The following is a 56726-nucleotide window of genomic DNA, read 5'->3' as shown; positions in this document are numbered from 1 at the left end:
TATGGTGGAATGTTTCTTCGATGAGATTCGCAATGCGCTTTCTGAAGGGCAGGATGTGAAGCTGTCGGGGTTTGGCAACTTCCAGCTGCGCGACAAGCCGCAGCGTCCGGGGCGCAACCCCAAGACGGGCGAAGAGATTCCCATCACTGCGCGCCGCGTAGTGACTTTCCATGCGAGTCAGAAGCTGAAGGCTGCAGTTGAAGAACTGAGCGATGCAAACGGAAACGCCGTCGAGTCCTGATACGCGGGAACTTCCGCCCATTCCTGCCAAGCGCTACTTCACCATCGGTGAGGTCAGCGAGCTGTGCGCGGTCAAGCCGCACGTGCTGCGCTACTGGGAGCAGGAGTTCACCCAGCTCAAGCCGGTCAAGCGCCGCGGCAATCGCCGTTACTACCAGCACCACGAAGTGCTCCTTGTGCGCCGCATCCGCGACCTGTTGTATCGAGACGGCTTTACCATCAGCGGCGCGCGCAATCGTCTCGAAGAGAACGCCATCTTCGAGCACGAGGTAGCAGAGGAAGCTGAGCGCGCACGTGATAGCGTCAAGAGCGTGAAGAGCGAGTTGCTTGATCTGCTCGATTTCCTCAAGAGCTGAACCTTCCGGTTTTTTTGCTCAAGCCGTGTGCAAACGGCAAGCTCTCCGCTATAATGCGCGGCTCGTGTCGGGGCGTAGCGCAGCCTGGTAGCGCACTTGCATGGGGTGCAAGGGGTCGCGAGTTCGAATCCCGCCGCCCCGACCAGTTTCAATTTTGCTTTTCTCGGTTTCACCAGACTTCAAGGCATCGTAACCCGATGCCTTTTTGTTTCCTCCGGTGGCTGTGCCAGCGCCTTGTGCGCGGGTGCTTTGCCCTCCGTCGCGCTTCGGGTGTCCATCATGCGCATTCTTCTCAGCAATGACGACGGTTACCAGTCAGCGGGTATCGCTGCACTGGCCGAGGCGCTTGGCAGCATCGCGCAAATCACGGTGGTTGCCCCCGAGGCAGACCGCAGCGGCGCCAGCAATTCCCTGACGCTGGATCGCCCCCTGCAACTGCGTCGTGCAGCCAGCGGTTTCCATTACGTCAATGGTACGCCAACCGACTGCGTGCACCTCGCCGTCACGGGCATGCTGGCAGAACTGCCGGACATGGTCGTGTCGGGCGTCAATCACGGCGCCAACATGGGCGACGACACCATCTACTCAGGCACTGTGGCGGCCGCTACCGAAGGCTACCTCCTGGGCGTGCCTGCGATTGCCGTGTCGCTGGTCGGGCGTCAGCCAGAGAATTTCGTTACCGCAGCGCGGGTGGCGCGTCAGCTGGTTGAGCGCTTCCAGCACAAGGGCTTTGCCACACCGGTCCTGCTCAACGTCAACGTGCCGGATGTGCCGTTCGATGAACTGCGTGGCGTGCTTACGACCCGCCTGGGGCGGCGTCATCGTGCGGAGCCGGTCATCCGCGCCACCAACCCGCGCGGCGAGCCGATTTACTGGGTCGGCCCCGCCGGTGAGGCCGCAGATGCCGGTGAAGGCACGGACTTTCACGCTGTAGCGCAAGGCTTCGTGTCGGTGACACCCCTGCAGATCGATCTGACTCACACCGCACAGATTCAAGGCGTGGCAAACTGGCTCGCTGAGTGAACGCCATCGCGCTGCGCCGGACGACATCTGACGGCGCGGGCGAACGACCTGAAGGACCTGGCCGGATTTCCATGATCGACACGACACGCGCCGCCAACCTCACTGCAACACGCGCCCGCGCGCGCATGATCGAGCATCTGCGCAAGCTCGGCATTCGTGACGAAGCGGTGCTGGATGCCATGAACCGCATTCCGCGCCATGCATTCGTTGAAGAGGCGCTGGCCAGCCGTGCGTATGAAGACACCGCTTTGCCGCTGGGTTTCCAGCAGACCATCTCACAACCCTTCGTGGTGGCCCGCATGATGGAACTGCTGGCTGCTGGGGGGCGTGCCTTGGGGAAGACTCTGGAAATCGGTACCGGTTGTGGCTACCAGGCCGCCGTGCTGTCCTGCATGGCGAGCGATGTATATACGATGGAGCGCATCGCCAAGCTGCTCGACAAGGCGCGCGCCAATCTGCGCCCGCTACGCTTGCCCAATGTGCGACTGAAACATGGTGACGGTAACCTTGGGTTGCCCGAGGTGGCTCCATTTGATTCCATCATCCTCGCTGCAGCAGCCGAAAGCGTGCCGGTCAAGCTGCGCGAACAGCTCGCACCCGGTGGCCGCATGGTCATGCCATTGGGCTCGACACAACAGATCATCCTGCTCATCGAGCGTACGGCGGCCGGTACGTTCAAGGAATCCCGTCTCGATGCCGTGCGCTTCGTCCCTTTGCTGCCCGGAACCGAATGAACTCAAGACATTTTCTCAGCTGTGTAGCCGTTCTGCTGCTGGCCGCCTGTGCCAGTCAGACTCCTGCGCCCATCGAGACGCGCACGCCGGCCGGCAGTGCTGCATCGAGCAGCAGCGAAGCCGCAGCAGTGCGGCCCGGTTATTACATTGTCAAGAAAGGCGACACGCTCTACAGCATCGCGCTGGAGCACGGACATGACTACCGTGATGTGGCGGCCTGGAACGGCATCGAGAACCCATCGTTGATTCGCGTTGGCCAGGAGCTTCGTGTCACACCGCCCGGTAGCAGCACTGCACCGGTTACGGCGGGAGCGGCCGTAACGCCAGTGCCCGCTCCGACAGCGGGCAGCACGCAACCGGTCAGTGTGCCGCGTATCGAGATCCGTCCGGTTGACTCGCCCTCCGCTGCGCCAAAACCCGCGGCAGGCGCTGCGGTGACTGAGCCACGTGGAGGCCGCATCGCGTATTCGGAAAAGGCGTGGGCCGAGCTGCAGAGTGCTTCTGCGCCACTGGCGACACCGGTGACGGCACCCGCGACCGTGACGCCGCCTGTCGCTGCATCGGCGCCTGTTGCAGCGCCCGCCGTGCGCCCACAGCCCGTGCCCGCCGCAGCCAGCGAGCCCAAGCCCGCGCCCAGGCCCGAGGCCGCCAATCCGGCAAGCAAACCGGGCGATGACAAGGTGGAGTGGGCCTGGCCTTCCGCCGGCAAGATCATCGCGCCCTTTAACGAGAGCACCAACAAGGGTCTCGATTTTGGTGGTGCACTGGGCGATCCTGTCTATGCCGCAGCGAGTGGCAAAGTGATTTACGCAGGTTCTGACTTGCGGGGTTACGGAAACCTCGTCATCATCAAGCACGGCTCGCAATACACCACGGTCTACGCGCACAACAAGGAGATTCTGGTGAAGGAACAGCAGCAAGTTCAGAAGGGCCAGAAGATTGCCGTAATGGGTGACAGTGATGCCGAGCGGGTCAAGCTGCATTTCGAGATGCGGCAGCCCGGAGGCAAACCGGTAGATCCGACCAAGCTACTACCTACGCGCTGAGGGTTGCATGCAGGAAGCTGAATTCCTCGATGAACCGGAAGAGAAGGAACCCGACGACGTTCCCGCCGAGCTCGAGGCATTTGCTGATGCCGCTGCTACGCCTGCGCCAGTCCCAGAGAGTGAATTCCTCAACGACGTCACCCAGATCTATCTCAACGAGATCGGTCTCAATCCGCTGCTGACGGCGGAAGAAGAAGCGGCCCTTGCCCGCCGCGTGCGCCAGGGTGACTTTGAAGCGCGGCAGAAGATGATCGAGCGCAACCTGCGCCTCGTCGTCAACATTGCCAAGCACTACCTTAATCGCGGCATCCCGCTGCTTGACCTCGTCGAAGAGGGCAATCTGGGCCTGATGCACGCGCTTGAGAAGTTCGATCCGGAGCGCGGCTTCCGTTTCTCCACCTACGCCACCTGGTGGATCCGGCAGAACATCGAACGCGCGATCATGAACCAGTCGCGCACCATCCGCCTGCCGGTGCACGTGGTAAAGGAGCTCAACCAGGTGTTGCGCGCGCAGCGCCAGATCGAAGCCTCCAATTGCGGTGGCGTGACGCCCGAGGCGATTGCCGAAAAGCTCGACAAACCCGTCGAGGACGTACGCGCCGTGCTGGCCCTCAACGAGCACACGGCGTCTCTCGATGCGCCACTCGACATAGACCCCAATCTCTCCATCGGTGAATCGATTGCGGATGAGCAGGCCATCAGCCCCGAGCTCAACATCCATAACGCCGAGGTCGAAACCCTCATCCGCGAGTGGATGGCGCAGCTGACTGACAAGCAGCGTCTGGTCATCCAGTATCGCTATGGCATCGACGACGTCGAAGTGCTGACGCTCGAAGACCTTGCTGCCCAGATGGGCCTCACGCGTGAGCGTGTGCGCCAGATCCAGCTTGAAGCGCTGTCGCAGCTACGGCGGCTGATCAAGCGGCGTGGCGTGTCGCGAGACGTGCTTTTTTGAGCGTGTCAGAGGACGATTGAAGAGTCCCGCACGACTTAGATGAAGCTCTCAATCTTTCGAGCGCTACTGTTGATGTGGCTTGTAGCAGCTGTCATCTGTGCCACTTGGAGTTTGTGGCATGGGTGGAGTAAATGGCCTGCTGAGGCGCAAGACTACGCTCGCTGGGTCAGGTATCAGATTGTTCACAATCGATTGCCGTTTGCGCATGTGTTGGCGCTTTTCTCAGTGGGGGTGCTGATGCTGAGCGCTTTGCTCTTGTTCGTGCGGATCTGGTTGGGTGTGCCAGGTTTTGCTGCGGGAGTATCGCTGCACGTATACGTAAGTTACGTGAAGCTCCCCACCATTGCCGACAGCGACCAGTTGAGCATTAACGCGGCTTTTCATCTGCTGTCTGGACTGGTTCTAGGGGCGTCGCTCGGTGCTGGGTTTGAGTGGATACCCTTGAAGCGATTTGTGGCTCGATTTCATCGAGGCGCTGAGTCTTAGAGGCGTCCGAGCGCTGCAATTTCTCTGATGCCCGTCACGCCCTTCCACTTCGGCCCCGGTGCAGCACTGCATGCGGTGGCGCCGAAGCACATCAGCTTCATTGCCTTCTGCACAGCCAATGTGCTGATCGATATCGAGTCCCTATGCAACCTCGTGCAGCAGCGTTACCCCGTGCATGCTTTCTTTCACACTTACATCGGCGCCACGCTGGTCATCGGTGCCGTGATTGGCCTCTTCGCGGGCTGCAAGTGGTTTGCCGAGCGTTACTGGTTGCCGGACATGTTCGGCTGGCGTCGTTTGCGGATGCGGCAGGTGGCGACAGGTGCGGCGTTGGGGGCTTGGTCACATGTAGTGTTCGACAGCATCATGCATCACGACATCCAGCCATTCTGGCCGTTCAGCATTGCCAACCCTTTGCTTGATCTCGTGCCGCTTTGGGCACTTCATCTTGGCTGCGCAGTCGCGGGCTTGATCGGACTGCTCGTCGCGGTGGGGCGCTGGTATATCGGTGGGGACAAGAGCTTGCTGGATTGATTGGTGCAGAGGCTAACCCTCTCGCTAAGCCCCTGTCCCGCAAGCGGGCGAGGGGAGTGAGTGGGCTCATGTCCTGAGCGTCTTCAGCAACTGTTCCAGCCCGCGCGCAAAGCGTGGGAGGTCGCACAGTGCGCTGTGCGGCAAGGTGTTGCGCAGCGTTTGACGCACCGCCTCCAGTGCTGCCGGGTCGCTGGCCAGCGTGACCGCTTTTTCGACGTAGTCGTCGATGTTGGTTGCTGCGAGACTCGCCAGACCCAGCGGGCGCAACAGGTTTTCGCCGAGGCGTGCGTGCAGGCCTTCTCCGCTGAGCGTCACGAAGGGAATGCCGGCGCAGAGCGCGTCGAAACCGGTCGTGCCGCCGTTGAAGGGGAAGGCGTCGAGGGCGAGGTCGAACTCGTGCCAGGTGCGGCGGTAGGCGTCGTAATCCATGCGCCCGCGCAGGTCGAGGCGTTCGGGGGCGACGCCGTGTTCAGCGAAGCGGTTGAGCAGGTCTTGCTGCAGAACGCGCTCGGCACCGCTGGTGACGACCAGCACGAGGCGCGCAGTCGGCATGCGCTTCAGGATGCGGGACCAGGCGGCGATGCACGAGGGGCTGTACTTGGCGAGATTGTTGAGGCAGCCGAAGGTGATGTGCCCGTTGCGCGTGACGGGGGCCGGAGCATCGCTGAAGTGCAGTTGTGAGGTCTCACGCACGTAGTAGCAGTCGGGCAGGGCGAGGGGCTTTTCGTTGCACCAGTTGCCAGTTTGGAGTTGCGGATCGGGCGGCACGAGCACGTAGTCCATGCTGTCGAGCCCCGTGCTGGCGGGGTAGCCCAGCCAGCTGATCTGCACGGGTGCGGCGCGTTGCGCGAGGGCGGCGAGACGTGAGCCGTCGGTGTGGCCGGAGAGATCGATGAGGACGTCGAGCCTGTCCTTGCGGATGAGGGCGATGAGCGCGTCGTCACTGAGTGCGCCGACGTCACGCCAGTCACAGACGGCTTGTGCGCGTGCCGAGAGATCATCGCGGAAGTGGCCGGTGTTGTAGGCGATGACCTGGACGTGCGCCGGGTCGAAGGCTTCGAGCAAGGGGGTGAGGAAGCGGCCAACGGCGTGGTGGCGGAGGTCGGCGCTGAGGAGGCCCAGCTTTATGGGCTGCGTAGCAGGATGAGGCACCTCTCCCCTTGGAGGGGAGGGGTTGGGGGAGAGGTGGGATGGTGCGGTTTGAGCCGATAGGTGCTTGAGATGTGTACGGGAGCTTTCCCCCTCTCCCCCAGCCCCTCTCCCGCAAGCGCGCGAGGGGAGCGTTGTGCCGCTCTCCCGGGGGTCAAGCTGGGGAGGGGACTGCAGCGGTGCATGGGAGGGCGAGCGTAGGTCCTCACTATTGAATCCCACAGTCGCTGCGGCACTGCCACAGCGCGCAAGCGCGCGGCGGTTGAATTCCTTGCCGATCTCCAGCAGGTCTTCAGTGCTGCGCGCGTCCGAGTGCAGCATGGACCACAGCAGGTTCGACACCTGCTCTGGGCTGTCGGGGGCGGCCTGTGCGGCGCGCAGATTCCAGGCGACGGCTTCTTCGGCCATGCCGGCGTCTTTGCAGAGCGTACCGAGGCTGCCCAGCGCGCTCAGGTTTTCGGGGTCGAGTTCGAGCAAGGCCTGGGCCGCTTCGAAGGCGTGCGCGATGCGACCCAGGCGCGTGTAGCAGACGACGAGGTTGGAGAGGGCTGTATGGTTGCGCGGGTTGCGCGCCAGCGCCATTTCCAGGTTCTCTGCCGCAATGTCGTATTGCTGGCGCAGGCAGAAGACGAGGCCGATACCGCAGGCGCCTTCGTCTTCGGGCAGGCCGTGTTGCATGGCTGTGGCGTAGGCGTCGATGGCTTCGGGGTACTGGCCCGTATGGGCGCGGGCGATACCGAGGTTGACCCAGGCGTTCGGGTCTAGTGGCTTGTTCTGGACGAGGAGTTGCCAGGTGTCGCAGGCGCCGCGCCAGTCGTTGGCGGCGATCTGCGCGGCGGCGCGTTCGCTGAGGGCCAGATTTACCTGTTCGAGCATGTCAGCTTCATGAGCGCCGCGACGCACTCGGAGAGGGGGGTGTTGAGGGTATCGAGTCGCAGGGCGGGATGTTCGGGCGCTTCATAGGGCGCAGAAATTCCGGTGAACGAGGGGAGCTCACCGCTTCTCGCTTTGGCGTAGAGGCCCTTGGGGTCGCGCTCTTCACACACGGCCAGCGCGGTGGCGATGTGAACTTCAAGAAAGCGTTCGGCGCCGACTATCTGCCGTGCCAGTTCGCGGTCGGCGCGGTAGGGCGAGATGAAGGCGACGATGCATGTCAGGCTGGCGTCATTGAGAAGTTTGCAAACGTGGGCAATGCGTCGGATGTTCTCTGAGCGGTCGGCAGGCGAGAAGCCGAGGTCCGCACAAAGGCCTTTTCGGATGACATCGCCGTCAAGCACCGTTGCGTTGATGTGGTCGCACTCGAAGCGTTCGTGCAAAGCCTGCGCGATGGTGGATTTGCCCGAGCCGCTGAGACCGGTTAGCCAGATCGTTTGGGGGTTCATGAGCTGGATTCTTTCCGTGACGGGGTCATGACAATTTGGGGCTCATATTCCTTGCCTCTGTTCTGCAAGCGTGGCTCGGAGCAGGTTCTCGCAGGTCCAGAAGGCTCTCAGGGATGTTGCATCGTCGAACAGGGCGACGCGTGCGCGCAGTCTGTCGGGCTCGGGCAGCGCAACATCCGTTTGCAGTCCGAGATACTCGGCGTGCTTTCGTGCAAACAGGTTGCGATAGCGCCTCCATTCGTTGCCGAAGCTACCTGCGGACATGTGGATGATGGGCACATCCGTTAGCACTCCCACGCGCAGGCCTTGCCGCTGTGCAGACAGGCTGAAGTCAAGATCGTAGAGATGAAAACCGTCGAAGGTGGCGGCATCGAACTGTTGCCGCTCGGTGGCCTCGCGGCTTGCGATGAGGCACAAGCCGTCCAGAACCTGAACCGGTTCGGCTTCGGCGCGCGTGACGCCGTAGATGTGCAGCGACAGTTGTGGTTTTCCGGGGGGCGCATGCGATACGGCGCCGCGCATGTGTGCAGGCCCTGCCGACCACCAGTAACCGTCGCGGATGGCGGTGGCACCGGCAAAGCCGAGCAGGTCGAAGTCCTGACCCAGACGGGATTCGACCTTGTCCGCGAATGCGTCATCAAGAATCAGGATGTCGTCATGCGAGAAGACGATGATTTCGCCACGTGCCCGGGCAATGCCGCGGTTGTACGCCTCCGCCAGCGAGGCGGCGTCATGGATGCCGATGATCTCGAAAGAGCGAGTGGCCAGCAGACGTTCATAGCTCTGCACGATATGGGCGTACTTGCCGGCATCAATGCTGCAGACGATGACAGACCAGGTCTTGTACGGTTTCATTCGCTGATCTCCAGCTGCCCTCCGGCGCCTTGCCAGAGCTGCAGGAGCGTTGCGCCAAAGGCCTCCGCAAAGCCTGCTGCATCGATCACAGCGGAGTGCTTCAGCGATGACTGAATTGCCTGTCCGCGCATGCGCAGGACTTCACTGTCTTGCGCAAGTGCAGTGGCCTTGGCTGTGTAGGTAAGGATGTCCGGTGCGATCAGGTCGTCGTTCTCCAGCAGGCGCTGCAGGTTACAGACTGTTCGCGACTGACTCGCACACAGCACAGGTGTTGCGCTGTGCGCAGCCAGCAAGGCTTCGTGGAGCATGTCTCCTGCAAGCGGGCTGAGGGCGAGATCGATGTTGCGCCAGGCCTCGCAGACGCTGCGTGAATCCGGTGCGTCGACCCAGCGGATTCGTTCGACCTCAATGCCGGCAGCAGAGAAAAGCTGCAGCACACGTTGGCGAGCCTCGCTACCCGCCCCGCTGGTGTTGAGTTGTAAGTGCGCGAAGGGGGACGCTGTCAGAATCTCGGCCCAGGCTTGCCAGGTGGCAACTGAAATATGCTGAATGGGCGCCAGGCAGCCGAACGTGAAAGGCGATGCACGGCGAATGAGGCGCGCGCTCCGGGTCGGAAATGTCCAGGCGGTAACCCGATTGATCTGGACAGTCTTCTCTGCGAAAGCGCTGAGCATTGCCGGGTCCGTCAGCGGGTCGAGCAGCGCGTAGTCAATACATGAGAGTGAAAGGGGCGTTGGCGGAACGCTCCAGTTGAGTTGCAGCGGTGCGCTACGTCTGACGAAGGGCTGCAAGGTAGCCAGACTGGCGTGGCCATCGGTATTGATGAGCACATCGATACCCGCTACGCGAATGGCCTCGTGAATGCGGTCTGCATCCATGCCTGTCAGCGTCAGCCAATTGTCGGCAAGCAGGAACAGGCGTTGAGCGGCCTCGCCTGGTGTAGCGTCGCAGGCGATGATGATGGTTTCGAAGCGTTCAGGGTCTAGCTGGCGCAGCAGTGGTTCAAGGCGCCATGCAACGTCGGACAGATCAAGGCGACCCACCACAAAGCCGATCCTTAAGCGCTGACGCGAGCCAGCGGCCAGTTGCTGGGTGTACTGGCCCGCGTGTGCCGTAGCGAAGCGCAGGCATTCATCGCGGATCTGCTCAGGTGTGACGTTGTCGGCGTAGCGCATCAACTCGATGGCACGCGCATGGCTGTCCGGGAACCGGGCTGCTCGCAAGCATGTCGCGCGCTCCTGCTCCGGATCAGCCAGGCGCCGCGCCAGGGTGACCAGACGCGCCAGAACAGCTTGTTGAGGATGGCTGTCGCCCGCCACCAATGAGGCGAGCAGGTGCATGGCTTCGTTGAGACGCCCCTGCTGTTCCAGCACGTCGGCGAGCAAGGCGTACGCGCCATAAAGCGCTGGCTGTGTCTCGATGGCTGCAGAAAAGAAAACCTCGGCGTGCTGCAGATACCCGGCCTCCATGCATCGCTGGCCGATGGCCGCCATGGTGTTGGCGCGATCTTGTGAGCAGTCCACGGCGTGCGTGAAGAAGTTGCTCGCGTCATCCGGCAGCTCACTTGCCAGTGCGATCAGGCCAAGGTAGACGAGTGCAAGTGGATTGGATTGATTGTCCTGAAGCACCTGCACGAAGGATTCGTAGGCTTCAGTAAGCTGGCCGTTGTTGAAGAGTGCGATGGCAAAGTCCATGCCTTTGCCTGCAGGTCGCTGAGATGTATCCGTTGCCCGCAGTTCGGACGTGACGGCGGCATGTGCATCGCGCGTAGCCTCAAGGTACTGATGGCCGAACTTCTGGTCGGGCTCCAGGTAGCAGCCTTCGGCCCATTCGTTCCAGGCGTTGATGAAAACGAGGCGCTCATCGCCTGTGAAGCGGGCAGCAGTATCGCGCAGGCACTGGCTGAGCCAGGCCTTGTACAGGTCAGGCGTGCTGCGGTCGAGCACATAGGGCTTGAGCTTCTTGCGTGCCGTGTTATCCCAGCTCGGTACCAGACCCTTGAAGCGTTTGTAGCCTGCCGGAGCAGGCTTGTCACCATAGTGCCGGGCCACTTTGCTGTAGTCGAAAACGCAGCCTTCGAATGCCGGGTTGAGTTTGGGTAGCGTGGAGTTGTCGACGATGGCGACGGTGTTAAGCAGGTGGGGCGGGAACTCGCAGGCGGCGTCGAATCCGTACGGGCGCGGATCCAGCTCGACGAAGCTCTCGACCCGTACAAGGTAGAGTCCGGGCAGGCCGGCGGAGATTGCCTCTTCGCGCCAGATGGCCGTCATTTCGGCGCAGTCCGGGATGATGTCCACGCGGTAGACCAGCAGCAGCGGTTTGCCGTCTACGGTGATGTAACGCTTGTCCTGCAGGAACGGCATCATGTCGCGGATGATGCGGCGCGCATAGTCTGGCCCGTACTCCTGCTTCATCAGCACTTCCTGCTCGCTGCCATCCCAGCGGCGCGACCAGTTTTCATTGGCCCAGCACAGGCAAAATGGAAAATCCGGGCTGCCGCTTGCAAGCATGCGATCAAGCGGCCTCTCCAGAAGCCGACGACCCGCGAACCAGTAGTAGTAGTAGCAGAAGCCATGGATGCCGTGCTGACGGGCGAGTGCGGCCTGCTGTTCCATGATCTCCGGGACACGCAGGTCGTAGTAACCGAGATCTGCCGGGCGGCGCGGCTGATTGTGGCCTTCGAACAGCGGCTCGGCGCGCGTGACGTTGGTCCATTCCGTGAAGCCTTTTCCCCACCAGGCGTCGTTCTCGGCAATCGGATGAAACTGCGGCAGATAGAAGGCAATCGAGCGTAGCTGTCCGCCTGGGGTGTCAGTGTGATTTGCAGTGGTCATCGCACGGCGTCCTCGTGATACGACTCGTTGGGCACCAGAATCATGTTGCGCTCTGCCGTCTCGGTAATGACTACATCGGCCCCAGCCATCCGGCAGTACTCCGGATTCACGTGAGCGCTCCAGATGAAATGCACTTCATTGAAAACGTAGCTGAGCAGCTGCCCCAAACCGGCATCCCAGGTGTAGGAGTCACCGAACACGCAGATCGTCTTCCCGGTAAGCGCTCTGTCGTTCTTCAATATGTAGTGGTTGCCGAGGTGCTTGCCCTCGCGTTCCCACAAACGGTTGTTGAGCAGCTCTATCGCAGGGCTGGCAATGCGGCAGGTTGGCTCGCGCCAAGCCGGCATGAACTTGACGGTCAGGTCGTGTGCTCCAGATCGGCACTCCACTTTCAGCGCATCGATTGCGGGGCAGGGCACATCAAGCGCCTCAAGCAAGACTCTGGCTGTGAGGTAGCAGCCATACACATTCCAGTGAGAGTTGCCGCGCAGCCAAAGTGGCAGATGCGTTGCCCACTCCTGCAGTTCAGCCAGGGGGTAAAGGAATGCCGGTGTACCGGCAAGCTGCTTCACGGGGCGCAGGCCCGGAGCTGGGGGGTGAGCAGCCCATTGTGGGTGCACGCATTGCTTGTCGGGGACCGTCAGGTGCAGGTACTGCATACCCATCCGGCTGAAGAGCTGCTGTCGGTTGGCCAGCAACGTCTGCCACTGCGTGACCTGTGCTGCCGACAGGTTGCGCGTGCCCGTGTATTGCTCGTGCCAGTGATTGCTGCCGCCAGAGACATACAGCCAGCCCTTTTGCCCGACCACGGCAACACCATCGTCCGACACAGTGCCGACGGGTAAGCCGTATGGCGAGTCCGCCGGGCATTCCTCGTCCAGCAAGAAAGGTGCATATCCCCTGGCGTGCAGGCACAGTGCGTCCGGCCCGTCAGTCCGCTGCGTCGGCGCCAGATCTGTTGCGAGGGGAGGCGATTGGACGCTCATCATTTCTTGCGCAGGACAGCGAACGCCTGAGGCATCACCGCACGGTCGTCGACAAAGCACATCACATCAAACAGATGCCCCCATTCCCGGAACATGTAGCCCGGTGGTATCAGGGCCTCGCCGTAGAAGCTCGACGGTCTGCTGTCTCCGCCGCCTGTGGCTGAAAACAGGAAACGACCCGCGTCGTAATCAGCGTATGCCTGCTCGCTGTCGACGAATGACTGGGCCAGACAGATGTGCCATGGGTGCGTCAGATCACGTTGCTGCCGGAAGTAGGCACACTGGCCGATGAAGCCACGTCCCTGAGTCGTGAAGGCAACGAAGCCGCCGGGTCGCAGGATGCGTGAAAATTCCTGCATCCACTTGCCTGCAGCTTCTTCCGAGAGGTGTGAAAAGACTGAGTAGGCTGTGATGAGGTCAAAGCTGCCATGCTCGAAACGCGTTGGCGGAAAGGGATCGGTCTGGCTGAAGTTGCCGAAGCTGAACGACCGCTCGCACACTTCGATCATGGCCGGGTCGACGTCGATACCCCAGATGTTCTGTGGTTCAAAAATCTTGACAAAGGTGCGCGGGAAACGCCCCCAGCCCGTGCCAAAGTCCAGCAGGGTCCGTTCGCTGAGCGATCGCATGCGACCCACGAAAGGGAGTACGGCACGATAGAAAAGGAATGCCTCGCGCATGGCATTTTCATTGGCGCTCCCCATCGTGTTGATCTGGAAGTTGTCGTCAGGGAAGCCGGGCAACTTGAAACCAAAGTAGTCCGGGTGCTTATGGCTGTGCGCAAGCACTTCGGCCCATTCTTCTTCGGACAGTGCGCGGATATGTGCCAGCCCCTGCTGCGGAGTACCTGCAGGGCGGCGCTGTGCCACCATCGACCGTGAAATGCTGAGCACCAGCTTTCCTTCAGCCATCCGCCCGTCCCGAATGAGGGATTCGCCAAGCTTGAGCACTTGGTGCAGCGTGCTCTCGTCTGACTGGCATGCCGCTTCGAAAATTGTCAGCGCGTCATCGGGCATGCCGGCGAGAATGGCCAGGCGGCCCAACTGGAACAGGGTGCCAGCGTGGCCGGGTCGGGCATCCAGCGCCGAGAGCAGGATCTGGTTGGCTTGCTCCAACTTACCCGCATCGAGCAGTTGTGTGCCTTGTTCGAGCAGCTCGCTGAAGTCAGCCCCGGGCCCCGAGGTCTGTGCCTTTGGCGCAGACTCCGCGAGCAGATCGAAGAGGTAGGTGAAGCGCTCGTTGCGTATCTGGCTACGCAGCAAGTAGGCGCCCAGTTCGTCCTGGCTTGATCGCGAGACTTCGTGCGGGCGCAGCGAAGACTCGCCACGGACGACGCTGGAGAACTTCTCGGGAGAATGCCATTCCAGATAGTGCGCGCGCGTGGCCCTGGATTGGCGTGCCAGTGCTTCCGGGGTGCACTCGCGCAGAATCGTCAGCAGCTCTTCCACATGGCTCCATGACCAGTTTCCAACGGGACCCAGGCCCGCAGAGCCCAGCATCGGGAATACGTGGTTTCGATGCGTGACAACCGGAACGCCCAGCGACATGGCTTCGAGCGCAGCGCGGCCGCCTCCCAGCGGGAACGAGCCAATATAGAGGTCAACCTTGTTCGCCAGCAGGGCTGCGCCCAGGTTCTCCACCCACTGGATATGCTGAAAACGCGTTTGCGGGACACCGGCATCGCGCAGCGCTCCATGAATGGCTGCGAGGGTGTCTGCGGGCAGGTGTCCGATGTGGATGTGCGTCCCCTGTGTCACAGACAGGATTTGTGGCAGCACATCCCAGTAACGGATCGGGTACGGTGCCAGCAACTTGGCTTCGTGTGCGCTGGTACAGGTTGTGAGATGGCCATCGGCCCGAAAGCTCTGAATGCTTTGATCCCGAACGCCCTGGTCAGGCACCGCAAGCGGCCAGATCTCGGCATTGACGCCAGCCTCCATGCAGCTATGGCAGAAGGCATCAAAGAAATCGACGTGGCGGATGTTCGCCAATGTCGCGCCGAGGCAGAGGTTGTGATCGGCATGGTGGCAGAAGACATACTCCCGATTGAGGCCGGGCTGCAGTGCTGCAATGCTGCCTGCGTCGGCGTGATGATTGAACACCAGCACCTGTGCATCCGGATGCGCGGACAGTTGCATCTGAATCCATAGCAGTCGGTCTGCGTGATTGCCGGACGTGGCGCGCCGCACCTCAACGCCGAGATTCACGTAGCGTTGAAGGTCCATCGTGTAGTTGCATGCCAGGAAGTCGCTCAACAGGATGAGGTGCCGGCTCTCGGGACGTGTTCTTATGATGTCCTCAATGACGCGAGAGTGTCCGCCTACGGCGTGCAGTTCCGTCGCAAGGATAATGACATCAGCCTGTTGCGCTGCGACCGGGGGCAGAAGAGACTGGGCGCGGAGGTATTCGAGGCTCTGGCGTCCGATCCGGCTGCACAAGCGGTCGAGCACAGGAGAGCGCAAGACGCTTCCCGTTGCGGCGGGGTCTCCAATGGTTGCTTCGACCAGCGCCAGAACGGCGGCAAGCGCAGCGTCGATGTTGCCCTTGTCGATCAGGGCTCCGATCAGCTTTTCAAATTCGGTCAGGTCTCTGTTCATCTTGCAGCTCCGTCGCTGTGTGCGTTGCCCGGCAGTGTTGCGGTTCAGGAGAGCTTGCTCAGCTCGTGATCAAGCAGGTCAATGTCCACGTCGAAATCGGGGTGGGCGGGGGAGTGGTAAGCGCCAGGTAGCGGCGCGAAGCCGAAGGAATACAGCTCGTGTCCGAGGCTGGCTGCCATGTTGCGGAAGTAGCCATAAGCGCCAAAGGCTGTTGCCGGTGCCAGCGTGATGACCTTGCAGCCGGCAGGCGCGAACATCATGTTCGCCATGCCCGCGCCGGCCTGACCGGCAATGATGCTTGCTTGTGAAAACAGGGCCAGCTGTTCGGCCGCGGACAATGACTCCGGAACCACGACCCGGAAGCCTCGCTCGCGAAACAGCCTGAGCACAGCGGCCTTGTTGCGGATGCGGCGTATCGACGACTCGCGATCAATGAACACTTTCGTCCCGGGGCCATTCCTGTGCTCATGGCCGGTGCGCAAGGCCGCTGCGGTCAGGCGCAGTGCAAACGATGAGAACAGGGTGTCCTGCGCGGTGAAGCGAGGTTGGCGATTGCCCAGTGCGTCCATGTAGTCATAGACCACGGTACTCACCGGGGTGAAGAGCGTGGCCTTGCCGATGCGCACCGGCGCGCGGATCAGCACGATGGGGCGACGCGCTGTCTTGATCATCGAGAGAAGCTGCAGCATCTGGGGCAGGATGCCCTCGCTCAATACAAGCGGAATGTCTTCCGGCAAGCCACAGTGTTCGACAATCGCAACAAGCGGCAACACCTCGGTCAGGAAGTGCGCCCAGTTGCTGACGGCGTAAGAGTTGAGGACCACCCCGCGCGGCAGATACTGTTGTGGTGAGCAGGGGCGCACAACGCCCATGTTCTGTCCCGGCAGGGGGACCACATGACCGGTGAAGGTGTCATAGAGCATGTGGTGCTCAGGATCGAAAAAGTCGGGGACCAGTATCGCGGTGTCGGTTTGCACCACATCCGAGAAGGGGCGGACGATGGCATTGCCAGGCTCGTAGCGGTGAATGGCCGCAAACTCCGGTGCGGCGGCTGGAGTGCTATGGGTAAAGAACTCCCTCGCGGTTACGGGGGGCAAGGTTTCTTGCGGGAATACTTCACCTGCAGACGGCAGCGTGCCCAAGCCTTGAAGGGGCAGGAAGAGCGGGCGCTGCAACAGGTGCGGAGGGGTTGCCGATGCGGTCTTGTTACCGAGCCAAGTGTGCTTCAGCCCCGCAAGGAAAGCAGGCAGTACCGCCTTCTCGCGCAGGTTCGCAGCCAGAAAGTCCAGCAGTTCGGGCGGAGCGTCGGGGGCGTGGCGTGCCAACGTCTCGCCCCATAGTGTTGCCGCGTCGGCTTGGCGCCCAGCCATTTGCAGTGCCGCCGCCGCATTGCTCGCGGCTGTGTGTGAGCCCGCTTCACGCAGAACCGCTTGCTGCAGAAAGTACAGGGCGGTCTCGACATCTCCCCGTTGCAAGGCGATGACACCAAGATCGTTGTACGGCTGCCAGTCGGCGCAGTCGGCCTCGACAAGTTGCAGCAACAACCCGCAAGCGGCGTCCAGATCTCCTGCCGCGACAAGCTGTTCCGCGCGCGCGTAGAGAGCGCTCGACAGCTCGGGCGGTGCTGGTCTGGCCTGCTGTGTGTTGGTGATGGACTGGTCTGTCATGCGCAGCCTCTCAGTCCAGCGCGAGTTCGTAGAAATCGTGCGTGGCGCCACCGCCGCCGAACTCCGACTTGAATCGATAGAGCCCCGTATTGAGGCGTCGTCCCTCTTCTTCGTTCGAAATGCCAAAGTCGAAATATCGACGGCCTGTCGAGCCGGTTTGCGCAATGCAGTGCTCAAAAACGGCGTCCAGCGCGCAGCAGGCGTTGCCAGTCTCGCTGGACGCGATGTACTGCGCATGGCTGACGGCGGGGGAATTGAAAAGCAGCACGCCAGCTTCGACTTGCCCCGCCAGTTCGGCAACGACCAGGAGAATGTCGTCGGGAAAGCGCGCAGCCAGCAGGCGAATTTCATCCAGTGTGTGCACGGGCTGTGTGCCATGTCGGCTGCGCAGTGTTTCGCACAGCACGGCCCAGAAGGCTTCCAGCGATGTCATGTCCTGCCGCACCGTGACGCCTGCATTGCGCGCCTTGCGCAAGCTGCGCTGACGTCGTGCTGATGGCTCACGGCGGGCATCCACGGCAATGCAGCTCGACAGGTCGCGGCGATACAAGGTCGCACCCAGACGGACCAGGGCATATAGGTCGTCTTGTACCGGCCAGCGCTGGTAGATGGTCGGTACGGCCTTGTAGCGCAGCACGCGAAAACCGGCGGCTGCCAGATCCTTCGCCATGTCGGAAAGTAGCTGCAGCAGATCCTCGCCAAGCAGACTCCCGTCCTGGATCACTCCGCCGAAGCTCGCTCCCGGATGGCTGACGACACAGTCCGGCTGGTGCGGGAGGCGCGCTGCGGGCAGCGCTGCGCGCAGCGTGCCGGCTTCGTCTCGCGCGATGAGTGATTGATCCTCGAAGCGCTCTCCGTGATACGAGAGAAAGCGACGGGTGTGAAGCAGGTTGGCCATGGGGGCGCGTGCGCACAGAGACTCCCAGTCCGCCCGGTCGCGTTGCTCGTCGTAGCGGCAGACCGACAATTTCATTCCGGCTCCCGCAGGGCGACGCCGAAGCCGGTTTCGCCGAAGTTGTTGCCGTTGTAGAACAGCCACTCATTCGCTCCGTGCCTGATGACGGCGGAGTACATGATGGCTTCGCTATCCCAGCCTTCCGCTGATACGTCCAGCCCCAGTTGTTCGTCTTGGCGCTGCCAGCGGATGCCGTCAGCGGACTCAGCGTATCCGAGGCGATAGGACTGAAGCGCTATCTTGCGAGCCGAGTAATGCAGCTGGTAGCGGGCATCCTCCTTCACTACCCAGGGGCGCCCGAAGCCATGTTCGTCGGGGCCGGTCGCCAGCACGGTTTCTCCCTGATCGGGCCAGTGGATGCCGTCCTCCGACTCCAGGTATCGCAGCTCGTACACCGGCATCTGTTTTCCGCCCAGCAGCAGCCAACTGCTGCCTGCTACGTACCACATGCGGAATATGCCTTGCTCGCGCATAACAAATGGGCCGCCGCGAAAGTAACGCTCGGCAGGGCTGCGTTCGAGGATGGCCGTGGGTTTGATGCGAACAAAGTGTTCGCCATCCTCGCTGATGGCAGCGCCTGTCAAGAGGCGATACCGGATGTGCGTGCTGAGCTCAAAGCCGACGTAGTACATCATCAGGCGGCCGTCATCGAGGCGTACGACGCTGGTGCACAGGACGCCGTTGTCGTCGAATCCGCCGGGTTCGCCGATATCCAGGCTTGGGGTCTCGGACACGCGCAGCACGCGCAGTGGGTTTGCCGCGTCCACATCGACAAAGCCGACGCGGCTGATGTTGCCCGCATCGCGGAAAGACAGATAGATGCGCAGCCTGCCGTCGCCCATGTCGAAAGGCGTTGGCACCATCGCGTGCGAGTGCATCCAGGCTCTCGCAGGCTCACTGGATGGTACGAAGATCACGCCGAGTTTGCGCCAGCGCATCACGCCTCCGGCATCATTTGATGCGGCGGGACGCGACCAGCCGATGCCGGCCTGACCCGGCGCAGGCAGGCGATGGCTGGTGGGGCGGAGGCCGGACGAAGTGCGGGGTGTGTCATCCTGCAGGGCGATGAGCGCGAAGACTGGCGTCAAGAGTACGTTGCCAGCGTCTGCAGATAAGGCCTGATAACCTTGCCTTAGTGCATGCTTATCCCGTCATGGTCACTGAGGCTGAACGGCGCGGTGCTTACGGCCCGGATCGTCGCCTGGCATCAGTCATAGACTGTCGCCAGTGCAACGATCCTGGCGCCGGCGCCTGAGGTGTCCAGGGGTTTGTGCGAATCGATATCGGCGACGCCGTGCATGGTGTTGGCGTCGTATACGACGATGTCGCCCGATCGGGCGTTGGCTTCGGAATCCCGGAATTCGCCAGCCACCTCGACGAACGCGCCACCCGAGGTGTAATCCGTTCCTTTCTCGGTCATCAGCAAGACAAGCTGGATGTACTGCGCCGACACGTCCCGGACGTTGTCGATGGCGCGGGAGTCAATGTGTCGCGTCATGAACCCGCCCCCAGCAGGATAGATCTGCAGTCGTGTGCCGTTGAATTTCGGGGCGGGGAGATAGTCGTCCAGAAGTGGCTGCTCGCGCTGTGCAAGGGTGTCCCGCACCAGGATCAGGCTGGTGAACGTGTCACGAAGCCCCAGAACATCGGGCTCGCGCGTGGGGTTCATGATGGTCATCATCAGCCGGGCGATGCCGGACTGACTCTGACTTTGCGAGCCGATGGACCACTTCAGGCAGTTCCGGCGGATCTGTTCCGCGCTGACGCCGCTGCTGGGCAGCGCTTCCGTTTGGGAGATGTACTGGAGGATGGTCGGCAGGAATGCCCGGATACGGCTGCGGTCAAAGATGCCCCGGATCAATGCAAAGCCGTTTGCCTGAACCGTCTCGCGGATCGCCCCGGTCTGTTCTCTGAGGTGGCTGATGTCCTCGATCTGGAAGATGCAGGAGGGAGCCATGGTCGGTCTGGTGGTTACGCTGTGGTCAGCTTGAAGAACTCGCGCGCGCCGATGTCCGCTGGCGTCGGGCGATCGCCCTTGTATAGCGTGTTCTCCGGTGTGCTCTTGGCGATGGTGACGCCGAGGCCGATCCAGTTGTCGGCACCGATACTCACGTTATTGGCAATCGTCGCGTTGACGCCGATGAAGCTGTTGGCGCCGATCTCGCAGAAGCCGGAGACGACGGCGTGCGAGGCAATGAAGCAGTTCTCGTGGATCGTTGAGTGGTGACCAATGTGGTTGCCGCTCCACAACACGTTGTTGGCGCGGATTTTCACGTAGGGCTGGATGGTGTTGTCCTCGAAGATGAAGCAGTGCTCGCCGATCTCGACATTGCGCCAGATGAAGGAACGCGAGCTGACGTAGCTGGCGAGGGCATAGCCCTTGGCCTTGGCGGCGGCGGCGAGGCGCGTGCGCAGGCGGTTGAGCTGGGTGTAGGTGGCGGCGACGAATACCGAATGCCCGGCCGGCGCGTACTTGGTCTCGATGTCTTCGAAAGCCACGCAGGGCAGGCCGTGCAGGCTGTCCTGGCGCAGGTAAGGCGTCTCCACGCTGAAGGCGACCACTTCGTAGTCGCTATCGACGTCGAAGTATTCGTGGGCGATCTCGGCGAAGGCGCTGTCGCCGACGATGATGAGCTTCTTGTTTTTACTCATGATGGTTCCCGTATGACTGATGCAGGGGTCAGGGGCGCGTGATCAGGATGTCTTCGCGGCGGTTGGCCATGGGCAGGCGCGAATCCTGCGGGACGACGAAGGCATCGAAGCCCGCAGCGCGGCAGCGCCCCAGCACGCTCAGTACGACGGCGTCGTCGATGAGACCGGGCTCGCTGCGGTTGAAGTGCACTTCGGGCACCTCGTCGCGACCGGTGAATTGCTTGTGGTGTGCGATGCCGGTCTCACTCGCGAAGAAACGTTTGCGCCGGGAGATATTCGGTACGTCGCCGATCAGCATGCTGCCGCCCGGTGCGAGCAGGGCAAGGCTGGCGTCGAGGAAGGACCAGATGTTGCCCTCGGCAAACACGTACTGGAACACCGAGTAGCAGAGGATGGCGTTGACGCGGCCATGCAGGTCTTCGAGCAGGGGTGGGCAGTCGGGAAAGCGTGCGGCGACTTTCTCGACGCCTGTGCCATCGGGCAGCAGGCTCAGCATCTCGGCTGAATCCAGCAGTACCAGGCGGTGTTGTTGCGCGATGCACTGTGCGATGAGCTGGCGCGGCAGGTCGCTGCAGCCGGCGCCGATGTCGAGGATGACTTGCTGTGTGCCGCCAAGAGCGGGCAACTTGTGCTGGATGTCGGCGAAGATGTGTTCCTCGAAGCCCTTGCGATAGCTGTCGGGGAAGCCGATTTTCTCCCAGGTGCTGAGGCTCGCGTCGGCAGCCATCCGGCGGAAATCCTCGAAGCCCACCTTGCCGTAACGCGAGAGGTAGGCGGCGACGTTGTGACTGGGGGTGTCTGTGCTGCTCATGGTTTCACTGCCAGCTCGCGCAGCGCTGCGATGACAGGGGCCGGGTCGAGGCCTGGCCACATCGGCAAGCTGAGCACTTCGCGCGCGAGCGTCTCGGTTGCGGCCAGCGGCGGGCAGACGAGATCGCGATAGGCCCCTTGCTGATGCGAGGGAATGGGGTAGTGGATCAGGGTGGCGATGCCGCGTTCCTGCAGTGCGCGGGCGAGGGCGTCGCGTCGCGTGCTGCGGATGACGAAGAGGTGCCACACCGGTTCGACGAATTCGGGCACCTGCGGCAGTTGCAGGCCCGCCACACTGGCGAGTTCGCGCAGGTAGGTGTTGGCGACTTCACGGCGCTGCGCGTTGTGTGCATCGAGGTGACGCAGCTTGATGCGCAGCAGAGCCGCCTGCAACTCGTCGAGGCGCGTGTTGTACCCGGCAATGTCGTGCTGGTACTTGATGCGCGACCCGTAGTTGCGCAGCAGGCGGATTTCGTCGGCGAGTGCAGTGTCGCTGGTGGTGATGGCGCCGCCGTCGCCGAGCGCGCCGAGGTTCTTGGTCGGGTAGAAGCTGAAGGCGGCGGCGTCGCCGAGGCTGCCGCAGCGACGGCCCTTGTAGCGTGCGCCATGGGCCTGGGCGGCGTCTTCGATGAGCTTCAAGCCATGGCGGTCGGCGATGGCGCGCAGGGCATCCATGTCAGCCGGTTCGCCATAGAGGTGCACGGCGATGATGGCGCGCGTGGCGGGCGTGATGGCCGCCTCGACGCGTGCAGGGTCGATGTTGAAGCCACCTGCCGTCGATTCAACCGGCACGGGCGTTGCGCCGCTCTGCGTGACAGCCAGCCAGGTGGCGATGAAGGTGTGGGCGGGCACGATGACTTCGTCGCCTGCGCCGATGTGCATGGCGCGCAGGATCAGGTGCAGAGCATCGAGCCCGTTGCCCACGCCGAGGCAGTGCGCGGCGCCACAGAACTGTGCGAACTCGGCCTCGAAGCCCGCTACCTCATCGCCCAGAATGAAGTGCCCTTTGTGCAGTACGCGCGCAAACGTGGCCTGCATCTCGGCCGCGCAGGGGGCGTGCACTTCACTGAGGTCGAGGAATGCGGTGCTCATCTCTGCTGCGCTTTTACCGCAGTAAGGAAGTCGTCCTTGCTGCGGTAGTAGTCGGCTTCGTCATAGAAGTCGGAGGCGAGCACGAGGCAGACGGAGTTCGACGAGAAGTTGTCGAGCGTGCGCCAGGTCATCGGGCAGATGTAGATGCCGTTGTAGGAGCGGTTGAGGTGGTAGCGGCGCTCGCGGTCTCCATCATTGAGGACGACATCGAAGCTGCCCGACATGGCGATCATGAACTGATGCAGCTTGCCGTGTGCGTGACCGCCACGATCCGATCCGCCCGGCACGTCGTAGAGGTAATAGACACGCTTGATGTCGAACGGGATGTGTCGGGTACCTTCCACAAAGGTCAGATTGCCCCGCACGTCGTGGATCTTGGGAAGTTCGATGATGCGACAGTCGTCCAGAGCCATCCTGTTCCCCTTGCTACTCCCATTAGCCTGATCGGCGTGCGCCTCGGTCGCGCACCGCTTGCGGTCATCTTACGGGGCAGGGAGAAACGCTGATGGTTCGATATATCGGCGCTTCGCAGGCTATTTGTCTGGCTTTTCTCTGGCTTCTGCGGGTGGCGCCTACCACCAGTGCCAGGTTCTGTTGAAGGCAGCGAAAACTTCCTCAACCCTGCGCTCACCTTCTTCACCAAGCAGGCTGCGGTCCTCTGTCAGCGGGCGCAGGGCTTTGCCGTAGTTGTCGGAGTAAGTCGCGTCGGAGCGATCAAATTCAAAGAAGACCTTGCCGAAACCATGCCGCCCGACTGCGTAGCCAAGATAGCTTTCAAGTCGGGCGAACTCGTCCTCTTCTTTTCTGAGGACTCTCTCGAAATGAATGAAGTGCACGTCTCCCTTCCGGGCAAGAGAGGAGTGGGCAACGCACTGGTAGTAGCTGAAAGAGTGGGCAATGACTTCTTCGAGCGTCCGTGGGTTACCCAGCTTCTTGTTGACGCGCATGGAGGAGGCAACGACGTCTCTGGGGTCGCGAACGACACAGACCACCTTGAATCGCGGGAAGAAGAACTGCAGGCAGTCGAGATAGGTGCTTAATTCAGGGTCTTTGAGTATCAGGTGCGTGGCAGGTATGGAGACGAAATGACTGTGAGCGTTTCTCAGAAAGCCCTCGAGGGCGGGGCGATAGACATTGATCAGGTCGCCGGGCGTTTTGGCAAACGCTTCGAACCGGGCCTGGTCGGCGCCAGTGAGGATGTCCCTGAACTGCCGGATCAGTTGAGTGATGAACGAGCACTCGGGCAACATCGGGAAGGCTGTCGGACCCTCGGAGAGCAAGCTGCCGATCACAGTCGTGCCGCTGCGTGGGGCGCCGACGCAGAACGTGAGTTCGAAAGGGAGGTCAGGTTTCCTTTCCACGCTGGGCGCTTGTGGCAATGCCGTCTGGGCATTCAGAAACTGATGAATCGCTTGCGCATCGGCAGGGCGATTGGAGGCCTTGAATTCGTCAGCGAGGTTCCGGATCTCCTGGGTAATCCTGCTGTCCTGCTCAATGGCGATGCGCAGGAAATTCCAGGCTTCGTCGGCCATGCCTGCCAGTAGCGACAGCTTTCCGAGCTGGAGCAGGACAAGGGGATTCTCCGGTGACTCTTCAAGGGCTCGCACCAGATGCTCGTAGGCACGATCAAGCTGACCCGAGGCCATGAGCTTCGAACCTGCTTCAAGAGAGGAGTGCGTGGGCGGCATGGCGGAGCTTGCTGGCAGGGACCAGCCTCGGGATTCTTACCGAGCCAGTATATGCAGCCGGTCCCTGATGCCTTGGCTTGAATTGACGGTCAAAGCGCCCTTGATTCTTTCTCGCCAAGCGCGAGATGCACGGGGTCAGCCGAGCGCCTTGAACACTTCGCGTACCTTGGCCACGCGATCCTTCAGCGACTCTGAACTCAGCAGGGCCGTGAGCTTGTCCTGCCCGGCAAGCTTGTAGCGACGGTCTTTCTGGATGAGCTGGATGATCTTGATGGGTTCGATGGGCGGGTTGGGCTCGAAGTGGATGTTGATCTGGCGGCTGGCCGCGTCGATCTTGATGATGCCCAGCGGCTTGGCAAGCACGCGCAGGCGGTGCGTCTCCAGCAGGGCCTGGGTCTGTGGCGGCAGCTCGCCGAAGCGGTCGATGAGTTCTTCCTGCACATCCTGCAGTTCGTCAGCGCTCTCGCAGTTGGCGAGGCGCTTGTAGAGGGTGAGACGTTCCTGGATGTCGGCGCAGTAGGCGTCGGGCAGCAGGGCGGGGAAGTGCAGGTTGACTTCGGATGTGACGTCCAGCGGTTGTGCGAGGTCAGTCTTCTTGCCCGACTGCAGCGCCTTGACGGCGCGCTTGAGCATCTGCGTGTAGAGCGCGAAGCCGACTTCCTGGATGTCGCCCGACTGCGAGTCGCCCAGCACTTCGCCAGCGCCGCGGATCTCGAGGTCGTGCATGGCGAGGAAGAAGCCGGAGCCGAGGTCTTCCATCATGGTGATGGCTTCGAGGCGCTTCTGCGCGTTGGCGGTGGGCTTGGCGTTGGCATCGGTGAGCAGGTAGGCGTAGGCCTGGTGGTGCGAGCGCCCGACGCGGCCACGCAGCTGGTGCAACTGCGCGAGGCCGAAGCGGTCGGCGCGGTTGATGACGATGGTGTTGGCGGTGGGGATGTTGATGCCGGTCTCGATGATGGTCGTGCACAGCAGCAGGTTGGCGCGCTGCGAGGTGAAGTCCTTCATCACGCGTTCGAGTTCGCGCTCGGGCAACTGACCGTGACCGACGACGATGCGTGCTTCAGGCAGCAGCTCGGTGAGGGCCTCACGCATGTTCTCGATTGTCTCGACCTCGTTGTGCAGGAAGTAGACCTGACCGCCGCGCTTGAATTCCCGCAGCACGGCTTCGCGCACGATGCCTTTTGACCAGCTCTGTACGAAGGTCTTGATGGCAAGCCGCTTCTGCGGCGCGGTGGCGATGACGGAGAACTCGCGCAGGCCTTCCATGGCCATGCCCAGGGTGCGCGGGATCGGCGTGGCGGTGAGGGTGAGGATGTCGACCTCGGACCGCAATGCCTTCAGCGCCTCTTTCTGACGCACACCGAAGCGGTGCTCTTCGTCGATGATGACGAGGCCCAGTCGATTGAAGTTCACATCCTTCTGCAGCAGGCGGTGCGTGCCGATGAGGATGTCGACCTTGCCTTCGCCGAGCAACTTGATTGCCTCGGTCTGCTCGGCAGCGGTCTTGAAACGCGAAATCTCTGCCACCTTGACGGGCCAGTCGGCGAAGCGGTCGGCAAAGGTCTGGTAGTGCTGCTCGGCAAGCAGGGTCGTGGGGCACAGCACGGCGACCTGCTTGCCGTCGGCAATCGCGATGAAGGCGGCTCTCAATGCGACCTCGGTCTTGCCGAAGCCGACGTCGCCGCAGACGAGGCGGTCCATCGGGCGGCCGCTGCGCATGTCTTCGATGACGGCGTTGATGGCGGCGAGCTGGTCGGGCGTTTCCTCGAAGCCGAAGCCTTCGGCGAAAGCGTCGAGATCGTGCTGCTTGAAGTCGAACTTGTGGCCGGGGCGCGCGGCGCGCTGGGCGTAGAGCACCAGCAGTTCGGCTGCCGTGTCATGCACCTGCTGTGCGGCCTTGCGCTTGGCCTTCTCCCACTGGCCGCTGCCCAGCACGTGCAGGTGCACGGCCTCGGGGTCGGCGCCGGCGTAGCGCGTGATGACGTGCAGTTGTGAGACCGGCACGTAGAGCTTGGTGTCGTTGGCGTATTCGAGATGGAGGAACTCCATGTCGCCATCGCCGAGGTCCATGTGCACGAGGCCGAGATAGCGGCCGATGCCGTGGCTGACGTGCACGACCGGGTCGCCCTGCTTGAGCTCGGAGAGGTCCTTGAGCCAGCCTTCCACCGTGCTCTTGCGGCCATCGCGGCCACGATTGCGCGGGCGGGCCTGGGCGGCGTAGAGCTCGTTTTCGGTGAGGATGGCGATGTTCGCCGAGGGCAGCACGAAGCCGGCTCCGAGTGGCCCCGTGGAGAGCGCGAGCCTGGCGTCGGAGGCCAGGAAGCCGGCGAGGTCGCCGCTGGTTTCGGGCTTGAGGCCGTACTCGTTGAAGTACTCGTTGATGGTCTGCTGGCGGCCCGGCGATTCGGCGAGCACCAGCACACGCCAGGGAAAATTATTCAGCCAATGTTTAAGCTTGTGCAGCGGATCGGTGGCTTTGCGCTCGACGCCCAGTTCGGGGAGCGGGGCGGTTGTGCTCCCCTCTCCCACTTGCGGGGCGGAGGCGGGAATTCGAGCTGCATGCAGCTCGCCGCCAGAGCCGGCGGGCAATGCAGTGCTCGCCGTGGGGCGCGGAGCGGGGGTCAGGGGAGAGGGCTGCTTCGAGTCTTCCCTCTCCCGGTCCTTCGGACCACCCTCTCCCGCAAGCGGGAGAGGGGAGTTGCGGCCGTGCATCACCAGGCGCGGCAGATGCTTGGTCGCCACCCAGAACGCTTCAGCCGGCAGGAACAACTGGTCCGGCGCCAGCAGCGGCCGCGCGCGGTCGCCCGCCATCAGCCTGAAGCGGCTGTTGGCCTCATTCCAGAAGGCGTCGATGGCAGCCGGCACGTCGTGGTGTGTGACGAAAAGGATGTCCTTCGGCAGGTAGTCGAACAGCGTCGCCGTCTCCTCGAAGAACAGCGGCAGGTAGTACTCGATGCCGGGCGAGGCGACGCCGTTGGAGACGTCCTTGTAGATGATGGACTTGGTGGGGTCGCCCTCGAAAGCCTCGCGAAAGCGCTGACGGAAGCTGGTGCGCGCCTTGTCGTCGAGCGGGAATTCGCGCGCCGGCAGCAGGCGGATCTCGGGCACGGGGAACAGCGTGCGCTGCGAATCCGGGTCGAAGGTGCGGATCGTGTCGATCTCGTCGTCGAAGAGGTCAATGCGATAGGGCTGCACCGTGCCCATGGGGAACAGGTCGATGATGCCGCCGCGTACCGAGAACTCGCCGGGACGCACGACCTGGGTGACGTGGTCATAACCGGCCAGCACCATCTGGGCGCGCAAGGCGTCGAGGTCGAGTTTTTCTTTCTGCTTGAGGAAGAAGGTGTAGGCGGCCAGATATGCGGGCGGCGCCATGCGGTAGAGCGTTGTGGAGGCGGGCACCAGGGTGATGTCCGATTCGCCCTTCTGGATTGCGTGGAGCGTTGCCAGTCGTTCCGAGATGAGGTCCTGGTGCGGCGAGAAGTTGTCGTAGGGCAAGGTCTCCCAGTCCGGCAGCAGGTTGCAGCGCAGCTCGGGCGCGAACCAGGCGATTTCTTCCTTGAGGCGCTGCGCATCCAGCGGGTTGGCCGTCACCACCAGCAGGCGCTGGCCGCTGGCGGCGATCTGGGCGAGCGCGGCTGCATCACTCGAACCATGCAGGAGTGGCAGGTCAAGGCGCAGGCCGGGCTTGGGGAACTGGAGCTTGGCGAGGGGCTGGAGCAGGGTAGTCATGTTCTGGCGCTACAAAAAAGCAAAACGCCGCGCCGAGGCCAAGCCCGGGTGCGGTGGAGGCGCGATTATAAAGCCCGCACAGCGCGCTAAATCGCCGGTGTACATCGAGAAGCCGCAGCTGGAGCGCTAAGCTTTGGATGATTCCGGCCTGTGGCCTGAGGGGCGCGATCACACTGCGGTCACAGAAGTGCGTAACATTAGGCAGAACGGCATACAAAGGTTCACAGATCCGCGGTCAAGGTGGACTGCGCCTTGCATAGCGAAACTTGTATTTGTCGTCTTTGACGCATTTGATGACCAGGCGGTGTCATGGCAGCAGCACTTTACCGAATCGTTTTCACAGGTCGCATTCGCGATGGATTGACGCTGGAGTCGGTCCGTCAGGCTGTCACCTCGCGGCTCAGTGCCAGCTCGATGCAGGTGGAGCGCATCTTTTCCGGCCGCAAGGTGGTGCTCAAGACCGGTCTGGAGCAGGAGCCGGCACGGACTTATGCCAGCCGGCTGGAGCGGCTGGGTATGGTGGTGACGGTTGAGCCGGTGCCCGAGGCGTCGGCCGTTGCATCCGCCGGAGTGCCCCAGCCCGCCCCCGCGGTGGTCGTGCCGGGCAAGGCCAGTGGTGCCCCCGGGACGGCAGAAGAAACCTGGCTGACCAGCTCGGGCTTCGCGGATCTGGCGCGGACGCAGATCAACCTGGCACGCGCCGAGGCTTTGCTGAGTGGCCATGGCGGCGCTGCGCCAATGGCGGAGCCGCCCATCGTGACTGCGCCGGTCGATGTGTCGTTGCCAACGCTGATCCTGCCTGTCACAGACCCCGTCATGAAAGTGGCCGCCCCGGGGGAAGAGCCGCCCGCAGTGATCGAAGACATCCCGCCCAAGGTGGTCAAGCTGGCTCCGACCCAGCTTGTCTCGCCTACACCGGCAACCCAGCCGGGGCCATCGTATGCGGACAACCACATCCACCTGAGCGGCACGTTTCGATGCAATCACTGCGATGCGCTGCACCAGTTTGAAGCGACGGTTCAGATCCGCCTGGCTGATCTGCACCCGCCGCGCCAGGGTATGGCGTCCGGCTAGGTAGCGCTCTGTACGGCTCATTCAGGTTCGAACGCGGACGCAATGTCATTCACCTGACTCTGAGCGGCGCCAATCAGGTCGTGCGGACAGCCTCATTGCGGCAAGAGTGGTTGCGCGAGCAGGGCTTTGCGCGTGGTTCAGACCCTGTCAGTGATTGAGGTCTTCGCGCCCGAGGTCGATTTCTGCCGCTGGGTTGATGATCTTTGCCAGTTCCAGGTACATATTCTTCAGGCTGTAGAGCAGCATGATGCCGCCTGTGATGGGCATGCAGGCGTAGAGCCATTTCCTGGACATGGCGAAGGCGGTGGTCTGCTCCTCGGTCTTCATCGTGAGTTCCAGTGCGTACCAGAAGAAGATCGCGATGAAGGCGAGCGAACACAGCTCCACCAGCAGGCGATAAACGAAGCGGGCACGCACGCTGGGGATGTGCTTCGAAATCCAGTCACCCACGCTGAAGTGGCTGTGTGTGACCCACACGGCGGCGGCGCCGTAGAAGATCAGCGCGCCATAGAGCAGTTCAAGGATCTCGTCGAACCAATGCATGGACATCAGCGGCACGAAGCGCATGACGATGTTGAGCGTGAGAATCAGCGTGATCGCGATGAACAGCACGATGCAGATCCATTCGAGGGTCTTCTTGAGTGCGTGATCGAAGCGTGAGAGCAGATGAAGCATTTGCATTTCCTTGTGTAGGGTGCGCACTGCGCACCATGTCAAATCAGTTGGCCATCAGGCGTGGCAGCCACAGCGCGATATCCGGCATAAAGGCGCACAGCACGGTAACGACGAAGATCGCAACGAGATAGGGCACGCATTCCAGCGACAGTCGCCAGATGCCCACTTTTGCGAAGCTCTCGACGGCGAACAGGCACATGCCCACCGGTGGTGTGAGGTTGCCGATCATGATCAGCAGGGTCATCACGACGCCGAAGTTCACCATGTCGATGCCGTACAACGGGCACAGCTTCATGAAGATGGGCAGTGTGATGAGGAAGATGGCATTGCCGTCGAGGAAGCAACCCAGCACGAGGATGATGGCGATGACAATCCACAGGAAGCCGGCCGGCGTTGCGCCCATGGATGCGAGCTGGCTGATCAGCACGTCGGGTATGCGCTCGAAAATCGTGAACCAGCCAAAGAAGTTGGCCGTGGCAATGATGAACATCAGGCCGCAGGTCTGCTTGAGCGAAGCGAACAGGATGGGCGGCAGGTCGCCCCATTTGAGGTCGCGATAGGCGAAGCCCAGCACCAGCGCGTAGAGCGTGGCAATCACCGAGGCCTCAGTGGGCGTGAAGAAACCGGTGGTGATGCCCCCGATGATGATGACGGGCGCCATCAGCGGCCAGAAGGCAGCCTTGAAGCTGACCCAGATTTCAACGAGGCTGGCGCGCGGGTCACGCGGCAACCCACGCGGGCCAGCCATCAGGAAGATGCCGAGCATCATCGCCACGCCCATCAGCGCACCGGGTACCGCCCCCGCGAGAAACAGCTGCGTTACCGACACCGAGGTGATGGCGCCATACAGCACGAAGGGAATCGACGGCGGAATCACCGGTCCGATGGTCGAAGCGCCTGCGACGATGGCAGCCGAGATGGTCGGCTTGTAGCCGGCGTCGACCATCGCGCGATGCTGTATCTGGCCGAGCCCTGCGGCATCAGCGACAGCCGAGCCGGACATGCCGGAGAAGATCATCGATGACACCACGCTGACCTGACCGAGCCCGCCGGGCACGTGACCCACCAGTGCGCGGGCGAAGCGGAAGATGCGCGTCGTGGTGCCGCCAGTGTTCATGAGGTTACCGGCGAGGATGAAGAAGGGGATCGCCAGCAGCGTGAAACCGGTCGTGCCCGAGTACATGCGTTGCGGCAGCATGACGAGGAAATTACCCTGGCCCATGCTGACGAAAAAGATGACCGCGGTGAGCCCGATGGCTACGGCGATGGGCACGTCGATCATGAGCAGCAGCAAGAGGGTGGTGAAGATCAGTAGGGTCAGCATGTCTGAATGATGGGTAGCCAGGATGCAGCGGGGCGGAATCCGGGGTGGTCATGGAACAGCGAACCCCCGGACTCGCGGCCTTCGGCCTTCATCCGGGTTATGCGTTGGTCAGATGAAAAGCGCCCGCCGTGGTGGCGGGCGTTGCAGCACGAGTTGGCTTACTTGCTGTTCTTTTCCACCATGCCCATGAACTTCGTGAAGTTGTCCGGGCCGACCTTGGCCTTGACCTTTTCCCATGCCGGGCCCATGGCAGCTTTCCAGACACCCAGGTCCGGACGGCTCACGACGATGCCTTTGGTGGTTTCGAGATCCTTGAGTTGCGTGCTCTCGTCATCGCGTACCGTCTTGCGGGCGTACTTGGCGGCGATGGCGGATTCCTCGGCGACGATCTTCTGCTGAGCGGGCGTGAGTTTCGCCCAGCTGTTCTTGTTCACCACGTGCACCATGGAGCTGTAGGTGTAGTTGAGGATGGTCATGTACTTCTGTGTCTCGTAGAGCTTGAGCGCGTAGATCGTGCCGACCGGGTTCTCCTGTCCATCGACCACACCTTGTTTCATGGCCATCACCAGTTCGGGGAAGGCGATGGTGACAGCATTACCACCAGCGGCCTCGACGAAGGCCTGGTAGGCGAAGGCCGGTGGGGTGCGGATTTTCATGCCCTTCATGTCGGCGGGCACCATTACCGACTTCTTGGAATTGGTGAGTTGGCGGAAGCCCCATTCCCAGTCTGAGAGATGCACGAGGCCTTTCTTCGCCAGTTCGGGCTCGGCCCAGGTCTTGAAGTCGCCGTCGATGATCTTGTCGGCCATCGCGTAATCCTTGAAAGCGAAGGGCGTGCTGATCACGTCATAGAAGGGGAAGTGCTTGGCGAGTTGGTCCTGGCCCGAGAGGCTCATGTCGACCGCCCCCAGCATCACCTGCTCGAGCACTTCGGGCGGGCTGCCCAGTGCGTTGTTGCCGAATACGTTGATCTTCACCTCACCATTGGTGCGCTTCTCCACGTTGGCCTTGAACTGCAGTGCGGCGACGGCATTGGGCGTGCCGTCGGCGGCGAAGTGGCCGAGCTTGAGTTCAACGGCAGCGAACACCTGTGAGGAGAGGAACAGGGCCGACAGCAGCAGGGAGGATTTCAACAGCGTGCGATTCATGAGACTTCCTTTCCGGGACAAGCGATCAAGGGGGTCATGCGGATCAAGCGGCCAAGGCTGAAGCGGTGAGCCGGCGGCGTTGCCGGGCGTCGGAGCGCAAGGATAGGGGCTCGCGGTGCCCCGTCCTACTCAGGGTTTCCCCGCTGGACTAGCCACGCGGGGTATGCCTTCTTCATGGCGCTGCGAGGCTGCCACGCCCTGCTTGCAGCTTGCTGACGGCAGCACGGACAATCCGCCTGACGGCCTTGCCGGCGCGCGGCTGGAGAGCGTCGAACCTTTGCCGTTCCCCTCCTGTCGAAGTGCCGGGTGTGCGCTGTGCGTGCGTCCCCTCTGCCTTGTTACCTGCTCCCGGATTGAAGCTGCACATGTTCCATCTGCGTCTTGCCCTGACCATGCTGTCGCGCGACCTGCGTGCCGGCGAACTGACCATGCTGGGTGTTGCTCTGTTGATTGCCGTCGCGAGTCTGACAAGCGTCGGTTTCTTCGCCGATCGCGTGCAGGGCCAGTTGTCGCGTGACGCGACGCAGCTGATGGGCGGTGACCTTCTGGTGTCGGGTGACGCGCCATTGCCTCCGGAATTCGAGGCCGAGGCCAGGCGTCTGGGTTTGCGTGTGGCGAACACGACGAACTTCTCCAGCATGGTGAGTACCGACGACATGGCGCAGTTGTCGGCGGTGAAGTCGGTCGAGGCGGGTTACCCATTGCGCGGCAGCCTGAGGATTGCGCAAACCATGGGTGAGGCGGGGGTCGAGGCGGGACGCATCCCGGAACCGGGCGAGGCCTTCGTCGAAGAGCGTCTGCTGTCGGCCCTGCAGCGCAAGGTGGGCGAGACGCTGCAGCTGGGCAACAGTAGCTTCCGCATCGGAGGGCTCATTACTTTCGAGTCTGATCGCGGCACCAATTTCTTCAGCTTCATTCCGCGCATCATGATCAACGCGGCCGATCTGCAGGCGACAGGCTTGGTGCAGGAGGGGAGCCGCATTCGCTATCGCCTCACGGTTGCGGGTGAGCGTGCCCCGATTGCCGCCTTCGCAGCCTGGCTCAAGCCGCAGATCAAGGCCGGCCAGCAGCTGGAGAGCATCGACAACGCGCGGCCCGAGATCCGCGGCAACCTCGATCGCATCCAGCGTTTCCTGCAGCTCGCGGCGATGCTGTCAGTGGTGCTGGCGGGCGTGGCTATCGGCCTGTCGGCGCGGCGGTATCTGCAACGCCATCTGAATGGTTGTGCGGCGATGCGCTGCTTCGGTGCGACGCGTTCGCAATTGCTGGGGCTTTTCCTCGGTGAGTTCGCCCTGTTTGGGTTGTTGATGGCGGCCGTCGGTTGCGCGTTGGGCTATGCGCTGCAAGAGGGTATTGCCGCGCTTGCTGGCGGATTCTTCAAGACCAGCCTGCCCGCGCCAGGCTTGCTGCCGGTGTTGCATGGTTTGATCGTCGGTGTGGTGCTGATGGTCGGCTTCGTCGCCCCGCAGTTGCTGCACATGACGCGAGTGCCGCCGGTGCATGTGCTGCGGCGTGACTGGGGTGGCTTGCAAGGCAGCGTGGTCGGTGCCTGGGTGGCTGGTGCGCTGGCACTGCTGGGCTTGTTCCTGTGGGTGGCGGGTGACATCAAGCTCGGCGCCTGGTCGGCGCTGGGCTTTGCGGTGGCGTGTGGTGTATTCGCACTCGTTGCGCGGCTGGTACTGGGGGCTCTTGCGAGCTTGCGTCATCGCGGCACGGCCAGCTGGGGACTGCGTTACGGGTTGGCTGCAATGCATCGTCGCCTCGGTGCGAGCATGGTGCAGACGGTGGCGTTGGGGCTGGGCTTGATGGCGATGCTATTGCTGGGAATCGTTACTGGCGATCTCATGAGTGGCTGGCAGAAGGGCCTGCGCGACGATGCGCCGAATCACTTCGTACTCAACCTGCAGTCCGACCAGAAGACGGCGTTCCAACAGTTCTTTCGCGAACGTAATTTGCCGGCCGTGGAGTTGCTGCCCATGGTGCGCGGCCGCCTTGTCGAGCTGCGCGGGAAGGCCGTGCGCCCCGACGATTACGAACAGGATCGCGCGCGCAATCTGGCCGATCGTGAATTCAACCTGTCTTACGGTAGCGCGATGCAGGAGGGCAACCGCATCGTCGCTGGGCGCTGGCATGGCGAGGCCAAGGCGCCGGAGTTCTCGATGGAAGAGGGCGTGGGCAAGACCCTTGGTGTGAAGCTTGGCGACGAGGTTGTGTTCGAGATTGGCGGACAGCGCGTCAAAGGGCGTGTGACAAGCATCCGCAAGCTGGACTGGGACTCGATGCGCGTGAACTTCTTCTTCAGCGCCGCGCCGGGCCTGCTTGAAGACAAGCCGACTTCGTGGATCACGAGCTTCCGATTGCCGCCTGGCCATAGTGCCGACCTCAATGCGCTGGTGGCCGCCTTTCCCAATATTTCGGTCATCGACGTCGGTGCCGTACTTGCGCAGGTGAAGGATCTTTCCGGCAAGCTGATCGCCGTTGTGCAGTTCGTCTTCGGCTTTGCGCTGCTCGCCGGTGCCGTGGTCCTGTTCGCTGCGCTGCGCGCCACGCACGATGAACGCATGCACGAGATTTCCGTGCTGCGGACCTTGGGCGCCCGCAATCGCCAGCTGCGTTCGGCGATGTTGTGGGAGTTCATCGTGCTGGGCGGACTGTCAGCTTTGCTCGCGAGCGTCGGAGCGCTGGCAACTGGCTACGTGCTGGCAACCAGGGTATTCGACATCATCTACACCCCCGACTGGCTGGCACTGCTGGGCTACCTGCTCGCTGCAGTGATTGCAGTCGTGGCCTGTGGCTGGCTGGGCGTGCGCAGCCTGCTGCAGCGGACGGTGGTGGATAGCCTGCGCGCGACGGCATGATGGACGCCGGTGGGATGCGTTAGGCTTGTGATCCTGGACCCTGACGACCATTGACCCACATGGATAGTATTTTTGTCGCACTCGCCCGTGCCGCGCGCAGTCTGACGCGCGGCCACATTCTCTGGCATTTGTTGTGGCCGACCCTGCTGGCCTTTGCAATCTGGATCGCTGTCGGCATAGCGCTGTGGAGTGAGAGTGCTGCCTTGCTGCTCGATTACGTGCAGGCCTGGCCGGCGGTAGGTAAGTGGTTTGCCGATGGTTCGGCTCTTGCCCTGGCGCTTGGCGCGGCGGCGCATCTGCTGCTGGTGCTGTTGTTCCTGCCGTTGTCCCTGATCACGGCGACCGTGCTGATCTCGGTGTTCGCCGTGCCCTTGATGCTTGATCGTGTGGCGGCGAGCGATTACCCGGATCTCGCGCGTCGTAACGGTGGCAGCCAGATCGGCAGCATCACGAACGCCATCCTCTCGCTGGTGATCTTCATCGTGCTGGCCTTGCTGAGCTTGCCGCTATGGCTGATCCCCGGCATGGGGTTGGTGCTATCGGTCGCTTTGGGAGCCTGGCTCAATCAGCGTTGTTATCGTTACGACGCGTTGATGCAGCATGCTGACGTGCGTGAGCTGAGCGAGTTACCGCGTCGTCATCGCGGCAAACTTTGGTTGCTAGGCATCGGGGCAGGTGTGCTGGTGTATGTTCCCTTCCTGAATTTCTTTGTGCCCGCCATCACCGGGCTGGCTTTCGTGCACTACCTGCTGCAGGCATTACGCGAAGCGCGCAAGACCGAACACATCATTGACGTGAATTGAGCGTCTGAGAGGAAAAGGGGCCAAGCATGGGCATCGGCGTACTGATCATCGGTGACGAAATCCTTTCCGGACGTCGCAGCGACAAACACCTGGTCAAAGCCATCGAGCTGCTGTCAGCGCGTGGCATGGCCTTGGACTGGGCGCGCTACTGCGGTGACGACAGGGCACGTCTGGTCGAGACGCTGCAGCAGAGTTTCGCAACAGGTGACCTGGTGTTCTCGTTTGGTGGCATCGGGGCGACGCCTGACGATCACACGCGTCAGGCTGCAGCTGCGGCGTTGGGGCTGGAGATCGCCTTGCATCCGGAGGCGGCAGCGCTGATTCGCGCGGCCATCCTCGAGCGCCGTGGCGTCGAGGCTAACGCCATGCAGCTGGCCATGGGCGAGTTCCCGCTGGGCAGTACCATCATTCCGAATCCTTTCAATCAGATTCCGGGCTTCGCGATCCGCGAGCATTGGTTCCTGCCAGGTTTTCCGCAGATGTCCTGGCCGATGATGGAGTGGGTGCTCGATACGCATTACGCGCACCTGCATCACGCGCGTTCGTGGGCTGAATCGTCGATCGCCGTGCTCGACACCAATGAGAGCTCGTTGATCGAGTTGATGCGTGATCTGGAGTCGCGCTTTGGCGTGACGGTTTTCAGCCTGCCCAACCTGGGGGGCGAGGGCGTACCACGTCACATCGATCTGGGTGCCAAAGGGGAACCTGAGGCTGTCGAGGCGGCGATGGCTGCCATGAGGGCTGCGTTGTCGACGCGCGGCGCGCCATGGTGTGAGTTGCACGCCCTGCCGAGTGCTGACTGATCAGATGGTGTCTCGCTGCTTGCCGTTGAAATGAAAAGGCCGCCAGCTTTCGCTGGCGGCCTTTTGCCAAGGAGGCTGGAGTCAGGGACTCAGGCGGCCTTCTTGCTCTTGGGAGCGCTGGCGCCGACTGCCTTGACGGTTGCATCGGTCGCGGCAGCCACGTTGGCTTCGGCGATTTCTGCAACTTGCTTGGCAGCCTTGCTCATGCTGTCGTAAGCCGAGTTAGCGGCAGCGATAGCCGACTTGACGGCAGCCACGGCCACGTCGGAACCCGCGGGAGCCGACTTCGCAGCCTTGTCCAGCGCCGAAGCGATGGCCTTGTTCAGTTCGCTGGCTTGATCTTCAACGATCTTCGACAGCTGACCTTGGGCTTCCGTGGAGATCTCGTAAACGCTGCGCGCGTAGGCAACGGCCTTCTCAACGCTGGGGCGAGCCAGGGTGGCTTGCAGGTTGGCGAATTCCTGAACGTCCTTCACTGCCAGGATTGCCTTGGTGTTGGCGACGCCGTCTTCCAGCGCTGCACGCGCGGTGTTCAGGTTCAGGGCAGCCAGACGTTCGACGCTGACGAAAGCCGTATTGGCGACAGTCAGCAGGGCTTCGACGGCTGCTTTGTTGGCTGCTGCGAATTGTTCGGGGGTAGCAAACATGTTTAATCTCCTCAAATGCGTGGTTGATGACGCTACGGCAACGGACGGATACGGCGTTGGCGCTACCGGAGAGACTTTGTTGCGCCGCACAATTCAAATTCTAGACAAGAAAATTTTGCTGTCAAGAACTTTTTGTGCGGCGCACACAAAACGACAAAATCGTTAAAACCCGTTCTGCATCAGGCGGATGCGGGGTGGATGCTGCGCTGCAACTATGTCACGGAGATGACGGACAGGCAAGCCCGTTGCGGGCCTGCGGGTTGCGTTGCGTCAAGGCTTGGAGGATTGCTGGCGACGCTCGCAGGCTACATTGATCGGTGCGGCTGCCGGAACGGACGCGGCGCCATCGCCGCGTCCAGGCACAATGATTTCGATCTGCTGGTTGGAACCGTCCTTGCTCTTGGAGGCCTGGTAGGTTTCGCTGTAACCGTTGTATTCAATGTAGTCGGCACAGGCTTCGTCACCGCGGCCCATCTTCACCCAGGCGCGACGGATCAGTTTGGCGATCTCGGTCTTTGTGTCGTATTCGACGCGCTCACCTTCGGCGTAGATCATTTCGTCCTTACCCTCGCGTTTCTGCTGGATACGCACGACGCCGGTCTTGCTGGTGGCAACAGCCCGTTCGAAACCGTCAGTGCCCTGCGTAATGACGGCCTTGTCAGCAAGGATCAGCATGGTGCCCTGGCTGATACGTACGTTGCCCTCCAGCGTCAGTACTTTGGCGCTGTCGTCAGAGAGCTTGTAGTCGGCGAGGATGCGCAGAGGCTTGGTGCGGTCGGCTCGTTCAGCGTGGCTGAATCCGACGTGCAGGGTGAGCCCGGCGGCGAGGACGGCGAGGCTCAATTGGCGGAGGGCAGGACGCAGGTTCAGGCGCATTGTTATTTGAAGTCCTATCGGGATTTTTCGCTGTCTTTTGGACGCTCGATGGTAGCGTCGAGTTGCCAGACCTTGAGAAGTCCGGTGATGTTATTCCATTCGGCCCCGACACCATTCATCTGCATGCGCCCTTGGGTAACGGCAAGCGGCGCTGAGGTGTACGCGAATTCTTCGCGCGGCAGGACGTTGAGAATTTCTGTCTGCAAGATGGTGGCGGGTTTGCCGGCGCGGCTGCCGTCGCGCTCACCGCGAACCTTGCCCTTGATCTCGACGAGCTCGCCGCGTTTGGTGACGTGGGCGGTTTCGCCGCTCAGCACGCTGGTGCGGCTGGAGTTTTCGCCCACGAAACTGAGCACCGGTTTCTGGATGTCCGCCGAGTCATCGACGGGGAAGTGTTCCATGTGCGTCCCTTCGAGGCTGGCGCCGAGATCGCCCGTGGTCTTGTAACGACTGATGCGGAAGTTCTCGACGATGGCATCGGGCGCCGTGCGAGCCTTGCTTGCGCCAGCCACGCCTTGCAGGCTGACCGTGCGCTCCAGCCACCAGGTTGCCAGTGCGAGCATGGCGGCTACGATCAGGGGAAAGGCGGGGGCGAGGCGGCGCACGGTATTCAGCTTTCGAGGTAACGGGAGTGCATGGCGTCCAGCTTGCCTTGTGCTGCGAGGATGAAGTCGCACAGTTCGCGCACAGCGCCCTTGCCGCCGCCGAAGCGCGAGACGAAGTCGACATGCTCACGCACGAAGGCATGGCCATCGGCCACCGTGGCAGAGAAGCCGCAGTCCTTGAGGATGGGCAGGTCGACCACGTCGTCACCCATGTAACCAGACTCGTCAGCCGGGATTCCCAGCTTGGCACGCAGCTCTCGCATCACGCTGCGCTTGTCTTCAACGCCCTGGAAGAGGTGGGCGATGCCGAGGTTGGCCGCACGCAGTTCGACCATGCGGGATCGGCGGCCGGTGATGATGGCGACCTCGATGCCGCCGTCGCGCAGCATCTTGAGGCCGTGTCCGTCAAGGCTGGAGAAGGCCTTCATCTCATCGCCGTTGGGTGTAAAGAACAGGGTGCCGTCGGTGAGTACGCCGTCCACGTCAAAGGCCATCAGGCGCAGGTGTGCCACTTTTTGTCGGGCTGGCATCAGATGACCTTGGCTTTCATCAGGTCTTGCGTATTGAGGGCGCCAACCAGGATGCCGTCGCTATCGGTAACCAGCAGGCGTGTGATCGAGAGTTGTTCCATCAGGCTGGCAGCTTCAGCCGCCAGGGCTTCGGGGCCGATGCAGCGCGGGCTGTGATTCATCACGTCCGCAATGCTCAGACCACTGATGTTGCCCGTGCGTTCCAGCAAGCGGCGCAGGTCGCCATCGGTGAAGACACCCAGCAGCTTGCAATGATCGTCGCACACGGCTGTCATGCCCATGCCTTTGCGCGAGATCTCCAGCAGGGCATCGGCAAAGCTGGCGTCGGGCGACACCATGGGAACGGTTTCACCTTTGCGCATCACGTCGCGCACATGGGTCAGCAGGCGGCGGCCCAGTGCGCCACCGGGGTGGGAGCGGGCGAAGTCTTCCGGGCCGAAACCGCGCGCATCGAGCAGGGCGACCGCCAGTGCGTCACCCATGGCGAGCGCCGCCGTGGTGCTGGCGGTGGGGGCGAGGTTGAGCGGGCAGGCTTCTTCGGCCACGCCCACGTTGAGGTGCACGTCGGCGAGCTGGGCCAGCGGTGATTCGTCGCGGCCCGTCATGGCGATCAGGCGGGCTCCCATGCGCTTGACGAAGGGCGCGATGGTCAGCAGCTCTTCGGCGTTGCCGGAGTTGGAGAGGGCAATTACGACGTCATCGGGCTGAATCATGCCCAGATCGCCGTGCGCGGCCTCGGCCGGGTGCACAAAGTAGGCGGGCGTGCCGGTGCTTGCCAGGGTGGCGGCGATCTTGCGCGCGATGTGGCCGGACTTGCCGACGCCACTGACGATTACGCGCCCCGGGCTCTTGAGGATCAGCTGCAGGGCAGCGAGGAAGCGCTCGTCAATGCGATCACGCAACGCCGTGACAGCGGCGGCCTCAATGGCGAGGACGTTGCGAGCGCGTTCGAGCAACAGGGATACGTCGGGTCGTTTGGTCGGGGTCAAATCCATCACCGCTTCTGACGTGGCATGCGTCGTGTGTCGGCCTGCTGTGGGACTGCGGGCCGCATCGGTTAAACTGCGCGGAGACCGGCGCGGGAGCTCGCTGCCGAGATGTCCGGTCAGGCGGCGACAGATACTGGAAAGCTTGTACAAAACGGGTAGCGCCGGTTGCCGCACTGCCACAACAGTATACCAAACACCCTAAGCAGCCTCCGGGGGGGCGTACCGACACCATGCACCACGCGCTGGAATTGATCCTGCTGATGCTGGCTGCAGCCGTCGGCATGGTGGCCCTGTTCCGCTGGTTCCACCTGCCTTCGGTGCTGGGCTACCTGACCATGGGTGCCGTGCTGGGTCCCCATGCTGCCGGATTGGTGCCTGACACGGCGCAGGCGCACTACCTCGCCGAGTTCGGTGTGGTGTTCCTCATGTTCACCATCGGCCTCGAGTTTTCGCTGGGCCGTTTGTTCGCGATGAAGCGCCTGGTGTTCGGATTAGGCAGCATCCAGGTCGGGGGAACCATCGTGCTGGGTACGCTGGCCGGCCTGCTGTGCGGACTGGGTTTCCTCGCCAGCTTTGCGTTGGCTTCAGCGCTCACCATGTCTTCGACGGCAGTCTTGTCGAAACTGCTGGTTGACCGCTTGCAGCTGGATACACCGCATGGTCGTGAAGTGCTGGGGGTGCTGCTGTTCCAGGACGTGGCCGTGGTGCCCTTGTTGATCCTCATCCCTGCATTCAGCCGGCCAGCGGCCGAACTGCCGACCGTACTGGCGCTCGCCTTCGTCAAGGCCGCTGTGGTGCTGTTCGTACTGCTCTACGTTGGTCACCGCCTCATGCGTCCGTGGTTCCACTGGGTGGCGCAACGCAAGTCGTCAGAGCTTTTCATGCTCAACATCCTGTTCGTGACCCTGGGTCTGGCCTGGGTGACGGAGAAGGCTGGCCTGTCGATGGCGCTGGGGGCCTTCCTGGCGGGAATGCTGATTTCGGAAACCGAGTTCCGCTACCAGGTGGAAGAGGACATCAAGCCTTTCCGTGATGTGTTGCTGGGCTTTTTCATGGTCACGGTGGGGATGTTCCTTGATGTGGGCGTCATCCTTGAGAATGTGCTGCTGGTGGTCGCCGTGCTGGCGGGCATCCTGCTGCTCAAATTCGGCGTGCTGCTGTGCGCATCGCGCTTGTTGAAGTCCAGCACAGGGACGGCCATGCGCACGGCCATGTGGCTGTGCGGCGGCGGCGAATTCGGCTTCGTATTGCTCACGCTGGCCAGCGACATGGATCTGGGCAGTGCGCGCGCGCTGCAGGTGACGGTCGCGGCTTTGGTGTTATCGATGCTGCTGACGCCCCTGATCGTGCAGTTCAGTGACCGCATCGTGCTGCGTTTCGTCGCATCCGAATGGTTGCTGCGCTCGATGGAGCTGACGCGTGTGGCAGCACAGTCGATCGCGACCGAGAAGCACGTGATCATCTGTGGCTATGGCCGCAGTGGGCAGTACCTGGCACGCTTCCTTGATCAGGAGGGACTGAGCTACGTCGCGCTGGACCTTGACCCGGACCGGGTGCGCAGTGCTGCAGCGGCTGGCGAGACGGTCGTCTTCGGTGACAGCTCGCGGCGCGAGACCCTGATGGCTGCAGGCCTTATGCGCGCCAGCGCCGTGGTGGTGTCGTTCAACGATGTGCAGGCAACCTTGCGTGTGCTGCACAACGTCCAGGCCGTGCGGCCCGAGGTGCCTGTCGTCGCGCGTGCGGCCGATGAGAATGACCTCGAACGCCTGATGGATGCCGGTGCAGTCGAGGTCGTACCCGAGATGCTGGAGACCTCAATCATGCTCGCCAGCCACGTGCTGGCCTTGGCGGGCATGCCGCTGTCGCGCGTCATCCGCAGCGTGCGCGACATCCGCAACCAGCGCTATTCGGTGATGCGCGGCTTCTTCCACGGTGCGTCCGACGCAGCCGACCGGCCCGATGCGATGCAGGAACGCCTGCACTCCATCAGCCTGCAACCGGGCGCCTGGGCTATCGGCCACAGCATTGCTGACCTTCACCTTGACGAACTGCATGTCAGCGTGACGGCCATCCGCCGGCGTGGCATGCGTGATCTCAATCCGGGTGGAGAGACGCAGCTTGAAGCTGGCGATGTGCTGGTGCTGCTGGGGGTGTCCGCCGATCTTTCGGTGGCGGAGTTGAAGCTGTTGAAGGGCGGCTGAGCGGACGCAGTGCCGACGGCCGTGCTCGTCGGGGGGAACTCAGCTCGTTCCGGGTAGCAATACAGCACATTGCAGGCGGGTAGCTTGAGCGAATCCTCTCCAGATTAGAGGCCCAAAACAAAACAGCCTCCATCAGGAGGCTGTCTTCATCCGGGTTGTCTATCGCTCAGAGTTGCTTGCACACGGAATAAAGTGTGGAGCCGTCATCAACGTACTTGGTTGCTGCATCCGGTGCAGCAGCCGCGGGCATGGATTGATCATCTGCACGGAACACCCCTTTTGCTGGGCTGCCGTCATCGGTTTGCGTATCCAGAGCTTCTGCCATTTTTGCGTTCAGTCCAGTCATGCAGATCGTTGTACCACCAATTCCATAACCACCAGCCATGACAACAATTTGCCCACCGGCCGCATTCAAAGGTGGGCCTGCTACAGGGTCCCCAGCAATGAAGCCGGCCTTGCGCAGGTGTGCCCAGAAAAGTTGTGTTTCAACGCCATTGAGTGCGCCACTGCCATCTCCGTCACCACCGGCCGCTCCGGTCTTTCCAAGCGTCGCAATATCTGTCCACCGCGAACCCTTAGGGTCATCACCCGGCAGCGTCTTGAAGCGATCCTGGTAGGCATAGACGGCTGCCGTGATGCCATTCAGATCGTTCGCCAGGTTCTTGATCTTGGCTTGAGTGATGAGCTCCTGCCCCTTGAGCACCCCGCCCAGCAGCAAGCCGATGATGACCAGAACGATGGCGATTTCAACCAGCGTGAAACCCGATTGTTGAGCTTTCATTTTTTATTTGACTCTGTTTATGGTGAGTGCGACGAAATCAGCAACTATGATGCCAGCACTCAAGCGGGCGAAACACCCGCAATTCAGGCCTTGGGGAACGCCAGTCCGTTCAGATTCTGACAGGGTGTGCGATTTGTCACAGTTGAAGGTGTCACCAAATGCGCAGTGACGATACGGCATGAAGGGCAATGCATGTTGTTGAAGGAGCGACTTGCCGCGTGGCACATGCGCCCCTGGCTGCTGGCAGCGAGTTTGCTGCTATTGCACCTGGGCTTGTTGCAGGGAGTGATGACCCCGCTTGGGCGGGTGTTGATGCTGTGCCACCTTGGCTCTGTGCTGATGTGGCAACCGCTGGTGCGGCAGGACAGCCGGGTTGGGCTACAGGTGCTGGCGATAGGTCTGCTGGTAATTGGTGTGCTGGGTTTCTGGATGTCGCCGGGGCTGGCCTTGCTGTGGATGCTGGTGCTGTCTGGCGTGCTGGGCGCCGAACTCTTCCGGGAGGCGAAAGGCCCGACGCGATTGTCGTTCTGGGTTGCCGAGGCTTACCTGATCGTGGCGCTTATTGGCTTGGTTTTGCCTGCCATGTTGCCGCAGCCGGAACTGCGCGATGAATTTCTGGCCCGCGTGGTGAGTTGGGGGGCGCCGTTGCTCTTTCCGATGATTCCCTGGCTGGCGCGGCGTGATGTGTCGGGGCAGGGGCGTGAACAGCGAGCGTTGGATTTCCTCGGTGGCGTGGTGATCGTGCTGGTGCTATCCGGCGTCTTGTTGGGGGCATTGGCCCTGATGTTCATCTCCGGCCTCAGCTATCTGGTGGCTTTGCTGCAGTCGCTGGCGCTGATGGCCGTCGGTCTGATGCTATTGGGCTGGGTATGGAGTCCCGCGCAAGGTGCGGGGCTCAGCCTGGCCGTAGCGCGGCATGCCTTGTCGGGCGAGGCGAGTTTTGCGCAGTGGCTGGATCAGTTGGCGCGTCTGTCTGCTAGTGACGAGGCTCCTGAAATGCTGGTCGAAAAGGCGGTGCGAAGCATGCTCGACCAGCCGGAGGTTCTGGGAGTGGACTGGCGTATCCGTCGCGGCGCGCAGGATCAGGCCGGTTTTGCCGGTACAGTCGCGCAGCGACGCAGCGTGCTGACTTATGGCGCACTGGAGCTGGGGTTGCACTCGCGCTACGAGCTCGCGGCGATGCAGCTTTGGCAACTGGATCTGATGGTGCGCCTGTTGGCCGAGTTCCATGCGGCGAGGGAGCAGGCTCGTCACCTGCAGTCGATCTCCTATCTGCGCGCGGTGCACGAGACCGGGGCGCGCATGACGCACGAGATCAAGAACCTGCTGCAGTCCATCGATACGCTGTGCTTTGCGATGACCGATGCGGAGCGAACTGGGCGCAGCGAGGCCGTGCAGGGTTTGCTGAGCCGGCAGTTGCCTGTCATCAGTCAGCGCCTGCATACTGCACTCGACAACATTCGGCAGCCCGCGCCGTCTGATGTCAGGCAAGGGAAGGCCGTGGACTGGTGGGAAGCTCTGCAGGCGAGACATCCGGAAGACGGCGTGCGTTTTGTGCTGGATGGCGACATCTCGCAGATCGAGTTGCCGGTGCTGTTGTTCGACACCGTGGCTGACAACCTGATGCGCAATGCTTTCGAGAAGGCCGGTGCAGCGGGAGACGTCGTCGTTCGTCTCAAGCAAGACAACGGACGCTGCCGTCTGAGCGTGCAGGATGGTGGCGCACCGGTTGAGGCGGCGCGCGCCGAAGTGTTGTTCCTGCGGCCATTGCCATCGGACCGTGGCTTGGGTATAGGCCTCTATCAGGCGGCACGACTGGCCGATTCGCTGGGCTACCGACTGCGTCTGGTAAGCAACATGGCAGGTGCGGTCTGCTTTGACCTCGCGCCGCAGGCTGCGGTTACGCAGTAAAGCGTCGCCCTTTGAGGCGCCAGACTTCCACCACACCCTTGCCCTTGAGGGGTAACTGGAAGGGACCTTCGAAGTCGAAGTTGTCGCGCAGCAGCTCGAAGCTGGCACGATCGCACTGCACGCCGTCGGGAATGCTTTCGTCCGTGATGCGGCTGGCGAGATTGACCGTGTCGCCCCACAGGTCGTAGATGAACTTCTTCTTGCCGACGACGCCGGCCACGACGGGGCCGGTACCGATGCCGATGCGCACGTGCAGCGGCTCGCTACGCCCGGCCTGATCAAGGCGCAGCCAGGCGAGCATGTCGAGCGCCAGCTCGGCGACGGCCACGCAGGCATGTTCTTGTTCGTTATTGAGCCCGCCGGCCACCATGTAGGCGTCGCCAATGGTCTTGATCTTCTCGAGACCGCGCTTCTCGGCCAGCTCGTCGAAATTGCTGAACACACGGTTGAGCATCGCGAACACTTTTTCCGGCGTCATGCCGGCGGCGATACCCGTGAAGTTGACGATATCGGCGAACATCACCGAGACCTCCGCGAAGCCGTCAGCGATGGTGGCGTCGGAGGTCTTCAGCCGTTCAGCAATCGGCGCAGGCAGGATGTTGAGCAGCAGGCGCTCGTTGCGCAGCTGCTCCACGGCCAGCCGTGCGTGGGCGTCTTCCAGACCGATGCGGGCGCGCTCTCGATCAAGCAGGGCAAAGCGCAGCAGCAGGTAGATGAGGGTGGATAGTGTGATGAAGTTCAGCGCGAAGAACACCATCGAGGTTCGCCGCGAGATGGCCGTGTTGATTGCGGGTGCAAAGTCAGCGAGCAGGTAGTCGGCTACGCCAGTGGCAGTCGTGAGGACGAGGTAGGCCGCAAACCAGGGCAAAGATTCGCGCACACCCATGCACAACAAGGCACAGACCGGGGCCAGCAGACCCCACAGAATCAGGCCCGAGGCCGACACGAAATCGCCGATGGCCCATTGTGCAACGAAGGGGAAGAACAACATCAAGCCGATCTGCGAGATGCGGAACAGCTCGAAGTTGCGGAACTGGACGTAGATCCACAGGTTGAGCGCAACCAGCACCTGCAGCGAGAAGGGCAGGGTCGAGGAGAACTTGGGGCCCATCCAGCTGTAGATCAACAGCCACAGTACGGACGCCAGGCTGATGAGGCCGCTGATGAAGACCAATAGTGACTTCTGCTGGCGCAGGCTTTCGCTGTCGCCAGGCTCGATGCCGGCGCGGCGCAGGCGGGCTACAAAGGAGTTGTCAGCAGTCGCGGATGGGATAGCCGCCATCAGTTCACCGAAAGGGTCTGTCCAGCCTGCAGGATACGGCCAAACAGCACGTACTTTGAACCCCAGGTGACGATGTCATCGACCGTGGCAGTTGTTGAGCCGGCAACTACTTCGGTATTTGTACTGCTTTTTCCTGCCGAACCATCAATACCGTCGATTCCATTTGACCAGATTGCAAAAGCAATCGTGTCCGCATTCGGAGTACCTGTCGCGCTGGTGTTATCGACAATCGTGACCCCGCTCGCTCCTTGTGTGAGTTTGAACAGGACGCCCTCAACTAGCTCTTTCGAGACGACATAGTGCAGCGCTTGATTCCAAGCATCATCTCCGCGACTTAGACCAAGATTTTTCCAGGGCACCTTTCCACGAACGGTGTCACTACAGCCGTCATTCTTGAGTCCGTCGCCATCCGTATCGGGGCAGGGGAGACCTTTGTGGACCTCGGCATAGGCAAACAAAGCCTCGCGCGCGTCGTTAAGCACTGCCCGGGTTTCCGTCAGGACTTTTTGCTCTTGCTGGATGCGTAGCACACTGACCACGCCACCGGCCAGCAGGGCGAGGATCAGCAGGACTACAGCCAGTTCGATGAGGCTGAAGCCGCGTTGCGTGTTCAGTAGTTTGTGCATGAGAGGCTGTCGCTCGCAATGCTGACAGATAGCTGGCATCTGCGCCCCTTGCCGGGGGGGGCAAATCGGTTCGCGTCGATGGACAGCCTGGCGCTGCTTGTCCCCGTAGGCGCATAGTCGATGTAGGCGTACCAATCGTTGAGACATAGCCAATCAGCGGGCGAGTTGTATGGCGTTGTGCCTTTTTCTTTTATGCACCCTGCCGGGCCTCCAAACTTTGTAGAGCTACTGGCGTAGCTGTAAAAAAGTAGCATGGATATGTCCAATTCCGTGGGGGCTACCGAGCGATCAATGATGGTGCTGGACTGTTGCCCGGTTGGGGAACTGACGCTTTTCGCAAGATCGTACGCGTTGTACGCAGGAAACTTTGAGAAGTAGTAAGGAAGCCCTTTGCCTTCGGGAAAATTGTCTATATCGACGCTTCTCATGAAGGCTGACAACACGGGTGACAGCACGACGCGGAAGACGTCGTCGCGCGTGATCTCGACGACACGGTCATTGAATGTGTTCGTGGCTGCATCGTATGGTTGCAGGGCAGCATCCCAATCGCTGTTACTGCCTTCGAAGTAGGCTGCATTGTTGCTGCCCGCGCATGCACTGGAGAGTGTGATGGCACCGCGGTCCTGGGCTGCGAGAGACTTGCCGGCGGAAAGTATTGCCGCTGCCAATGTGTTGCCGTAGATGGTTGTGACAGTGGGCTGAATGTCAGGGTTCAGGCGTGGTTTGGCAGGCGTAGTGCGTTCTGAAGCTTTTAGAACGTTCTGCCAGGCATTGGATAGGGTGTAGAAAAGAGGGGCGCCGGACTCATCAGTGCCGCGCTCGAGTCCAAGCGTTCTCCACGGAAGGCAGCCGGTCAGCCGATTGCCTGTACTGGTGTTGGTGCAATTCGCGGCGCCGGCGAATCCATCACCATTGCCGTCCGGACACGGCAGCGCCCCTGGCTGTTTGACATTGGCCGCGGCATAGCCGATGACAGCTAGCCGAGCTTCGCTTGCGAGACGCCGCGCTGCCAGTTCATCCGTATGCGCATTGCGGTCATAGCGGAAGACGCTGCCATACAGAATGCCACCGAAGGTCAGACCGGTGGCAAGCAGCGCTAGCGCGGCCACGATCAAGATGTAGCCACTCTGCGCATTGCGGGAGCCATGCCTGCGCATTACTGTGCGGGTTCCGCTGGCGCGATGCGCAGGCTTTCACCGACCTTCAACCGCGCACCTTTGCGGTCGCCCGTGATGATGCGCGCCGAGCGCTCGTCGTTGCTGGTGATGGGGGCGTCATCGCCGTATGCCTGGCCATTGATCCAGATGGTCTGGCGACCGTTCGAGCGACGTACGATGCCATCCAGACGCAGATTTTCGGGCTGTTCAGCGCTAGGGGTGATGCGGGCGTTGTTGCGACGAAGCTCGTCGAGCAGAGCGCGCTTTTCGGGGGTGAGGAACAGGCGTCCGAGGTCTTCGCGCCATGGTTTGTCCGCCGCCATTGCGGCAGGCAGGCCAGTAAGTAGCAGCAGGCCCAGCAGGCATTGTGAGACAAAGGCTCTCACGGCTTGTCTCCTGATTTTGCGGGTGGCAGCAGGGTCAGCCAGTCGAGGGTGCATTCTGCGCGCAGATTGGTTTGCGGGCTAGCCTTGTCGGTGACGGGGGTCAGGCTGCACTGGCGTGGCACGACCAGGGCACTGGTCGGGGTGCGCAGGGCGGCCATGAGGTCGAAGAGATCTCCCTCGTGTAGCAGGCTGGCATGCAGTTGCATCTGGCTGGCAGCCAGGGTGAAGCGCTCTCCGCTGTCATCGGCTTTTGAAAGTGGCCGGCGCGGTTCAAGTTCGAACTCCAGGGCTGGCAGACGCAGACGAGTGCGGATGTTGCGCATTTCGTCTGCCCAGTCGAGCCGGCGTTCCGTACCGATGATGCCGCTGGCTCCGAGACGCTCGAAGCGATTGATGGTTTGGCGGATCAGTTGCTCTTCGTTGACCGTTTGCTGGTAGCGGTTGCGGCTGGCTTCCAAGGCTTGTTTGGCTTGGCGCAACTCGTTGAATGCTCTGTCGCGCACCCCATGCGCCCACCATAGCGCGGCGGCCCCTACCAGCAACATGACGGTTGCCAGCGAGAGCGAGACGACAAGTGCTTTGCGACTGGCGGGGGTCATGAGCGCTCCTTCCAGTCCAGTTGCAGGCGGAACTGCGGGCGTTTGGCGCTGAGGTTGGCATCGCTGCGCAGCAGTTTGTCGGAGCCTGTATCGAAGGGTTGCTGAACGAGCACGACGTTCGCGCCCGTGCTCTGTTCGACAGCCGCCACGAAGGTCTGGATGCGTTCCAGCGTCGCTCGCGGATTATTGCCGCTGGTCTGGTCAAGCGAAGCGATGAGCAACAGGTTTTGCGCGCCGGGTTTGTCGGGAACGGATTGCCAGTCGAGCTGTTCCAGTGTGATGTCTGTGAAGCCGCTGAGGGCTTTGCTGACGCCGGTCAGGGCTTCGCGCGGATCGGTGATGCCGTTGCGGATGCGCTCCATACCCTCCACCGCCGTGCGTAGTGCATCGACCGAGGATGGAATGCGCGGCAGGGTTCCCAGCAGGTTGGTGTAGCGCTGATCGAAGCTGGCCGCTTCGGCACGCAGGCTAGCTGCCGCCGTACGGTCCTCTCCGGAGTCGACCAGCCAGTGGGCACTCATGACCAGTGCCGCAGCGAGGGCTGCTGCGCAACCGCCCAGCGCGGCGAAACGGATCTGCCATTGGCGGTAGAAGTGGCGATCTTCTGCGCTGGCTAGTTGAGCGCCGCCGCTGCGTTCACGCACCGCCAGTTGCATGACGAGCGACTGGCTGTCCGACTCGGCGTAAGTGTCGCTGAAGCCAAGCTGGCGGGCTGCGGTGTCGATGGGGGCGAGGCGGAATTGCAGTTTGTCGTCGGCTTGTCGTGCGCGGCTGACGTCGGAGAGCAAGGCAGAGCCGTCCGCTGCATTGGCAACGAGGATGACGGGTAGTGCTGTGCCGCGAGGAATCCAGCGCTGGGCATTGAGGTATTGCCAGGTCTTCTGCGCTTCGCGCAGGCAGTCGAGCCCCCAGCTTGCAAAGGGACCCTCAGGGGCGGGAGCCAGGCGCGAGAAGCGCAGGCGGCCGTCTTCGAAGTGCAGCTGGCGGATGCCGTTTCCGGTGAGCAGCAGGATCAGGCCGCGTGGTATGCCCGGTGCCAGTTTGCGGATCAGGTCGCCGGCCAGCAGGGGCACGGTGTAGAGGGCACTCAGGCGCGCTTCGTGTCGGTGCAGGGCCGCCAGCCAAGGTTCTAGCAGGGCGGGCCGCGTGATTGCCATCAACAGCAAGCGCTCGTCGCGTCGGCCGCTGCGTTCCCGCCCCAGCGAAATGGCCGTGGCGTAGGGTGAGCCGAAGAACTGTTGGGTCAGACGACGTTGTATCAAGGCGCGCCGGTCGGATCCCATCGTGTGGGGGATGCTTTCGAGATGAAAGCCCTCGTCCGCCACGTCCACCAGCATGCTGTGCAGTGCCGTCGGTACCTGCGCCAGCCACTCGCTGAAGGCGAGGACGCCTGCTTCGCCCTGTGCGAACAGCTGCGCGCGTTGCAAGGTGCTGCCGCTGACACGATGGGTCTCAAGGCCGGCGTGGGTGAGGAGGTGGAGGAAGCGTAGGCGCATGAGCGGTTCAAGTCTTCATCTTGGTGATGATGTCGTAGATCGGCCCGAGTATTGAGGTGGCAACCCACAGCATCAAGCCGCCCAGCACAATGGTGAGCAGCGGCTCCAGCAAGGTCTGCAAACGTTCGACGGATTCTTTCACATCGCGTTCATAAAAATAGCTGACGCCTTTGAGTGCGTGATCGAGCGAGCCTGTGTGTTCGCCTACCCTCAGCATGCGGATGACCAGCGGCGGAAACAGCCGTGCAGAGGAGAATGCAGCAGTCACATTCTGCCCTTCCGCAATGGACTGCTCGACGCGCTGCAGGGCGTCGCGCATTTCGAGGTTACCGACGATGTCCTGTGCGGTGCGCACGGTGTCTATGATGGCGATGCCTGAGGCATACATCATGGAGAACAGGTTGGCGAAGCGTGACAGGATGATCTTGCGGTAGACAGTGCCGACGATGGGCGTGGCGAGTTTCAGGCGGTCCCAGCGCAGTGCCGCACGCGGGCTCATGCGGACCCACGCGACGCCACCGATGATCAACACTGCCAGCCCGAGCAGGATGGCGGGCCAGTAGCTGACAACGAAATTCGAGACCCCCACCAGAATCCGGGTTTGTAGCGGCAGGGTCTGGCCCGAGTTCTGGAACAGCCGCGTGAGCTGGGGCACGACGAACATCATTGCCGTGACGACCGCAGCCAGCGTCACGAACAAGACGAGGGAGGGGTAGATGACAAGCTTGCCGATGAAGGAGCGCAACTCGTCCTCGCGCTTGAGCGATTCGGTGAGTTCGCGTAGTACGTCTGGCAGGTTGCCGCTGGCTTCACCTGCGCGCACAAGTGCACAGAAGACGGGGTTGAAGATGCGTCCTTGTTCGGTCAGTGCCTGTGAAAGGCTCTGTCCGCCTTCGATGCTCTCCACCACCGAAGCGATGACCTGGCGAAAGGTCTGGTTCTCGGTGGAGTCGCGCAGGTCGGACAGCGCATCGATCAGTGGTACGCCGGAGCGGGTGAGCTGTTCCATATGAAAGCAGAACTGGATCAGCTCGCGCGTCGGGATGCGTGCCCGGCCAATGCCGGAGAAATGCGTGGCGGGTTCGCCGGTGATGAGATCGAGCCCGAGACGCTTGAGGCGCATCTCGAGGTCGACGATGTTGAGCGCTTCCGATTCGCCGCGCTGGATGCGGCCGGTGCTGTCCATCGCGCGGTAGGAGAAGATCGCCATGCTCAGAATCTCACAGCTCGGCGCTGAACATCCGTTCGGTCAGGTCGACCACCCGGGCCAGCTCGTCGAGCGTGGTGGTGCCATCCAGCACGCGTCGTACGCCATCTTCGGCCAGCGTACGGAAGCCCTTGGCGCGCGCTGCGTTGCGCAGTTCGCGCATGGTGGCGCGCCGTGCGATCAGCTCGTCGATGTCGGCATCCATGCGCATCAACTCCATGATGGTGGTGCGCCCCTTGTAGCCCTGGTAGTCGCACAGCTCGCAACCTACGGCGTCATGCAGTACGGCGGCAGCGCGTTCTGCAGGCAGGTTGAGCAGGCGCAGTTCATAAGGCGCGGGTGGCCGGGGTTGGCGGCAGTGAGGGCAGAGCTTGCGCACCAGACGCTGCGCGACCACGCCAATGATGTTGCCGGCCATGATGTCGGGCAGGATGCCGATGTCGAGCAGGCGCGGTATGGCGCCGATGGCCGAATTGGTATGAAGCGTCGTGTAGACCTGGTGACCGGTCATGGCGGCGCGGAAGGCCATCTCGGCGGTCTCTGCATCGCGCACTTCGCCAACCAGGATGACGTCCGGATCCTGTCGCATCATGGAGCGGATGCCGTTGGCGAAGTCGAGCTTGGCCGATTCGGAAACCGACGTCTGGCGGATCATCGCCATGGGGTACTCGACCGGATCTTCGAGGGTCATGATGTTGATTCCCTCGGTGTTGATGTGATTCAGGATTGAGTAGAGCGTGGTGGTCTTGCCGCTGCCGGTCGGGCCCGTGAACAGCAGGATGCCCTCGGGGCGCGCAATCATCAGCTTGAGGATGTCGAGCTGCGGGTCGGTCAGCCCTAGCGCCGCAAGCGGGACAATGCCTTTCTGGCGATCCAGCACGCGCAATACGATGTTTTCACCATGCAGGGTGGGCTGGGCCGAGACCCGGAAATCAACCGGGCGACCACGTACATTCAGCGAAATACGGCCGTCCTGCGGGGCGCGGCTCTCGGCGATGTTCAGGCTGGCGATCACCTTGAGGCGTACGGCCATCGCTGGCCAGTAGGACTTGTGCAAAACACGAATCTGCCGCAGCAAGCCATCGATGCGGTAGCGCACGCGCAAGAAGCTCGCTTCTGGCTCGAAGTGAATGTCCGAGGCCTCACGCTTGACTGCATCCGACAGCAGCGCATCGACCAGACGCACGACGGGCTGGCTGTACTCATTCGACGAAGCAGCTAGCGAGCGGTAATCGATTTCGCCCGTTTCGATTTCGGTGAGGATGCCGTCGATCGACAGCTCGAAGCCGTAGTGCTGGTCGATGGCGTGCGCGATTTCGCTCTCGCTGGCCAGCCAGACTTCGATCTCCGAGTCTTCAGGCAGCAGAGTGCGCAGTCGGTCAATGGCTACGATGTCATCGACGTCCACCATGGCGACAACCAGGCGTCGCGCGTCAGGGTCCCACAGCAGGGGCATCAGGTGATGGCGCTTGGCGACATCCTCGGGCACGAGTGCCAAGGCTTCGATCGCGACGATGGCGTGGGTGAGGTCAACCCCCTGTTTGCCTAGCGAGGCCGAGAGCGCGTCGCGCAGTGTGACTTCACTGACAAAACCCAGCTGAACCAGCAGTTTGCCTAGGGGCTCGTTGCTGCGCGATTGTTCATGCAGGGCGATGCGCAGCTGGTCTTCACTGAGGATTCCCTGATTGATGAGCTGCTGACCCAAAGGCAGCCGGAAATTAGTGTTCATGGTTTACCGGCGTGCGCTCAGGGCCTCGACACGTGCTCTCGCCGTGGCTGGATCAAATCCGGCCGGGCGCTTGCTGTTTGCTTGCAGCGCACGTTCGTAGAACTGGCGGGCCAAGGCTGGTTGCCGAACCTGTTCCAGACTGACAGCCAGGTTGAAAAGGATGTCCGGGTTGTTGCTGTCCAGTGTGTACGCCTGGAACAGCGCCTGTTGTGCTTCAGCCCAGCGCCCTTGGCGGGAGAACAGATTCCCGAGCGCGAAGTGCCCCGCGGCGTTGGTGGGCTGACTGGCAATCAGGCTGCGCAACTTGGCTTCCGCTCCGGCCGCATCGCCCTCTGCATAGAGCAGGGCGAGCTGAGCATTGGCGACGCCGTCAGCAGGGTCGGCGCGCAAGGCTGCGCGGAAATAGCGTTCAGCTTGGTCGGGCTGGTTGTCGTGTGCGGCGATCAGTCCCAAACCATTGAGGGCGTCGACGTTTTGGGCGTTCTGACGTAACGCTTCCTGATACAACTGGCGCGCCGCGCGCAGATCGCCGGCTGCCAACGCGTCGTAGGCTTGCTGGGTTGCCGATGGCGCTGCGGAGTTCGCCGCACCTGTACCGGGGCGAATCCTGAGCGCAGGCTCTTCCGGTGCCTGAAGTTGCGTCGCTACCGGTGCCCGAGCGCGGCGTGGTGGCTGGGCCGCTGTTGTTGCAGCGCTGCTGCGCTGTGTAGCCCCGGAAGGAAATGGTTCGACATCAGGTGCTGAGTGGGTCGCCAGAGCGGCAGGCTCCATGGTGTGGGGCGTCGCCGCGGATAACGGCTGAGTGGGCGCCAGGCTGCCATTGCGGGGAAGTAAGTTGCTGCGAGGTTGCATCGCCCACCACACATACAAGCCCCCCGCCAGTAGCGCGAGAACACACAATCCGAGCAGGTAATAGGGCAGACGGCTCGCCTCATGTTGCTTTACTTCAAACAGCTCGCGCGTTGCTGTAGGTGAGGTGCGGGGGGCTTCTGGTGCTGGCTTGCTGCGACGTGCGGTCTGTGCGGGCGGCGGGCTGTCGGTACTTGCCTGTGCAACGGCGGGTGCTACGGTTGGGGACGACGCTATTGGTGCAAGTGAAAGACCGTCATCCGCTGCTAGAGGGGGGCTTCCTTCTTCTGCACGCTGGCGAGCCGCTTCGGCTTGTTTGAGTGCGTCGATGAGCAGGCTCATCGCGTTCCCTCGCGGCGTAGAGGATTCTTGGCGTCGAAGAAATCAGTTCTGGGCAGCTCATCCACAGTGAAAGACTGGCCGCTATCGGGGATGACGGTTGGACGGATGAAAATCACCAACTCGGTTTTTTTCTTCGTGTCGTTCTTGTTCTCGAACAGTCCGCCGACGACAGGAAGCTGAGCGATGCCAGGAACAGTGTCATTGGAGTTGTTCAGCAAGTCCTCCATCAAGCCGCCCATGATGGCAATGTTGCCGCTGTTAACACGGAGGATTGATTCAAGTTCACGCGACCGGACAACCGGAATGCGGTTGACGATGCCCTCTTTCTTCAATTCCGGGTTGGGGTCTGTTGCGCCTTCGCCGACGGTACGTGTGATGGTGGGGCGAATATTCAGCAGCACAGTGTCGTTCTCGCTTACCTGCGGCGTTACCGTCATCACCAGGCCGATAGGAACCGTGTGTACCTTGCTGGTGAAGGTGGTGTTTGTCTGTGTCTGGTTTTGCTGGACGTTCGTTTCGAGCGTGAAATAGACGAGGTTGTCGACAACCTTCAACACGGCTGACTGGTTGTTGAGAACATTCACTTTCGGACTGGAGAGCACTCGCACATTGCCGAAAGACTCCAGGAACTTGAGTGATGAGGTGAAGTTCCCTCTGCTGGAGTTGTACCCCACCTCCATCAGGTTTGCCGGGGGAGTAGAAAGTGTCCCTCCCACTTGCTGGATGATGCGTAATCCGGTATCGAAGACATCCAGCACCTTCCAGTCAATGCCTTTCTGATAGTTCTGCGAGAGCTCGACCTCAACGATGCTGGCTTCGATCAGGACCTGCCGGCGCGCACTGGAAAGTACCTGGGTCAGGAACTCCTGCACCTTTTCATGCTGGCGGGACGTTGCCCGAATGGAGATCACACCAGTCTCCGGATTGGCAATGATCGCGGCTGCCTCCCGGAATGTGACGGTCTTTTCGTTGGTTGTAGTGCGGCGCTCCAGATCCGTACTGCGTGCAAGGACATTGTCGGGCTTTGCCGCGTTGACGCTGGAGCCTGTCATCGTTCCCTGGGTCGCGCTCTCAATCGTGCGTTCGACCGCACCCTCTGGAAATATCTTGTCCGTTTCGCGCAGAAGATCCTTCAAGTTCTGCACTAACGTTTCCCAGAACCTGTTTTTCGCAGTGTTAGTGATCAGCGTTGAAGAACCATTGCCTGCACCGGCGCTCTGATTTTGCTGTGCGCTACTTCCTGTAGCGCCTGCTGTTGCAATCTGGTTGGTGACTGACACGGACCCGGTTGTATCCCGAGACATGTTCACGTAGTCGATACGGTAGGTGCGCAGGAACGGCGAGTCCGGCATCACCGCCAGATTGTTGCCATCGAGTTCAAAGCGCATATCTACTTGCTTTGCGATTCGAGCTAGCAATTGTGGAAGGGTCTGATCCAGAGCGTTGAGCGTGACAGTTCCACTCAAGCCGGGGTGGATATCCACGTTGATCTTTGCGTCGCGAGCCAAAGCGAACAGGAGTTCCTGCACTTTGACGTTACTGACAACGACGGAATACGTCTCTTGTTTGACCGCGGGGCGCGGCGGGGGCAGCGCAAAGCCTTGCTTCACAGGCGCGGGAATGCCTTCGGCAGACGGTGTCGATTGACCAGCGGGGGAGTTGATGTGCCTGTTTGGATCAATCGGTACGGCGTTCGGCACAGCGCATCCGCCAAGCGCCAGCAGAAGCAGCAAGAATCCAGGGCGAAACAGCATCACGCGTAGACTTCCCTGAAGAATGAATAGGTTGCCGTGATAGTAACGCAAAAGCGATTTGCTTCATGGCGGGTACGACGAGGGCTTGCCCTTATGTGCTTGAGCCTCTGTGCTGGTGATTTGCCGCCCACTAAATATGTGAAGTGATGTCTCGAAGTTTTTGCGGAGCAGGTGTTGACCGCTTCGAATATCTTGCCCATAATCTCGCCTCTCTGCTGCTTCGGCGGCCGAGGAGTGGTGAAGGGAAGTTGCTTGGTTGTTTTTGCGCAGTTCGCTGCGCAGCAAGTCGAAAAATAAATTT

General features: G+C 61.8%; 50 protein-coding genes and 1 tRNA gene (1 of these 51 running past the window's edge). 15 read left to right on the top strand and 36 right to left on the bottom strand.

The genetic code is table 11. From position 1 onward, the window contains the following. The 8 genes from ABEA02_RS16650 to ABEA02_RS16615 form a co-directional block, all read left to right on the top strand. On the top strand, window positions 1-241 hold the 3' portion of the coding sequence (locus ABEA02_RS16650; RefSeq protein WP_345534227.1) for an integration host factor subunit alpha. Its footprint begins 74 nt before the window's first position; 241 of the gene's 315 nt are visible here — the last part of the coding sequence; the start codon falls outside the window, past its left edge; it ends in the stop codon at window positions 239-241. Then, on the top strand, window positions 213-596 hold the full coding sequence (locus tag ABEA02_RS16645; protein ID WP_345534226.1) for a MerR family transcriptional regulator: 384 nt from the start codon (window positions 213-215) through the stop codon (window positions 594-596). Before ABEA02_RS16650 ends, ABEA02_RS16645 begins: the two co-directional genes overlap by 29 nt. Window positions 597-664: 68 nt before the next feature. Continuing rightward, window positions 665-741: transfer RNA gene (locus ABEA02_RS16640), tRNA-Pro, on the top strand. 134 nt (window positions 742-875) lie between these two features. Beyond that, the gene (gene surE, locus ABEA02_RS16635) at window positions 876-1619 is read left to right on the top strand and encodes a 5'/3'-nucleotidase SurE (RefSeq protein WP_345534225.1); all 744 of its coding nucleotides are present in this window, start codon (window positions 876-878) and stop codon (window positions 1617-1619) included. A gap of 71 nt (window positions 1620-1690) precedes the next feature. Next, window positions 1691-2353 carry a protein-L-isoaspartate(D-aspartate) O-methyltransferase gene (locus ABEA02_RS16630; RefSeq protein ID WP_345534224.1) on the top strand — a complete coding sequence of 221 codons (663 nt, stop codon included), beginning with the start codon at window positions 1691-1693 and terminating at the stop codon, window positions 2351-2353. Then, window positions 2350-3399, top strand: a complete 1050-nt coding sequence (locus tag ABEA02_RS16625) for a peptidoglycan DD-metalloendopeptidase family protein (RefSeq protein ID WP_345534223.1) — start codon at window positions 2350-2352, stop codon at window positions 3397-3399. The genes ABEA02_RS16630 and ABEA02_RS16625 overlap by 4 nt, the downstream gene beginning before the upstream one ends. A 7-nt stretch (window positions 3400-3406) precedes the next feature. Further along, the gene (rpoS, locus tag ABEA02_RS16620; protein ID WP_345534222.1) at window positions 3407-4354 is read left to right on the top strand and encodes an RNA polymerase sigma factor RpoS; all 948 of its coding nucleotides are present in this window, start codon (window positions 3407-3409) and stop codon (window positions 4352-4354) included. Window positions 4355-4867: 513 nt separating this feature from the next. Beyond that, window positions 4868-5374: a hypothetical protein gene (locus ABEA02_RS16615; RefSeq protein WP_345534221.1), complete on the top strand. Its 507-nt coding sequence runs from the start codon at window positions 4868-4870 to the stop codon at window positions 5372-5374. A gap of 66 nt (window positions 5375-5440) precedes the next feature. On the opposite strand, the gene ABEA02_RS16610 is transcribed toward ABEA02_RS16615, so the two are convergent. From ABEA02_RS16610 to mfd, 16 genes are all read right to left on the bottom strand, one after another. Beyond that, window positions 5441-7399, bottom strand: a complete 1959-nt coding sequence (locus ABEA02_RS16610; RefSeq protein WP_345534220.1) for an O-linked N-acetylglucosamine transferase, SPINDLY family protein — start codon at window positions 7397-7399, stop codon at window positions 5441-5443. Beyond that, the gene (cysC, locus tag ABEA02_RS16605) at window positions 7384-7905 is read right to left on the bottom strand and encodes an adenylyl-sulfate kinase (protein ID WP_345534219.1); all 522 of its coding nucleotides are present in this window, start codon (window positions 7903-7905) and stop codon (window positions 7384-7386) included. Before cysC ends, ABEA02_RS16610 begins: the two co-directional genes overlap by 16 nt. A gap of 42 nt (window positions 7906-7947) precedes the next feature. Then, entirely contained in the window at window positions 7948-8760 is an 813-nt protein-coding gene (locus ABEA02_RS16600) for a glycosyltransferase (protein ID WP_345534218.1), read from the bottom strand. Next, window positions 8757-11594: a glycoside hydrolase family 99-like domain-containing protein gene (locus ABEA02_RS16595; protein WP_345534217.1), complete on the bottom strand. Its 2838-nt coding sequence runs from the start codon at window positions 11592-11594 to the stop codon at window positions 8757-8759. The genes ABEA02_RS16600 and ABEA02_RS16595 overlap by 4 nt, the downstream gene beginning before the upstream one ends. Next, a complete protein-coding gene (locus tag ABEA02_RS16590) occupies window positions 11591-12583 on the bottom strand; it encodes an alginate O-acetyltransferase AlgX-related protein (RefSeq protein ID WP_345534216.1) in 993 nt (330 codons plus the stop codon). Before ABEA02_RS16590 ends, ABEA02_RS16595 begins: the two co-directional genes overlap by 4 nt. Then, complete coding sequence (locus ABEA02_RS16585; RefSeq protein WP_345534215.1) at window positions 12580-15177, bottom strand: methyltransferase domain-containing protein; 2598 nt, start codon at window positions 15175-15177, stop codon at window positions 12580-12582. Before ABEA02_RS16585 ends, ABEA02_RS16590 begins: the two co-directional genes overlap by 4 nt. 44 nt (window positions 15178-15221) lie before the next feature. Next, the gene (locus tag ABEA02_RS16580; protein ID WP_345534214.1) at window positions 15222-16844 is read right to left on the bottom strand and encodes a glycosyltransferase 61 family protein; all 1623 of its coding nucleotides are present in this window, start codon (window positions 16842-16844) and stop codon (window positions 15222-15224) included. Window positions 16845-16854: 10 nt separating this feature from the next. After that, entirely contained in the window at window positions 16855-17817 is a 963-nt protein-coding gene (locus ABEA02_RS16575) for a GNAT family N-acetyltransferase (protein ID WP_345534213.1), read from the bottom strand. Continuing rightward, complete coding sequence (locus ABEA02_RS16570) at window positions 17814-18887, bottom strand: glycoside hydrolase family protein (protein ID WP_345534212.1); 1074 nt, start codon at window positions 18885-18887, stop codon at window positions 17814-17816. The genes ABEA02_RS16575 and ABEA02_RS16570 overlap by 4 nt, the downstream gene beginning before the upstream one ends. Before the next feature lie 119 nt (window positions 18888-19006). Then, entirely contained in the window at window positions 19007-19756 is a 750-nt protein-coding gene (locus tag ABEA02_RS16565) for a hypothetical protein (protein WP_345534211.1), read from the bottom strand. A gap of 14 nt (window positions 19757-19770) precedes the next feature. Next, the gene (locus ABEA02_RS16560; RefSeq protein WP_345534210.1) at window positions 19771-20451 is read right to left on the bottom strand and encodes an acetyltransferase; all 681 of its coding nucleotides are present in this window, start codon (window positions 20449-20451) and stop codon (window positions 19771-19773) included. A 28-nt stretch (window positions 20452-20479) separates the two neighbouring features. Further along, the gene (locus ABEA02_RS16555; protein ID WP_345534209.1) at window positions 20480-21262 is read right to left on the bottom strand and encodes a class I SAM-dependent methyltransferase; all 783 of its coding nucleotides are present in this window, start codon (window positions 21260-21262) and stop codon (window positions 20480-20482) included. Next, a complete protein-coding gene (locus ABEA02_RS16550) occupies window positions 21259-22353 on the bottom strand; it encodes a DegT/DnrJ/EryC1/StrS family aminotransferase (RefSeq protein WP_345534208.1) in 1095 nt (364 codons plus the stop codon). The genes ABEA02_RS16555 and ABEA02_RS16550 overlap by 4 nt, the downstream gene beginning before the upstream one ends. After that, complete coding sequence (locus ABEA02_RS16545; RefSeq protein WP_345534207.1) at window positions 22350-22766, bottom strand: sugar 3,4-ketoisomerase; 417 nt, start codon at window positions 22764-22766, stop codon at window positions 22350-22352. Before ABEA02_RS16545 ends, ABEA02_RS16550 begins: the two co-directional genes overlap by 4 nt. A 159-nt stretch (window positions 22767-22925) precedes the next feature. Next, complete coding sequence (locus tag ABEA02_RS16540) at window positions 22926-24041, bottom strand: tetratricopeptide repeat-containing sulfotransferase family protein (protein WP_345534206.1); 1116 nt, start codon at window positions 24039-24041, stop codon at window positions 22926-22928. A gap of 135 nt (window positions 24042-24176) precedes the next feature. Continuing rightward, complete coding sequence (mfd, locus tag ABEA02_RS16535; protein ID WP_345534205.1) at window positions 24177-27773, bottom strand: transcription-repair coupling factor; 3597 nt, start codon at window positions 27771-27773, stop codon at window positions 24177-24179. Between mfd and ABEA02_RS16530 the strand changes: the two genes are divergently transcribed. Next, window positions 27772-27903, top strand: coding sequence for a hypothetical protein (locus tag ABEA02_RS16530; RefSeq protein ID WP_345534204.1), 132 nt, complete (start codon window positions 27772-27774; stop codon window positions 27901-27903). The two genes, mfd and ABEA02_RS16530, sit on opposite strands and share 2 nt — an antisense overlap. Window positions 27904-28082: 179 nt before the next feature. Further along, window positions 28083-28847, top strand: a complete 765-nt coding sequence (locus ABEA02_RS16525; RefSeq protein WP_345534203.1) for a hypothetical protein — start codon at window positions 28083-28085, stop codon at window positions 28845-28847. Between the two features lie 147 nt (window positions 28848-28994). On the opposite strand, the gene ABEA02_RS16520 is transcribed toward ABEA02_RS16525, so the two are convergent. The 3 genes from ABEA02_RS16520 to ABEA02_RS16510 form a co-directional block, all read right to left on the bottom strand. Continuing rightward, entirely contained in the window at window positions 28995-29522 is a 528-nt protein-coding gene (locus ABEA02_RS16520) for a TRAP transporter small permease (RefSeq protein ID WP_345534202.1), read from the bottom strand. 43 nt (window positions 29523-29565) lie between these two features. Then, window positions 29566-30846, bottom strand: coding sequence for a TRAP transporter large permease (locus tag ABEA02_RS16515; protein ID WP_345534201.1), 1281 nt, complete (start codon window positions 30844-30846; stop codon window positions 29566-29568). Window positions 30847-31004: 158 nt separating this feature from the next. Next, entirely contained in the window at window positions 31005-31994 is a 990-nt protein-coding gene (locus tag ABEA02_RS16510; protein WP_345534200.1) for a TRAP transporter substrate-binding protein, read from the bottom strand. A 365-nt stretch (window positions 31995-32359) separates the two neighbouring features. On the opposite strand from ABEA02_RS16510, the gene ABEA02_RS16505 reads away from it, so the two are divergent. Genes ABEA02_RS16505 through ABEA02_RS16495 form a run of 3 tightly spaced genes read left to right on the top strand, consistent with a single transcriptional unit; the run spans window position 32360 to window position 36458 of the window. Continuing rightward, a complete protein-coding gene (locus ABEA02_RS16505) occupies window positions 32360-34852 on the top strand; it encodes an ABC transporter permease (RefSeq protein WP_345534199.1) in 2493 nt (830 codons plus the stop codon). Window positions 34853-34911: 59 nt separating this feature from the next. After that, the gene (locus tag ABEA02_RS16500; protein WP_345534198.1) at window positions 34912-35655 is read left to right on the top strand and encodes an EI24 domain-containing protein; all 744 of its coding nucleotides are present in this window, start codon (window positions 34912-34914) and stop codon (window positions 35653-35655) included. A 26-nt stretch (window positions 35656-35681) separates the two neighbouring features. Further along, window positions 35682-36458 carry a competence/damage-inducible protein A gene (locus ABEA02_RS16495; RefSeq protein ID WP_345534197.1) on the top strand — a complete coding sequence of 259 codons (777 nt, stop codon included), beginning with the start codon at window positions 35682-35684 and terminating at the stop codon, window positions 36456-36458. 89 nt (window positions 36459-36547) lie between these two features. Here ABEA02_RS16495 and ABEA02_RS16490 read toward each other — a convergent pair whose 3' ends face one another. The 5 genes from ABEA02_RS16490 to ABEA02_RS16470 form a co-directional block, all read right to left on the bottom strand. Next, complete coding sequence (locus ABEA02_RS16490) at window positions 36548-37105, bottom strand: phasin family protein (protein WP_345534196.1); 558 nt, start codon at window positions 37103-37105, stop codon at window positions 36548-36550. 270 nt (window positions 37106-37375) lie between these two features. Beyond that, window positions 37376-37981, bottom strand: coding sequence for a lipopolysaccharide transport periplasmic protein LptA (gene lptA, locus ABEA02_RS16485; RefSeq protein WP_345534195.1), 606 nt, complete (start codon window positions 37979-37981; stop codon window positions 37376-37378). Window positions 37982-37995: 14 nt separating this feature from the next. Continuing rightward, a complete protein-coding gene (gene lptC / locus ABEA02_RS16480) occupies window positions 37996-38586 on the bottom strand; it encodes an LPS export ABC transporter periplasmic protein LptC (RefSeq protein ID WP_345534194.1) in 591 nt (196 codons plus the stop codon). Window positions 38587-38591: 5 nt separating this feature from the next. After that, on the bottom strand, window positions 38592-39116 hold the full coding sequence (locus ABEA02_RS16475) for a KdsC family phosphatase (protein ID WP_345534193.1): 525 nt from the start codon (window positions 39114-39116) through the stop codon (window positions 38592-38594). Further along, entirely contained in the window at window positions 39116-40111 is a 996-nt protein-coding gene (locus tag ABEA02_RS16470; RefSeq protein ID WP_345534192.1) for a KpsF/GutQ family sugar-phosphate isomerase, read from the bottom strand. The genes ABEA02_RS16475 and ABEA02_RS16470 overlap by 1 nt, the downstream gene beginning before the upstream one ends. A gap of 224 nt (window positions 40112-40335) precedes the next feature. On the opposite strand from ABEA02_RS16470, the gene ABEA02_RS16465 reads away from it, so the two are divergent. After that, entirely contained in the window at window positions 40336-42306 is a 1971-nt protein-coding gene (locus ABEA02_RS16465; RefSeq protein ID WP_345534191.1) for a monovalent cation:proton antiporter family protein, read from the top strand. Between the two features lie 166 nt (window positions 42307-42472). Here the strand turns inward: ABEA02_RS16465 and ABEA02_RS16460 are convergent, their stop codons facing one another. Beyond that, window positions 42473-43087, bottom strand: coding sequence for a prepilin-type N-terminal cleavage/methylation domain-containing protein (locus ABEA02_RS16460; RefSeq protein ID WP_345534190.1), 615 nt, complete (start codon window positions 43085-43087; stop codon window positions 42473-42475). A 192-nt stretch (window positions 43088-43279) separates the two neighbouring features. Here ABEA02_RS16460 and ABEA02_RS16455 point away from each other — a divergent pair, with 192 nt between their 5' ends. Continuing rightward, window positions 43280-44998, top strand: coding sequence for an ATP-binding protein (locus ABEA02_RS16455; RefSeq protein ID WP_345534189.1), 1719 nt, complete (start codon window positions 43280-43282; stop codon window positions 44996-44998). Here the strand turns inward: ABEA02_RS16455 and ABEA02_RS16450 are convergent. The 11 genes from ABEA02_RS16450 to ABEA02_RS16400 all read right to left on the bottom strand — a co-directional run. Beyond that, window positions 44988-46280: an adenylate/guanylate cyclase domain-containing protein gene (locus tag ABEA02_RS16450; RefSeq protein WP_345534188.1), complete on the bottom strand. Its 1293-nt coding sequence runs from the start codon at window positions 46278-46280 to the stop codon at window positions 44988-44990. The two genes, ABEA02_RS16455 and ABEA02_RS16450, sit on opposite strands and share 11 nt — an antisense overlap. Then, window positions 46280-46906 (bottom strand): prepilin-type N-terminal cleavage/methylation domain-containing protein, encoded by a 627-nt coding sequence (locus tag ABEA02_RS16445; RefSeq protein ID WP_345534187.1) that lies wholly within the window; start codon window positions 46904-46906, stop codon window positions 46280-46282. The genes ABEA02_RS16450 and ABEA02_RS16445 overlap by 1 nt, the downstream gene beginning before the upstream one ends. Next, window positions 46891-48021 carry a hypothetical protein gene (locus tag ABEA02_RS16440; RefSeq protein ID WP_345534186.1) on the bottom strand — a complete coding sequence of 377 codons (1131 nt, stop codon included), beginning with the start codon at window positions 48019-48021 and terminating at the stop codon, window positions 46891-46893. Before ABEA02_RS16440 ends, ABEA02_RS16445 begins: the two co-directional genes overlap by 16 nt. Before the next feature lie 41 nt (window positions 48022-48062). After that, the gene (locus tag ABEA02_RS16435) at window positions 48063-48449 is read right to left on the bottom strand and encodes a hypothetical protein (protein WP_345534185.1); all 387 of its coding nucleotides are present in this window, start codon (window positions 48447-48449) and stop codon (window positions 48063-48065) included. Beyond that, window positions 48446-49048 carry a hypothetical protein gene (locus ABEA02_RS16430; RefSeq protein ID WP_345534184.1) on the bottom strand — a complete coding sequence of 201 codons (603 nt, stop codon included), beginning with the start codon at window positions 49046-49048 and terminating at the stop codon, window positions 48446-48448. The genes ABEA02_RS16435 and ABEA02_RS16430 overlap by 4 nt, the downstream gene beginning before the upstream one ends. Continuing rightward, window positions 49045-50544: a hypothetical protein gene (locus tag ABEA02_RS16425; protein WP_345534183.1), complete on the bottom strand. Its 1500-nt coding sequence runs from the start codon at window positions 50542-50544 to the stop codon at window positions 49045-49047. The genes ABEA02_RS16430 and ABEA02_RS16425 overlap by 4 nt, the downstream gene beginning before the upstream one ends. Window positions 50545-50551: 7 nt before the next feature. Beyond that, a complete protein-coding gene (locus ABEA02_RS16420) occupies window positions 50552-51754 on the bottom strand; it encodes a type II secretion system F family protein (protein WP_345534182.1) in 1203 nt (400 codons plus the stop codon). 10 nt (window positions 51755-51764) lie between these two features. Further along, a complete protein-coding gene (locus tag ABEA02_RS16415) occupies window positions 51765-53480 on the bottom strand; it encodes a GspE/PulE family protein (RefSeq protein ID WP_345534181.1) in 1716 nt (571 codons plus the stop codon). Between the two features lie 3 nt (window positions 53481-53483). Further along, a complete protein-coding gene (locus ABEA02_RS16410) occupies window positions 53484-54671 on the bottom strand; it encodes a tetratricopeptide repeat protein (protein ID WP_345534180.1) in 1188 nt (395 codons plus the stop codon). Next, window positions 54668-56425, bottom strand: a complete 1758-nt coding sequence (locus ABEA02_RS16405) for a secretin N-terminal domain-containing protein (RefSeq protein ID WP_345534864.1) — start codon at window positions 56423-56425, stop codon at window positions 54668-54670. The genes ABEA02_RS16410 and ABEA02_RS16405 overlap by 4 nt, the downstream gene beginning before the upstream one ends. 63 nt (window positions 56426-56488) lie before the next feature. Further along, window positions 56489-56726: hypothetical protein (locus ABEA02_RS16400; RefSeq protein ID WP_345534179.1), on the bottom strand; the 238-nt coding region annotated here is incomplete at its 5' end.

The organism is Viridibacterium curvum (genome assembly GCF_039544165.1).
Classification (GTDB): Bacteria; Pseudomonadota; Gammaproteobacteria; order Burkholderiales; family Rhodocyclaceae; genus Viridibacterium; species Viridibacterium curvum.
The sequence above is the reverse complement of the archived record's forward strand: the minus strand, read 5'-3'. Positions and strand labels throughout refer to the sequence as shown.

Excerpts from the sequence above, each read along its gene's own strand:
- ABEA02_RS16545 (WP_345534207.1), bottom strand. The coding sequence starts at position 22,766 with ATGGCTCTGGACGACTGTCGCATCATCGAACTTCCCAAGATCCACGAC.
- cysC (WP_345534219.1), bottom strand. The coding sequence starts at position 7,905 with ATGAACCCCCAAACGATCTGGCTAACCGGTCTCAGCGGCTCGGGCAAA.
- ABEA02_RS16525 (WP_345534203.1), top strand. The coding sequence starts at position 28,083 with ATGGCAGCAGCACTTTACCGAATCGTTTTCACAGGTCGCATTCGCGAT.
- ABEA02_RS16585 (WP_345534215.1), bottom strand. The coding sequence starts at position 15,177 with ATGAACAGAGACCTGACCGAATTTGAAAAGCTGATCGGAGCCCTGATC.
- ABEA02_RS16505 (WP_345534199.1), top strand. The coding sequence starts at position 32,360 with ATGTTCCATCTGCGTCTTGCCCTGACCATGCTGTCGCGCGACCTGCGT.
- ABEA02_RS16415 (WP_345534181.1), bottom strand. The coding sequence starts at position 53,480 with ATGAACACTAATTTCCGGCTGCCTTTGGGTCAGCAGCTCATCAATCAG.
- ABEA02_RS16405 (WP_345534864.1), bottom strand. The coding sequence starts at position 56,425 with ATGCTGTTTCGCCCTGGATTCTTGCTGCTTCTGCTGGCGCTTGGCGGA.
- ABEA02_RS16550 (WP_345534208.1), bottom strand. The coding sequence starts at position 22,353 with ATGAGCACCGCATTCCTCGACCTCAGTGAAGTGCACGCCCCCTGCGCG.
- ABEA02_RS16520 (WP_345534202.1), bottom strand. The coding sequence starts at position 29,522 with ATGCTTCATCTGCTCTCACGCTTCGATCACGCACTCAAGAAGACCCTC.
- ABEA02_RS16645 (WP_345534226.1), top strand. The coding sequence starts at position 213 with ATGCAAACGGAAACGCCGTCGAGTCCTGATACGCGGGAACTTCCGCCC.
- ABEA02_RS16530 (WP_345534204.1), top strand. The coding sequence starts at position 27,772 with ATGTTCTGGCGCTACAAAAAAGCAAAACGCCGCGCCGAGGCCAAGCCC.
- ABEA02_RS16625 (WP_345534223.1), top strand. The coding sequence starts at position 2,350 with ATGAACTCAAGACATTTTCTCAGCTGTGTAGCCGTTCTGCTGCTGGCC.
- ABEA02_RS16615 (WP_345534221.1), top strand. The coding sequence starts at position 4,868 with ATGCCCGTCACGCCCTTCCACTTCGGCCCCGGTGCAGCACTGCATGCG.
- ABEA02_RS16575 (WP_345534213.1), bottom strand. The coding sequence starts at position 17,817 with ATGAAATTGTCGGTCTGCCGCTACGACGAGCAACGCGACCGGGCGGAC.
- ABEA02_RS16475 (WP_345534193.1), bottom strand. The coding sequence starts at position 39,116 with ATGCCAGCCCGACAAAAAGTGGCACACCTGCGCCTGATGGCCTTTGAC.
- ABEA02_RS16560 (WP_345534210.1), bottom strand. The coding sequence starts at position 20,451 with ATGAGTAAAAACAAGAAGCTCATCATCGTCGGCGACAGCGCCTTCGCC.
- ABEA02_RS16630 (WP_345534224.1), top strand. The coding sequence starts at position 1,691 with ATGATCGACACGACACGCGCCGCCAACCTCACTGCAACACGCGCCCGC.
- lptA (WP_345534195.1), bottom strand. The coding sequence starts at position 37,981 with ATGCGCCTGAACCTGCGTCCTGCCCTCCGCCAATTGAGCCTCGCCGTC.
- ABEA02_RS16565 (WP_345534211.1), bottom strand. The coding sequence starts at position 19,756 with ATGGCTCCCTCCTGCATCTTCCAGATCGAGGACATCAGCCACCTCAGA.
- ABEA02_RS16540 (WP_345534206.1), bottom strand. The coding sequence starts at position 24,041 with ATGCCGCCCACGCACTCCTCTCTTGAAGCAGGTTCGAAGCTCATGGCC.
- ABEA02_RS16465 (WP_345534191.1), top strand. The coding sequence starts at position 40,336 with ATGCACCACGCGCTGGAATTGATCCTGCTGATGCTGGCTGCAGCCGTC.
- ABEA02_RS16495 (WP_345534197.1), top strand. The coding sequence starts at position 35,682 with ATGGGCATCGGCGTACTGATCATCGGTGACGAAATCCTTTCCGGACGT.
- ABEA02_RS16410 (WP_345534180.1), bottom strand. The coding sequence starts at position 54,671 with ATGAGCCTGCTCATCGACGCACTCAAACAAGCCGAAGCGGCTCGCCAG.
- ABEA02_RS16425 (WP_345534183.1), bottom strand. The coding sequence starts at position 50,544 with ATGCGCCTACGCTTCCTCCACCTCCTCACCCACGCCGGCCTTGAGACC.
- ABEA02_RS16555 (WP_345534209.1), bottom strand. The coding sequence starts at position 21,262 with ATGAGCAGCACAGACACCCCCAGTCACAACGTCGCCGCCTACCTCTCG.
- rpoS (WP_345534222.1), top strand. The coding sequence starts at position 3,407 with ATGCAGGAAGCTGAATTCCTCGATGAACCGGAAGAGAAGGAACCCGAC.
- ABEA02_RS16490 (WP_345534196.1), bottom strand. The coding sequence starts at position 37,105 with ATGTTTGCTACCCCCGAACAATTCGCAGCAGCCAACAAAGCAGCCGTC.
- mfd (WP_345534205.1), bottom strand. The coding sequence starts at position 27,773 with ATGACTACCCTGCTCCAGCCCCTCGCCAAGCTCCAGTTCCCCAAGCCC.
- ABEA02_RS16600 (WP_345534218.1), bottom strand. The coding sequence starts at position 8,760 with ATGAAACCGTACAAGACCTGGTCTGTCATCGTCTGCAGCATTGATGCC.
- ABEA02_RS16445 (WP_345534187.1), bottom strand. The coding sequence starts at position 46,906 with ATGCACAAACTACTGAACACGCAACGCGGCTTCAGCCTCATCGAACTG.
- ABEA02_RS16510 (WP_345534200.1), bottom strand. The coding sequence starts at position 31,994 with ATGAATCGCACGCTGTTGAAATCCTCCCTGCTGCTGTCGGCCCTGTTC.
- ABEA02_RS16500 (WP_345534198.1), top strand. The coding sequence starts at position 34,912 with ATGGATAGTATTTTTGTCGCACTCGCCCGTGCCGCGCGCAGTCTGACG.
- ABEA02_RS16595 (WP_345534217.1), bottom strand. The coding sequence starts at position 11,594 with ATGACCACTGCAAATCACACTGACACCCCAGGCGGACAGCTACGCTCG.
- ABEA02_RS16515 (WP_345534201.1), bottom strand. The coding sequence starts at position 30,846 with ATGCTGACCCTACTGATCTTCACCACCCTCTTGCTGCTGCTCATGATC.
- ABEA02_RS16420 (WP_345534182.1), bottom strand. The coding sequence starts at position 51,754 with ATGGCGATCTTCTCCTACCGCGCGATGGACAGCACCGGCCGCATCCAG.
- ABEA02_RS16610 (WP_345534220.1), bottom strand. The coding sequence starts at position 7,399 with ATGCTCGAACAGGTAAATCTGGCCCTCAGCGAACGCGCCGCCGCGCAG.
- ABEA02_RS16470 (WP_345534192.1), bottom strand. The coding sequence starts at position 40,111 with ATGGATTTGACCCCGACCAAACGACCCGACGTATCCCTGTTGCTCGAA.
- surE (WP_345534225.1), top strand. The coding sequence starts at position 876 with ATGCGCATTCTTCTCAGCAATGACGACGGTTACCAGTCAGCGGGTATC.
- ABEA02_RS16460 (WP_345534190.1), bottom strand. The coding sequence starts at position 43,087 with ATGAAAGCTCAACAATCGGGTTTCACGCTGGTTGAAATCGCCATCGTT.
- ABEA02_RS16455 (WP_345534189.1), top strand. The coding sequence starts at position 43,280 with ATGTTGTTGAAGGAGCGACTTGCCGCGTGGCACATGCGCCCCTGGCTG.
- ABEA02_RS16580 (WP_345534214.1), bottom strand. The coding sequence starts at position 16,844 with ATGACAGACCAGTCCATCACCAACACACAGCAGGCCAGACCAGCACCG.
- ABEA02_RS16590 (WP_345534216.1), bottom strand. The coding sequence starts at position 12,583 with ATGATGAGCGTCCAATCGCCTCCCCTCGCAACAGATCTGGCGCCGACG.
- ABEA02_RS16450 (WP_345534188.1), bottom strand. The coding sequence starts at position 46,280 with ATGGCGGCTATCCCATCCGCGACTGCTGACAACTCCTTTGTAGCCCGC.
- ABEA02_RS16430 (WP_345534184.1), bottom strand. The coding sequence starts at position 49,048 with ATGACCCCCGCCAGTCGCAAAGCACTTGTCGTCTCGCTCTCGCTGGCA.